Source organism: Rhodococcus sp. 15-649-2-2 (genome assembly GCF_002258645.1).
Lineage (GTDB): Bacteria > Actinomycetota > Actinomycetes > Mycobacteriales > Mycobacteriaceae > Rhodococcoides.
The window spans coordinates 634,385-692,055 of the sequence record NZ_NPFM01000031.1; the positions used below are offsets into that span (position 1 = coordinate 634,385).

The 57,671-nt window shown below is 64.8% G+C and carries 55 protein-coding genes and 1 riboswitch (2 of these 56 running past the window's edge); of the genes, 20 read left to right on the forward strand and 35 right to left on the reverse strand.

The window, feature by feature from the left end; all coding sequences use genetic code 11:
* A protein-coding gene (locus CH305_RS23710) for a metal ABC transporter permease (RefSeq protein ID WP_094705010.1) crosses the window boundary here: on the forward strand, nucleotides 1–414 show its final stretch. Its footprint begins 459 nt before the window's first position; only the last 414 of its 873 coding nucleotides appear in the window; its start codon lies beyond the left edge, outside the window; the stop codon is at nucleotides 412–414.
* Nucleotides 415–433: 19 nt separating this feature from the next.
* Entirely contained in the window at nucleotides 434–1,168 is a 735-nt protein-coding gene (locus CH305_RS23715; protein ID WP_373454584.1) for a metal-dependent transcriptional regulator, read from the forward strand.
* A gap of 13 nt (nucleotides 1,169–1,181) precedes the next feature.
* Here CH305_RS23715 and truB read toward each other — a convergent pair whose 3' ends face one another.
* From truB to CH305_RS23730, 3 genes are read right to left on the reverse strand one after another with little or no spacing between them, the layout of a single operon-like run.
* Nucleotides 1,182–2,114 (reverse strand): tRNA pseudouridine(55) synthase TruB, encoded by a 933-nt coding sequence (truB, locus tag CH305_RS23720; RefSeq protein WP_032403613.1) that lies wholly within the window; start codon nucleotides 2,112–2,114, stop codon nucleotides 1,182–1,184.
* Nucleotides 2,115–2,149: 35 nt separating this feature from the next.
* Nucleotides 2,150–2,815: a 4'-phosphopantetheinyl transferase Npt gene (gene npt, locus CH305_RS23725; RefSeq protein ID WP_032403226.1), complete on the reverse strand. Its 666-nt coding sequence runs from the start codon at nucleotides 2,813–2,815 to the stop codon at nucleotides 2,150–2,152.
* Nucleotides 2,812–3,735, reverse strand: coding sequence for a metallophosphoesterase (locus tag CH305_RS23730; protein ID WP_032377086.1), 924 nt, complete (start codon nucleotides 3,733–3,735; stop codon nucleotides 2,812–2,814). The genes npt and CH305_RS23730 overlap by 4 nt, the downstream gene beginning before the upstream one ends.
* A 243-nt stretch (nucleotides 3,736–3,978) precedes the next feature.
* Here CH305_RS23730 and CH305_RS23735 point away from each other — a divergent pair, with 243 nt between their 5' ends.
* The 4 genes from CH305_RS23735 to CH305_RS23750 are packed head-to-tail and all read left to right on the forward strand — an operon-like array spanning nucleotide 3,979 to nucleotide 7,085.
* Entirely contained in the window at nucleotides 3,979–4,377 is a 399-nt protein-coding gene (locus CH305_RS23735) for a molybdopterin-binding protein (RefSeq protein ID WP_032403224.1), read from the forward strand.
* 16 nt (nucleotides 4,378–4,393) lie between these two features.
* Nucleotides 4,394–5,185, forward strand: coding sequence for a molybdate ABC transporter substrate-binding protein (gene modA / locus CH305_RS23740; protein WP_170944832.1), 792 nt, complete (start codon nucleotides 4,394–4,396; stop codon nucleotides 5,183–5,185).
* On the forward strand, nucleotides 5,182–5,994 hold the full coding sequence (locus CH305_RS23745) for an ABC transporter permease (RefSeq protein WP_094610530.1): 813 nt from the start codon (nucleotides 5,182–5,184) through the stop codon (nucleotides 5,992–5,994). Before modA ends, CH305_RS23745 begins: the two co-directional genes overlap by 4 nt.
* The gene (locus CH305_RS23750; RefSeq protein WP_094705012.1) at nucleotides 5,991–7,085 is read left to right on the forward strand and encodes a sulfate/molybdate ABC transporter ATP-binding protein; all 1,095 of its coding nucleotides are present in this window, start codon (nucleotides 5,991–5,993) and stop codon (nucleotides 7,083–7,085) included. Before CH305_RS23745 ends, CH305_RS23750 begins: the two co-directional genes overlap by 4 nt.
* On the opposite strand, the gene CH305_RS23755 is transcribed toward CH305_RS23750, so the two are convergent.
* From CH305_RS23755 to rimP, 8 genes are all read right to left on the reverse strand, one after another.
* Complete coding sequence (locus tag CH305_RS23755; protein ID WP_032403221.1) at nucleotides 7,074–8,402, reverse strand: MATE family efflux transporter; 1,329 nt, start codon at nucleotides 8,400–8,402, stop codon at nucleotides 7,074–7,076. The genes CH305_RS23750 and CH305_RS23755 overlap by 12 nt on opposite strands.
* A complete protein-coding gene (locus CH305_RS23760; RefSeq protein WP_094705013.1) occupies nucleotides 8,399–9,397 on the reverse strand; it encodes a bifunctional oligoribonuclease/PAP phosphatase NrnA in 999 nt (332 codons plus the stop codon). Before CH305_RS23760 ends, CH305_RS23755 begins: the two co-directional genes overlap by 4 nt.
* 1 nt (nucleotide 9,398) lies before the next feature.
* Nucleotides 9,399–9,899 carry a 30S ribosome-binding factor RbfA gene (rbfA, locus tag CH305_RS23765; protein ID WP_052058494.1) on the reverse strand — a complete coding sequence of 167 codons (501 nt, stop codon included), beginning with the start codon at nucleotides 9,897–9,899 and terminating at the stop codon, nucleotides 9,399–9,401.
* 104 nt (nucleotides 9,900–10,003) lie between these two features.
* Nucleotides 10,004–10,294: a DUF503 domain-containing protein gene (locus CH305_RS23770; protein WP_032377081.1), complete on the reverse strand. Its 291-nt coding sequence runs from the start codon at nucleotides 10,292–10,294 to the stop codon at nucleotides 10,004–10,006.
* A 154-nt stretch (nucleotides 10,295–10,448) separates the two neighbouring features.
* Complete coding sequence (infB, locus tag CH305_RS23775) at nucleotides 10,449–13,334, reverse strand: translation initiation factor IF-2 (RefSeq protein WP_094705014.1); 2,886 nt, start codon at nucleotides 13,332–13,334, stop codon at nucleotides 10,449–10,451.
* A gap of 97 nt (nucleotides 13,335–13,431) precedes the next feature.
* Complete coding sequence (locus tag CH305_RS23780) at nucleotides 13,432–13,764, reverse strand: YlxR family protein (protein WP_170944833.1); 333 nt, start codon at nucleotides 13,762–13,764, stop codon at nucleotides 13,432–13,434.
* Nucleotides 13,765–13,860: 96 nt separating this feature from the next.
* The gene (gene nusA, locus CH305_RS23785; RefSeq protein WP_032377079.1) at nucleotides 13,861–14,868 is read right to left on the reverse strand and encodes a transcription termination factor NusA; all 1,008 of its coding nucleotides are present in this window, start codon (nucleotides 14,866–14,868) and stop codon (nucleotides 13,861–13,863) included.
* On the reverse strand, nucleotides 14,865–15,440 hold the full coding sequence (gene rimP / locus CH305_RS23790) for a ribosome maturation factor RimP (protein WP_094705015.1): 576 nt from the start codon (nucleotides 15,438–15,440) through the stop codon (nucleotides 14,865–14,867). Before rimP ends, nusA begins: the two co-directional genes overlap by 4 nt.
* Before the next feature lie 128 nt (nucleotides 15,441–15,568).
* On the opposite strand from rimP, the gene CH305_RS23795 reads away from it, so the two are divergent.
* Both CH305_RS23795 and CH305_RS23800 read left to right on the forward strand, forming a co-directional pair.
* Nucleotides 15,569–16,111, forward strand: coding sequence for a hypothetical protein (locus CH305_RS23795; RefSeq protein ID WP_249305469.1), 543 nt, complete (start codon nucleotides 15,569–15,571; stop codon nucleotides 16,109–16,111).
* On the forward strand, nucleotides 16,108–16,548 hold the full coding sequence (locus CH305_RS23800; RefSeq protein WP_032403217.1) for a ferritin-like domain-containing protein: 441 nt from the start codon (nucleotides 16,108–16,110) through the stop codon (nucleotides 16,546–16,548). The genes CH305_RS23795 and CH305_RS23800 overlap by 4 nt, the downstream gene beginning before the upstream one ends.
* Here CH305_RS23800 and CH305_RS23805 read toward each other — a convergent pair.
* Nucleotides 16,511–17,965 carry an MFS transporter gene (locus CH305_RS23805; protein ID WP_249305471.1) on the reverse strand — a complete coding sequence of 485 codons (1,455 nt, stop codon included), beginning with the start codon at nucleotides 17,963–17,965 and terminating at the stop codon, nucleotides 16,511–16,513. The two genes, CH305_RS23800 and CH305_RS23805, sit on opposite strands and share 38 nt — an antisense overlap.
* Nucleotides 17,966–18,047: 82 nt before the next feature.
* Here CH305_RS23805 and CH305_RS23810 point away from each other — a divergent pair, with 82 nt between their 5' ends.
* Nucleotides 18,048–18,662, forward strand: a complete 615-nt coding sequence (locus CH305_RS23810) for a TetR/AcrR family transcriptional regulator (RefSeq protein WP_256983974.1) — start codon at nucleotides 18,048–18,050, stop codon at nucleotides 18,660–18,662.
* A 3-nt stretch (nucleotides 18,663–18,665) separates the two neighbouring features.
* Here the strand turns inward: CH305_RS23810 and CH305_RS23815 are convergent, their stop codons facing one another.
* Together CH305_RS23815 and CH305_RS23820 are read right to left on the reverse strand one after the other, a co-directional pair.
* The gene (locus CH305_RS23815; RefSeq protein ID WP_032403215.1) at nucleotides 18,666–20,390 is read right to left on the reverse strand and encodes an acyl-CoA dehydrogenase family protein; all 1,725 of its coding nucleotides are present in this window, start codon (nucleotides 20,388–20,390) and stop codon (nucleotides 18,666–18,668) included.
* Nucleotides 20,391–20,467: 77 nt separating this feature from the next.
* The gene (locus tag CH305_RS23820) at nucleotides 20,468–22,219 is read right to left on the reverse strand and encodes a proline--tRNA ligase (RefSeq protein WP_094705017.1); all 1,752 of its coding nucleotides are present in this window, start codon (nucleotides 22,217–22,219) and stop codon (nucleotides 20,468–20,470) included.
* Between the two features lie 70 nt (nucleotides 22,220–22,289).
* Between CH305_RS23820 and yaaA the strand changes: the two genes are divergently transcribed.
* The 3 genes from yaaA to mgtE are packed head-to-tail and all read left to right on the forward strand — an operon-like array spanning nucleotide 22,290 to nucleotide 25,628.
* Nucleotides 22,290–23,033 (forward strand): peroxide stress protein YaaA, encoded by a 744-nt coding sequence (gene yaaA, locus CH305_RS23825; RefSeq protein WP_037151443.1) that lies wholly within the window; start codon nucleotides 22,290–22,292, stop codon nucleotides 23,031–23,033.
* Entirely contained in the window at nucleotides 23,030–24,241 is a 1,212-nt protein-coding gene (locus CH305_RS23830; RefSeq protein WP_094705018.1) for a DUF2786 domain-containing protein, read from the forward strand. The genes yaaA and CH305_RS23830 overlap by 4 nt, the downstream gene beginning before the upstream one ends.
* Nucleotides 24,242–24,281: 40 nt before the next feature.
* Nucleotides 24,282–25,628 (forward strand): magnesium transporter, encoded by a 1,347-nt coding sequence (gene mgtE, locus CH305_RS23835; protein ID WP_094705019.1) that lies wholly within the window; start codon nucleotides 24,282–24,284, stop codon nucleotides 25,626–25,628.
* Between the two features lie 13 nt (nucleotides 25,629–25,641).
* Here the strand turns inward: mgtE and CH305_RS23840 are convergent, their stop codons facing one another.
* From CH305_RS23840 to mqo, 11 genes are all read right to left on the reverse strand, one after another.
* Nucleotides 25,642–27,129 (reverse strand): MFS transporter, encoded by a 1,488-nt coding sequence (locus tag CH305_RS23840; protein ID WP_032403211.1) that lies wholly within the window; start codon nucleotides 27,127–27,129, stop codon nucleotides 25,642–25,644.
* Nucleotides 27,130–27,136: 7 nt separating this feature from the next.
* Nucleotides 27,137–28,372, reverse strand: a complete 1,236-nt coding sequence (gene cobA, locus CH305_RS23845; protein ID WP_032403606.1) for a uroporphyrinogen-III C-methyltransferase — start codon at nucleotides 28,370–28,372, stop codon at nucleotides 27,137–27,139.
* An 11-nt stretch (nucleotides 28,373–28,383) separates the two neighbouring features.
* The gene (locus CH305_RS23850) at nucleotides 28,384–30,066 is read right to left on the reverse strand and encodes an ATP-binding cassette domain-containing protein (RefSeq protein WP_094705020.1); all 1,683 of its coding nucleotides are present in this window, start codon (nucleotides 30,064–30,066) and stop codon (nucleotides 28,384–28,386) included.
* Nucleotides 30,067–30,150: 84 nt separating this feature from the next.
* Complete coding sequence (locus tag CH305_RS23855; RefSeq protein ID WP_179278381.1) at nucleotides 30,151–31,818, reverse strand: alkaline phosphatase D family protein; 1,668 nt, start codon at nucleotides 31,816–31,818, stop codon at nucleotides 30,151–30,153.
* A 57-nt stretch (nucleotides 31,819–31,875) separates the two neighbouring features.
* Nucleotides 31,876–32,892, reverse strand: coding sequence for a zinc-binding alcohol dehydrogenase family protein (locus CH305_RS23860; protein WP_094705022.1), 1,017 nt, complete (start codon nucleotides 32,890–32,892; stop codon nucleotides 31,876–31,878).
* A gap of 2 nt (nucleotides 32,893–32,894) precedes the next feature.
* On the reverse strand, nucleotides 32,895–33,281 hold the full coding sequence (locus tag CH305_RS23865) for a cobalamin biosynthesis protein (protein WP_094610540.1): 387 nt from the start codon (nucleotides 33,279–33,281) through the stop codon (nucleotides 32,895–32,897).
* Between the two features lie 12 nt (nucleotides 33,282–33,293).
* Complete coding sequence (locus tag CH305_RS23870) at nucleotides 33,294–34,688, reverse strand: cobyrinate a,c-diamide synthase (RefSeq protein WP_094705023.1); 1,395 nt, start codon at nucleotides 34,686–34,688, stop codon at nucleotides 33,294–33,296.
* On the reverse strand, nucleotides 34,682–35,302 hold the full coding sequence (gene cobO, locus CH305_RS23875; protein WP_032403206.1) for a cob(I)yrinic acid a,c-diamide adenosyltransferase: 621 nt from the start codon (nucleotides 35,300–35,302) through the stop codon (nucleotides 34,682–34,684). The genes CH305_RS23870 and cobO overlap by 7 nt, the downstream gene beginning before the upstream one ends.
* Nucleotides 35,303–35,311: 9 nt before the next feature.
* On the reverse strand, nucleotides 35,312–37,255 hold the full coding sequence (locus CH305_RS23880) for a magnesium chelatase subunit D family protein (protein WP_094705306.1): 1,944 nt from the start codon (nucleotides 37,253–37,255) through the stop codon (nucleotides 35,312–35,314).
* 40 nt (nucleotides 37,256–37,295) lie between these two features.
* Nucleotides 37,296–37,447, reverse strand: a riboswitch (cobalamin riboswitch).
* An 84-nt stretch (nucleotides 37,448–37,531) separates the two neighbouring features.
* Complete coding sequence (locus tag CH305_RS23885) at nucleotides 37,532–38,008, reverse strand: GNAT family N-acetyltransferase (protein WP_032377066.1); 477 nt, start codon at nucleotides 38,006–38,008, stop codon at nucleotides 37,532–37,534.
* Nucleotides 38,009–38,019: 11 nt separating this feature from the next.
* Nucleotides 38,020–39,540 carry a malate dehydrogenase (quinone) gene (mqo, locus tag CH305_RS23890; protein ID WP_032403204.1) on the reverse strand — a complete coding sequence of 507 codons (1,521 nt, stop codon included), beginning with the start codon at nucleotides 39,538–39,540 and terminating at the stop codon, nucleotides 38,020–38,022.
* A gap of 175 nt (nucleotides 39,541–39,715) precedes the next feature.
* Between mqo and CH305_RS23895 the strand changes: the two genes are divergently transcribed.
* Nucleotides 39,716–40,756 carry an alpha/beta hydrolase gene (locus tag CH305_RS23895; RefSeq protein ID WP_176458330.1) on the forward strand — a complete coding sequence of 347 codons (1,041 nt, stop codon included), beginning with the start codon at nucleotides 39,716–39,718 and terminating at the stop codon, nucleotides 40,754–40,756.
* Nucleotides 40,753–42,138, forward strand: coding sequence for a mycothione reductase (gene mtr, locus CH305_RS23900; protein WP_094705024.1), 1,386 nt, complete (start codon nucleotides 40,753–40,755; stop codon nucleotides 42,136–42,138). The genes CH305_RS23895 and mtr overlap by 4 nt, the downstream gene beginning before the upstream one ends.
* A gap of 10 nt (nucleotides 42,139–42,148) precedes the next feature.
* Here mtr and CH305_RS23905 read toward each other — a convergent pair whose 3' ends face one another.
* A complete protein-coding gene (locus CH305_RS23905; protein WP_037151422.1) occupies nucleotides 42,149–42,715 on the reverse strand; it encodes an alpha/beta fold hydrolase in 567 nt (188 codons plus the stop codon).
* A 106-nt stretch (nucleotides 42,716–42,821) separates the two neighbouring features.
* On the opposite strand from CH305_RS23905, the gene CH305_RS23910 reads away from it, so the two are divergent.
* Genes CH305_RS23910 through CH305_RS23920 form a run of 3 tightly spaced genes read left to right on the forward strand, consistent with a single transcriptional unit; the run spans nucleotide 42,822 to nucleotide 44,796 of the window.
* On the forward strand, nucleotides 42,822–43,184 hold the full coding sequence (locus CH305_RS23910; protein ID WP_027496722.1) for a GntR family transcriptional regulator: 363 nt from the start codon (nucleotides 42,822–42,824) through the stop codon (nucleotides 43,182–43,184).
* Nucleotides 43,181–44,104, forward strand: a complete 924-nt coding sequence (locus tag CH305_RS23915) for an ABC transporter ATP-binding protein (protein WP_094705025.1) — start codon at nucleotides 43,181–43,183, stop codon at nucleotides 44,102–44,104. Before CH305_RS23910 ends, CH305_RS23915 begins: the two co-directional genes overlap by 4 nt.
* The gene (locus tag CH305_RS23920; protein WP_032403198.1) at nucleotides 44,101–44,796 is read left to right on the forward strand and encodes an ABC transporter permease; all 696 of its coding nucleotides are present in this window, start codon (nucleotides 44,101–44,103) and stop codon (nucleotides 44,794–44,796) included. The genes CH305_RS23915 and CH305_RS23920 overlap by 4 nt, the downstream gene beginning before the upstream one ends.
* Here the strand turns inward: CH305_RS23920 and CH305_RS23925 are convergent.
* Nucleotides 44,780–46,309, reverse strand: coding sequence for a cobyric acid synthase (locus tag CH305_RS23925; protein ID WP_094705308.1), 1,530 nt, complete (start codon nucleotides 46,307–46,309; stop codon nucleotides 44,780–44,782). The genes CH305_RS23920 and CH305_RS23925 overlap by 17 nt on opposite strands.
* 81 nt (nucleotides 46,310–46,390) lie before the next feature.
* Nucleotides 46,391–47,266, reverse strand: coding sequence for a type I methionyl aminopeptidase (gene map, locus CH305_RS23930; protein ID WP_052058473.1), 876 nt, complete (start codon nucleotides 47,264–47,266; stop codon nucleotides 46,391–46,393).
* Between the two features lie 150 nt (nucleotides 47,267–47,416).
* Here map and CH305_RS23935 point away from each other — a divergent pair, with 150 nt between their 5' ends.
* Nucleotides 47,417–48,304 (forward strand): LuxR C-terminal-related transcriptional regulator, encoded by an 888-nt coding sequence (locus CH305_RS23935; protein ID WP_094705310.1) that lies wholly within the window; start codon nucleotides 47,417–47,419, stop codon nucleotides 48,302–48,304.
* Nucleotides 48,305–48,325: 21 nt separating this feature from the next.
* Here the strand turns inward: CH305_RS23935 and CH305_RS23940 are convergent, their stop codons facing one another.
* The 5 genes from CH305_RS23940 to dxr all read right to left on the reverse strand — a co-directional run bounded on the left by CH305_RS23940 (nucleotide 48,326) and on the right by dxr (nucleotide 54,780).
* Nucleotides 48,326–50,116: a penicillin-binding transpeptidase domain-containing protein gene (locus CH305_RS23940; RefSeq protein ID WP_032403603.1), complete on the reverse strand. Its 1,791-nt coding sequence runs from the start codon at nucleotides 50,114–50,116 to the stop codon at nucleotides 48,326–48,328.
* 86 nt (nucleotides 50,117–50,202) lie between these two features.
* Nucleotides 50,203–51,039, reverse strand: a complete 837-nt coding sequence (locus CH305_RS23945; protein WP_032403196.1) for a GNAT family N-acetyltransferase — start codon at nucleotides 51,037–51,039, stop codon at nucleotides 50,203–50,205.
* A 121-nt stretch (nucleotides 51,040–51,160) separates the two neighbouring features.
* A complete protein-coding gene (gene ispG / locus CH305_RS23950; protein ID WP_170944836.1) occupies nucleotides 51,161–52,324 on the reverse strand; it encodes a flavodoxin-dependent (E)-4-hydroxy-3-methylbut-2-enyl-diphosphate synthase in 1,164 nt (387 codons plus the stop codon).
* 33 nt (nucleotides 52,325–52,357) lie between these two features.
* Complete coding sequence (locus CH305_RS23955) at nucleotides 52,358–53,581, reverse strand: RIP metalloprotease (RefSeq protein WP_037151414.1); 1,224 nt, start codon at nucleotides 53,579–53,581, stop codon at nucleotides 52,358–52,360.
* 5 nt (nucleotides 53,582–53,586) lie between these two features.
* A complete protein-coding gene (gene dxr / locus CH305_RS23960; protein ID WP_256983975.1) occupies nucleotides 53,587–54,780 on the reverse strand; it encodes a 1-deoxy-D-xylulose-5-phosphate reductoisomerase in 1,194 nt (397 codons plus the stop codon).
* Between the two features lie 69 nt (nucleotides 54,781–54,849).
* Between dxr and CH305_RS23965 the strand changes: the two genes are divergently transcribed.
* Nucleotides 54,850–55,371: a DUF1990 family protein gene (locus tag CH305_RS23965; RefSeq protein WP_094705028.1), complete on the forward strand. Its 522-nt coding sequence runs from the start codon at nucleotides 54,850–54,852 to the stop codon at nucleotides 55,369–55,371.
* Nucleotide 55,372: 1 nt separating this feature from the next.
* Here CH305_RS23965 and puuE read toward each other — a convergent pair whose 3' ends face one another.
* The gene (puuE, locus tag CH305_RS23970; RefSeq protein WP_032403600.1) at nucleotides 55,373–56,272 is read right to left on the reverse strand and encodes an allantoinase PuuE; all 900 of its coding nucleotides are present in this window, start codon (nucleotides 56,270–56,272) and stop codon (nucleotides 55,373–55,375) included.
* Nucleotides 56,273–56,485: 213 nt separating this feature from the next.
* Between puuE and CH305_RS23975 the strand changes: the two genes are divergently transcribed.
* Complete coding sequence (locus tag CH305_RS23975) at nucleotides 56,486–56,755, forward strand: DUF2631 domain-containing protein (protein ID WP_094610547.1); 270 nt, start codon at nucleotides 56,486–56,488, stop codon at nucleotides 56,753–56,755.
* A 7-nt stretch (nucleotides 56,756–56,762) separates the two neighbouring features.
* On the opposite strand, the gene rlmN is transcribed toward CH305_RS23975, so the two are convergent.
* Nucleotides 56,763–57,671 carry the 3' portion of a 23S rRNA (adenine(2503)-C(2))-methyltransferase RlmN gene (rlmN, locus tag CH305_RS23980; protein WP_052058493.1) on the reverse strand. 243 nt of this gene lie beyond the right edge of the window, so the window shows 909 of its 1,152 coding nt (coding positions 244–1,152); its start codon lies off the right edge, out of view; it ends in the stop codon at nucleotides 56,763–56,765.

A 57,671-nucleotide genomic window follows, 5' to 3' on the forward strand; every position in this document is an offset into this window, starting at 1 on the left:
AAGCGTCGCGACTTCACGCTCTTCGCGTTCGACCGCACCCAGGCCCGCGCCGTCGGCCTCAATCCGACGGTGATCTCGGCCGTGATGCTGACTCTGCTCGCCCTGACGACCGTGGTCGCACTCCAGGCCGTCGGCGTCATCCTCGTGGTGGCGATGCTCATCACTCCCGGTGCGTCCGCCTATCTGCTCACGCACAGCTTCGGCCGCATGCTCGTGCTGGCACCGATCGTCTCGGTGGGTTGCGCGCTGGTGGGGATCTACGCCAGCTTCTACCTCGACGTGTCCTCGGGAGGCAGCGTCGTGCTCACCCAGGGACTCGTCTTCGTGCTTGCCTACCTGCTGAGCCCATCACAGGGCATCGTCGTCCGCGCCCTGCGACAACGCCGACAGGTGCCGGCTGCTCCGGCCGGGTGAGATGTCTTTTTCCATTGGATTGCCTAAGCTCGGCGGCGTGGCGCAACAAAGAACCGATCCCGCACCGGCCGACGGGGGCGTCCAGCTGTCCGCGGTTGCGCAGGACTATCTCAAGGTCATCTGGACGGCCAGCGAATGGAGCGAGGACTCCGTCAGCACCAAGATGCTCTCCGAGCGCATCGGCGTCTCCGCCTCGACGGTGTCCGAGGCGATTCGCAAGCTCGCCGATCAGGGCATGGTCGACCACGCCCGCTACGGAGCCATCTCACTGACCGAGAAGGGTCGCCTGGCTGCCATCGGCATGGTGCGTCGGCACCGGCTGATCGAGACCTATCTGGTCCGCGAACTGGGCTACGGCTGGGACGAAGTGCACGACGAGGCGGAGATTCTCGAACACGCCGTCTCGGACCTGATGATGGACCGGATCGACGCCAAATTGGGCCACCCCGAACGCGATCCGCACGGAGATCCGATTCCGTCGGTCGACGGTGCGATCGAGACTCCGTCCGCGACCCGCCTGAGCGAGTACCTCGACGGACAGTCCGGCCGAGTCGCGAGAATCTCCGACTCCGATCCTGCGATGCTTCGCTACTTCGATTCGGTCGGTATCACGCTCGACCTGCCGATCACGGTGATCGAACGACGTGACTACGCCGGCACGGTTGCCATCGAACTCGCGCGGGACGATGCCACGGACTCCATCGACCTGGGCCATCGCGCCGCCGAGGCGATCTGGATGGTTCCCGCGAACTGATTGCCGGGCCGGTTCAGTGCCCGCGCAAGGTCGCGGGCCGCACGACCATGACCGAACTGGCCCGCTTGCCCTTCTCCTGAAGCAGAGCAATGGTGTGACCGGTCGGATCGACGGCCGCGTACACCCCATCGATTCCGATCGGATCCAGCCACCGGCCCTGGCTCAGTGATTCCGCCTCGCCTGCATCGATCTGCCGGTGCGGAAAAGCGGTGCGTGCGGCCTCGTCGATATCGAGACTGACGGCCGGATCCTCGGCCAACTCCTCGAGTGTCCGCGCATGCTCGAGGGTGAAGGGACCGACGCGTGTGCGGCGCAGCACGGTCAGGTGACCGCCGACGCCCAGCGCCGCACCGAGATCTCGCGCCAGCGCGCGCACGTACGTCCCCGACGTGCACTCCACCTCCACATCGAGGTCGACGAAGGTGGCTTCGTGTTCGACGACATCACGCCTGGCCGTCACATCGAATCGGGTGACACTGACTTTCCGGGCCGCAAGGGTGAACTCCTCGCCGGCTCGAGACAGCTTGTGCGCTCGCTGTCCGTCGACCTTGATGGCACTGACACTCGCCGGCACCTGCTCGATGTCACCGGTCAACGCCGAGATCGCGGTCGCAATGTCCGAATCGGAGAGGTGCGAGGCCGAGACATCCGCCAGAACGTCACCCTCGGCGTCGTCTGTCGTCGTACTGCGGCCGAGCCGCACCGTCGCGGTGTACGACTTGGTGGTCAGTGAGAGCAGTCCGAGCATCTTGGTCGCCCGCTCCACACCGAGCACCAGCACTCCGGTCGCCATGGGGTCGAGAGTTCCCGCATGGCCGACCTTTCTGGTGCGCAACAGTTTTCGACACGACGCCACGACATCGTGACTCGTCACGCCCGGTCCTTTGTCGACCACCAATAAGCCGGCACCGACGAGACCGGACGAAATCTTTTCGCGAGCACTCACGAGAGAGCATTGTGCCAGGCGCGACCAGCCGGTCGTCACATCACCGAGATTGCCGTCATCACCAGTCCGTTGGCCACCATCCATCGACCGTCGAACGACGTCAGAGGAGGCCCGGAGACGGTATCGCCGGGCACCAGCAGTTCGGATCTGAACGTCCCGGAGATGTCGTCACCGGAGCCGGTGCGCTCGAAGGTGATGTGCGCGTCCTCGAAACCGAGCCACCGTCCGGTCAACGGCTCCCAGGCCTTGTACGTCGCTTCCTTGGCGCAGAACAACACTCGATCCCAGTGCACGTCCTCGCGGCCCGCGGTCGCGAGCCAGTCTCGCTCTGCCTCCAGGCTCACCGCCTCCAGCACACCGTCGGGTAGAGGCCCGTGCGGCTCGGCGTCGATGCCGACCGATCGCACCTGCATCGAATAGGCCAATACGGCACCGCGATAACCGTCGCAGTGCGTCAACGATCCGACCACACCCTTCGGCCACTGTGGCGCACCGGATTTGCCTCGCATGATCGGTGCGGGCTCCACGCCCAGCTTTCCCATCGCCACTCGAGCACAGTGCCGAGCCGAGGTGAACTCACGCTTGCGCTTGTCCACCGCCTTGGCGACCAACGGGGCTTCGAGTGGATGGGGCACCAAATCCGGTGGGTCGACGAACAGTTCGGCCGAGACCACACCGTTCGGAAGTATGGATTCGATCACTTGCCCGCCCTCATCTTCTCTACTTCTGCTTCCATCTCGGGAGTCACGGTGAAGTGCCCGCCCCATTTGTTCAACGACCCCGGCGGATACTCGGGAACCGGAAGAATTTGCCGCAGAACGTTCTTCGGCAGTCCACGGCGCTGCCACTCGCGCGGGTAGCCCACCGACACCTCCTCGAAGCGAACGCCGTCGTAGTAGGTGGTACGCGGAATGTGCAGGTGCCCGTACACCGAGCAGATCGCGTTGTACCTCGTGTGCCAATCCGCCGTGAGAGTCGACCCGCACCACAGCGCGAACTCCGGGTAGAAGAGCACCTCGGTCGGCTGACGGACCATCGGAAAGTGGTTGATCAGCACCGTGGGAACGGTTGTATCGAGGGCATCGAGCCGGTCACGAGTGGCGTCGATGCGCGCATGGCACCACGCATCCCGCGTGGCATACGGCTGCGAGGACAGCAGAAATTCGTCCGTGGCGACGACGTTCTTCTCTCGCGCGATCGCCAGCCCGTGCTCCTTGTCCCGAGCTCCCTGCGGCAGGAAGGTGTAGTCGTACAACAGAAACATCGGCACTATCGTCGCCGGACCACCCTCTCCCTCCCACAGCAGGTACGGATCCTCCGGAGTGACGACGTCGATCTCACGGCACAGGTTGACCAAGTACTCGTATCGGGCTGCTCCGTGGATCTGGACGGGATCTTTCACCGTCGTCCACAGCTCGTGGTTTCCGGGAACCCAGATGACCTTCGCGAAACGACTGCGCAGCAGTTCGAGCGCCCACTTGATGTCGTCGGTCTTCTCCGACACGTCACCGGCCACGATCAGCCAGTCGTCGGGAGACTCGGGGAAGATGTCCTCGGTGACGGGCCTGTTGCCCCGATGTCCGACGTGAATGTCGCTCACTGCCCACAGCTTCGCTGCCACTGATGACCCCTTCCGATCCGTTCGGCCGTCGACGTCGAGTCGCCGAACCGTCCGAGAACGTATCAACGCTCAATCCTCCACGGAGATTCCGCGGCGCATCCAGGCGGGGTGAAGCGGTAGCTCCCGTCATGACCGACGGTCCCGGCCGACCTGGAGGCAATCCGCTCGTCGCAACCGCAGATTCGGGTATATGGTGCCTTTCATGACTTTTTTGCGGACGACCAAGACAGCGCGGGTGTCGCGATGACGGTGCCTCCGGTCCGCATTCGAGACGCTGCCGCACTGCTCGGCGTCAGTGACGACACCGTGCGGAGGTGGATCGACGGCGGCACACTCGCCTCGTTCGAGGACGAGACAGGGCGCAAGGTGATCGCCGGCAGTGACCTCGCCGCTTATGCCCGTCAGCATGCCGCGCCCCCACCCGAAGTGGCCTCCGGCGGCAGTTCTGCCCGCAACCGACTGGTCGGGCTCGTCACCGGGGTCGTCTCGGACACTGTGATGAGCGAGGTCACCATGCAGTGTGGGCCCTTTTCCATCGTGTCCCTGATGAGTACCGAGTCCGTTCGTGAACTCGGACTGGAGCCGGGCAAGGTGACCGTCGCGGTCGTCAAGGCCACCACGGTCATCGTCGAGACACCCTAGATCGCAGGAGATTTCAGTGCAGACACTCAGACCGGCATTCGTGGCTCTCGTTGCCGTCACTCTTGTCCTCACCGGATGCGACAGGGCATCCGAATCCGGTGCCTCCGATCCGGCCGCGACCGGCAATACCGTCGGGGGTGACATCACCGTCTTCGCCGCAGCATCCCTGCGAGCGACGTTCACCGAACTGGGTACGCGCTTCGAGGCCGAGCACCCCGGCACCTCGGTCGAGTTCAGCTTTGCCGGATCCTCCGATCTGGCCACGCAGCTGATCTCCGGTGCACCCGCCGATGTCTTCGCCTCCGCGGATACGAAGAACATGACGAAGGCGGTCGACGCCGGCGTGGTGGCAGGTGATCCCGTCGACTTCGCCTCGAACACCCTGACCATCGTGACCGCGCCGGGCAACCCGGATCGCATCACGTCGTTCGCCGATCTGGCGAACCCCGACATTCTGACGGTGATCTGTGCACCTCAGGTGCCGTGCGGTGCGGCGACGGCAGCCGTGGAAGCCGCGACCGGCACGGACATCCCGGCGGTGAGCGAGGAATCGTCGGTTACCGATGTACTGGGCAAAGTCACGTCGGGTCAAGCCGATGCCGGGCTGGTGTACGTCACAGACGCAGCAGGGTCGGGTGACTCCGTGACAGCAGTGCCGTTCGCGGAATCGAGCGAAGCCGTCAACACCTATCCGGTTGCGACACTGAATGGGTCCGAGAACGACGCCACCGCTCGCGCGTTCGCCGAGTTCGTCACCGGACCGGTCGGCCGAGACGTCCTCGCCCGAGCCGGCTTCGCCGCTCCGTGACCGTACGCGTCGCCGATGGCGGGCGATCGGCGGTAGGGGTACCGCTGTGGATCTTCGTTCCGGCGACCGTCGGCGCGCTGGTCGTCGTGGCACCCCTTGCCGCGATGTTCACCCGCATCGACTGGTCGAACTTCGTCGGTCTCGTCACCTCGGAGTCTGCGGTCGCAGCGCTGGTCCTGAGCCTGAAGACGGCCACAGCCAGTACGGTGATGTGCGTGCTGCTGGGTGTACCGATGGCAATCGTGCTCTCCCGCAGCACTGTTCGTGGCCTGTCGGTACTCCGCTCCCTGGTCGTACTCCCTCTGGTCCTGCCTCCGGTGGTCGGCGGTATCGCGTTGCTCTACACATTCGGCCGTCAAGGCCTGCTCGGCGAACATCTCGAAGCGTTCGGAATCCGAATCGCGTTCACCACCTCCGCCGTCGTGTTGGCGCAGGTGTTCGTGTCGCTGCCGTTTCTCGTCGTGAGCGTCGAAGGCGCACTGCGTACGGCCGGAAGTCGGTACGACGTGGTTGCGGCGACTCTGGGGGCAACGCCGACCACTGTTCTACGCCGCGTCACCGTTCCCTTGATCTTGCCTGGATTGATATCCGGTACCGTTCTCGCGTTCGCACGCGCACTCGGCGAATTCGGAGCGACCTTGACCTTCGCGGGCTCGCTCGAAGGAGTCACCCGAACCCTGCCGCTGGAGATCTATCTGCAGCGCGAGGCCGATCCCGATGCCGCGGTGGCGCTGTCGCTGGTGCTGATCCTGGTTGCTGCCGTCGTCGTCGTCACCGCGCGCGGTACTCGATCGTCGGGTTCGCTGTGAGCTCGCTGCACGTTCGCGCCACTGTCGATGTCCGCGGCGTCGACATCGAACTCGACGTCGAAGAGGGTGAGACGGTCGCCGTCCTCGGCCCCAACGGGGCCGGCAAATCGACACTGCTGCAGCTGGTGTCGGGGTCGGTGGTGCCCGACGACGGCATCGTCCGACTCGGCGAGGACACGTTGACCGACACCTCGTCGAAGACCTTCGTTCCGATCCACGCGCGAGGTGTTGCCACTCTCGCGCAGGACGCACTCCTGTTTCCCCACATGGACGCTCGAACGAACGTCGCCTTCGCGCCGCGGAGCGCGGGTGAGAGCCGAGCGTCCTGGAAGACTGTGGCCGATACTTGGCTGGCCGCGGTAGGAGCCTCTCATCTGGCCGACCGTCGCCCGGACCAATTGTCCGGTGGCCAAGCCCAACGCATAGCGATCGCACGCGCTCTTGCCGCCGATCCTCGACTGCTGCTGCTCGACGAACCCCTTGCGGCGTTGGACGTCGAGACAGCACCGGCGCTCCGCAGAGTGCTGCGATCGGTAGTGCGCGACAGGTCCCGCACGGCGCTGATCGTCACCCACGATCTGCTCGACGTGGTCGCGTTGGCCGATTCCGTCGCGATCGTCGACGGCGGGCGCGTGGTGGAGCGGGGCTCGGTTGCCGAGGTACTCGCGGCTCCCCGAAGCGAATTCGGTGCCCGAATCGCCGGAGTCAACCTGCTCTCCGGCCGTGCGGCCGACGCCGACGGCACGACCGCACTGACCACGAGCTGGGGCTTGACGGTCCACGGATCAGGGCAACACGTCACCGGGACGTCGCTGGTCGCGGTCTTCTCCCCCGCCGCGGTCTCGGTGCACCCGACAGCCCCCCATGCCAGCCCACGGAACGTTTTCGAGGTCGTGATCGACGAGATGGAGGTGCAGGGCTCCGGCATTCGCGTCCGATCTCGTCCGCATCCCGACGGCTCGCCCGGAATGGCCGCCGACATCACCCCCGCAGCGGTCTCCGATCTGGGGCTCGAGCCGGGGCGCAGCGTGTATTTCGTGGTGAAGAGCCTCGAAGTTGCTCTGCATCCCGCGTTGCCGTCACCGTCGTAATTGACGATCGCTGCCGATCACCAGCCACTTACCGGACAGCACTCGTCCGGCCACCGCGAGCATGCGCAAGGCGACGAAAACACCGAGTCCGATCCAGATCCCCACCAAGCCCCAGTCGAAGACCAGAGCGGACCAGATGAACGGCAGGAACCCCACGACGGCACATGCCATGGTGGCGTTCCGCAGGAACGCTGCATCGCCACTGCCGAGCAGCACTCCGTCCAACGCGAACACCACGCCGGCAATGGGAATGATCGCCACGAAGATCCACCAGATCGCATGCATCTGATCGACGACCGACGCATCGGTGGTGAACAGGCCTGGGACGAACGAACGCCCGACGGCGAACACACCGGCCAGGACCACGGCGAATACGGTCGACCACGCCGTCAAGCGCCATGCCAGTGCGCGCGCATCCTCGGTTCGGCCGGCACCCAACGCAGCCCCGACGAGGGTCTGCGCAGCAATTGCCAACGAATCGAGCATGAGTGACACCAGGTTCCACATGTGCAGCACCACCTGGTTCGCGGCGACCGAGGCGGCCCCGAATCTCGACGCGACCGCGGCTGCAGAGAGGAAGCAGGCCTGAAACGCGAGGCTGCGCACGATGAGATCGCGACCGAGTACCAACTGCGCACGCATCACCGACCATCGCGGACGCAGTTCAGTGCTTTCTCGAACCACCGCGACGACGAACAATGCACCGGCGACGCCCTGACCGATCACGTTGGCCACAGCCGATCCGACCAGCTCCAATCGTGGGAATCCGAACAACCCGTGAACCAGAAGCGGGCACAGTACCGCCGACACACCGAAGCCGAGCACAACGAAACGTAGCGGTGTCACGGTGTTCTGAACACCGCGCATCCACCCGTTTCCGGCCAACGAGATCAGGATGAACGGCACACCCAACAGCGCGATGCGCAGCCACGCGATCGCCTCGGCGGCGATGTCGCCACCTCCGGTCAAGACCGACACCACAGGCTCGGCCGCGAGTTGCACGACCGCCACGATGACGACCCCGAGCCCGAATGCCAACCAGGTTGCTTGAACCCCCTCGCCTACGGCGTCGTGTTCGCGCCCGGCACCGTGCATACGAGCGGCTCGGGCAGTCGTGCCATAGGACAGGAAGGTCAACTGGGTGCTGACCTGTGCGAGTACCAAACCACCGATTGCCAAGCCGGCGAGCGCCAGAGCGCCGAGTCGGCCGACCACCGCGGCATCGAACAACAGGTAGAGAGGCTCTGCGGCGAGGACGCCGAGAGAGGGAAGGGACAAGCCGAGTATTCGACGAGCAGTGACCGGCGAGGAACTCACGACGTGGACAAGGCTCCGCGCAGAGCGTCGATCACATCGCCGAGTTCACCGGTCGCGGTGTAGCCGGCCGCGTTGCGGTGTCCTCCACCTCCGAGGGCACACGCCACCGCCGACACGTCCACCTCGGTCTTGGACCGCAACGACACCACCCAGACCGTCCCGAAGTCCTGCTGCTTGAGCACGGCAGCCACTTCGGCTTCGGACGTGGTGCGGACGATGTCGATGACACTCTCGATCTCTTCCGACCGCAATCCGGCCGCGTCTTCGCTGCGGATGACCGCGTACACCAACCCGCGCCCGTCGGCCGCCTCGGGAATCAACGATGCCGAACCGAGCACCGACCCGAGCATCGGCAGCCACTCGAACGGGTGAGTATCGAGCAGCTTGCGCGCGATGTGTGCGCCGTCGATCCCCGTCGCCAGCAGTCGCTCGGCCAGCAGATGCGAACCCGGGCGAACCCATCGGAACGAACCGGTGTCGGTGACCAGGCCGGCGAACAGCAGGTGCGCCAGATCGGCGTCGATCTCGACACCCCATTGGTCGAACAGCCGCGCGATCACAGCAGTCGTCGACTCCGCTGACGCATGCACCACGTTGACCGTTCCGAATCGGGTGTTGCTGCGGTGATGATCGATGACGAGGCTGGTCGACGCAGAATCGAGCCGGTTACCCAACGACCCCAGCCGGCCCCGACTTCCGGCGTCGACCGTGACGACCAGATCCACCGTGTCGGCCACCTTGTCGGCGTCGACCAGCAGGTGCCGGCCGGGCAGCTCGTTCATCGACTCGGGCAGAAAAGCCGGCGCTGCGAAGGCCACTTGCACATCGGTGCCACGACGTTCGAGTACCGAGCCGAGCGCCAGCCCGCTACCGATCGTGTCTGCGTCGGGCTGCACATGGCACAGAACGGTCACCGAGGATGCACGTTCGAGCATCTCGATCGCCCGCGCCAGATCCTCGTCCTGCTGCGACTCTGCCCCCGAACCATCGGACATGTCAGTCGGCTTCGGCCGGCTCGACGTCTGCAGGAGTGGAGCCTGCGGAATGACCATCCAAGTCTGCGACTTCGCGCGGAGCTTTGTACGGGTCCGGGTCTCCGGCAGGTTTGGCGTTCGCACGCGCACGGGCCAGTTCCTCGTCGGCCACGCGGGCGCGTTCGAGAAGGTCTTCCATGTGGCGCGCGGTGTCGGGCACCGTGTCGGTCACGAACGTCAAGGTCGGTGTGTACCGCACACCCGTTCCGGCTCCGACCTTCGAGCGCAGCACACCCTTGGCCTTCTCCAGTCCTGCCGCGGCAGCCTGCAGGTCGGGCGGAGTATCGAGGTCTTCACCCATCACGGTGTAGTACACCGTGGCGTCGTGCAGGTCAGCGGTGACTTTGGTGTCGGTGATGGTCACGAACGCGAGCCGCGGATCTTTGATCTCGTGATCGATCGCAGTCGCAACGATGGCAGCGATTCGCTTGGACAACTTACGAGCCCTGGCCTGATCCACCACGACAATCACACTCCTCTTTCATGGCCGGACGTCGACCGAAGTGCGACGTCCCGGCGGCTGCGTTGTACACGCCTGCCGAACAGTGCTCGACAGGACTTCCCGAATCAATCCTCGGGTCCGAATATTCTCCGACGTACTGCCAACAATTCCAGATCGTGGCGTTCGGCGACGTGCCGTTCGCATTCGTCCAGCTTGTCGTGCAGCAGGTCCACATCGGTACCAGCGGCCGCGACTCCCAGCAACGACCGTCGAATACGTTCTCGTTCACCGGTTTCCGCAGCCGACACTCCCAGCCTTTGCAGATCACCCAGTACCGGTTCCATCATCGACCGCTTCTCGGCCAGCGAACGTACGTCCCCCAACAACACGTCCAACTCCAGAGCACCCAGATACACGCTGACGTCCTTCGATCGGCTCCGACGACAAAGCCGGTGGCGGTACAACTGTCGTACCACCACCGGCTCGAAAGTCGGAGCGCAGTGTCACTCCCCTGGCTTCACTACCGAGCCGACGCGACCGGATACGGAGCCGAACGGCTCCGCATCTGTTCTAGTCGCGCGGCTTTTCACGGAGTTCGTACGCCTCGATGACATCGCCCACCTTGATGTCGGAGTACGTCACCGTCAAACCACACTCGTATCCCTCACGGACCTCCGTCGCGTCGTCCTTCTCGCGGCGGAGCGAGGAGATCGTGACGGTTTCCGCAACAACGGCACTGTCTCGGATGAGTCGTGCCTTCGCGTTGCGACGGATCGTACCGGAGGTGACGAGGCAACCGGCGATGTTTCCGACCTTGGAGGAACGGAACAGCGCGCGGATCTCGGCCTGCCCGAGGGCAACCTCCTCGTACACCGGCTTGAGCATGCCCTTGAGGGCCTTCTCGATCTCGTCGATCGCCTGGTAAATCACCGAGTAGTACCGGATGTCGACGCCTTCGCGGTTGGCCAGCTCGGTGGCTTTGCCCTCCGCTCGAACGTTGAAGCCGATGATGATCGCGTTGGATGCCGACGCCAGGTTGACGTTGGTCTCCGTGACGCCACCTACACCGCGGTCGATGACCCGCAGTTCGACCTCGTCGTCGATCTGGATCCCGAGCAGCGCCTCTTCGAGAGCCTCGACGGTTCCCGAGTTGTCACCCTTGAGGATCAAGTTGAGCTGCGAAGTCTCCTTCAGAGCTGCATCGAGATCGTCGAGGCTGATGCGCTTACGGCTCTTGGCTGCGAGCGCGTTCCGCTTGCGTGCATTCCGACGATCGGCGATCTGACGGGCGATCCGGTCCTCGTCGACGACCAGAAGGTTGTCACCTGCACCGGGCACCGACGTGAAGCCGATGACCTGAACGGGCCGGGACGGCAACGCCTCGGTGACGTCCTCGCCGTGCTCGTCGACCATTCGGCGGACGCGTCCGTACGCGTCACCGGCAACGATCGAGTCACCGACACGCAGCGTTCCGCGGGCGATGAGCACGGTCGCGACCGGCCCACGACCACGGTCGAGGTGGGCCTCGATGGCAACACCCTGAGCGTCCATGTCCGGGTTGGCGCGCAGATCGAGCGACGCGTCGGCCGTCAGCAGCACCGCTTCGAGAAGGGCATCGATGTTGGTGCCCTGCTTGGCGGAGATGTCGACGAACATGGTCTCGCCGCCGTATTCCTCGGCGACCAGACCGTATTCGGTCAGCTGCTGCCGGATCTTGTCCGGGTTCGCGCCTTCCTTGTCGATCTTGTTGACCGCAACCACGATCGGCACATCGGCCGCCTGGGCGTGGTTGATGGCTTCCACCGTCTGCGGCATGACGCCGTCGTCGGCTGCAACCACCAGGATCGCGAGGTCGGTGGCCTTGGCACCACGGGCACGCATGGCCGTGAAGGCCTCGTGACCGGGGGTGTCGATGAACGTCACGAGACGTTCGTTGCCCTCGAGCTCGGTCAACACCTGGTAGGCACCGATGTGCTGCGTGATGCCGCCTGCTTCGCCTTCGCGCACCGTGGTGTTACGAATCGAGTCCAGCAGTCGAGTCTTGCCGTGGTCGACGTGGCCCATGACGGTGACCACCGGGGGACGCTGTTCGAGATCGTCCTCGCCGCCGGCGTCCTCGCCGTAGGTGAGGTCGAACGAGTCGAGCAGTTCACGATCTTCGTCCTCGGGGCTGACGACCTGAACGACGTAGTTCATCTCGCCGCCGAGCAGCTCCAGCGTCTCGTCGTTGACCGACTGCGTCGCAGTGACCATCTCGCCGAGGTTGAACAGGGCCTGCACCAGTGCGGCCGGGTTCGCGTCGATCTTGTCCGCGAAGTCCGACAGCGAAGCGCCGCGGGCGAGACGAATGGTCTCGCCGTTGCCGCGGGGCAGCCTGACGCCGCCGACTGCGGGAGCCTGCATGCTCTCGTACTCGGCGCGTTTCGCCCGCTTCGACTTACGGCCACGACGAACTGCTCCGCCGGGACGACCGAAGGCGCCTGCTGCTGCGCCGCGCTGACCGGGACGGCCACCGCCGCCGGGACGGCCACGGAAGCCGCCTGCGGGAGCGCCGCCTGCGGGGGCACCACCGGGAGCACCCGGAGCGCCACCGCCGCGGTAGCCACCGCCGCCGCCGCCACCCGGACGTCCGCCCGGTGCGCCACCGGGGCGACCGGGGCGTCCTGCTGCGGGTCCCGGACGAGCCGAACGGGTCGGCATCGCACCCGGATTGGGGCGAGGAGGCATCGAGCCCGGGCTCGGACGAGGTCCGGCCTGGCCCGGAGCGGGACGAGGCCCACCCTGACCGGGAGCCGGACGGCTGCCGGCCGACGGTGTGGCGGGACGAGGCCCACCCTGTCCGGGAGCGGGACGTCCGCCGCCGGGACGCGGGGCTCCGGGAGCCGGCCGAGGAGCAGGTCGTTCCACGGGGGCCGAGGAGTAGGGGTTGTTGCCGACACGCGGAGCCTTGGGGCCTGGCTTGGGGCCGGGACCTGCGGGCTTGGGTGCTGCCGGGGCCTGGGTTGCGTCGGCGGTGTCGGCCGACGCGGCCGGAGCCTGCTCGACCGGAGCAGCGGGCTGCGCGGCGGGCGCGGCCGGTGCCGGAGCAGCGGGTGCAGCCGGAGCTGCTTCGACGGGTGCCTGTGCTACCGGAGCTGCGGGTGCTTCCGGCTCTGCCTGGCGGGGTGCAGGCTTGGGGCCCGGACGGGGTCCACCCGGCTTCGCTGCGCCCTGCTTCGCGGTGCTGCTGGCGGCGCGATCGGCCGCTGCGCGACCGTTGGGTGCTGCTGCGGCGGGTGCCGACGCGTCCGCGTTCTCGGACGGGAAGGACTCACGAAGTCGACGGGCCACCGGGGCCTCGACTGTGGATGATGCGGACTTGACGAACTCGCCCTGCTCTTTGAGCCGTGCGAGTAGTTCCTTACTGGTGACACCGAGTTCTTTTGCCAACTCGTGCACGCGGGCCTTGCCTGCCACTGCTCTCCTCACTGAGAGGCCGAGCGAGGCTTGGTGCCCGCACGACCTCGGGTTATCTCCGATGGACGTTCATCGTTGGTGCTTCACGGTGTGCTCATCAGTGCTGTTGCCTGTTCTTGTCGACGGGTGTTGCTCTTGTCGTATCCTCGGCCGGTAGTGGGCCGTGCTCTTCGAGCACGGCTGTCACTGCGGACGATTCCACATTTCCCGATATCCGAAACGCACGACCGAAAACTCGGCGTCGCTCCGCATTGTGCAGGCATTCTCGGCTGTAGTGCAACCACGCACCACGGCCGGACATCGAATGCCGGATGTCGGGGACGAGAGCGAATTCGTGCGAACCAGCTTCTCGAACCACGATCCTCAACAGATCGGCGGCCGGAACTCGCTCCCTGCACCCGACGCATGTACGAATCGGCCGGGCTTTCACAACCGGATACTCGCGTTCATGCTTCTGGGAAGAGACTTCGTTACCGAACCATCGACCACTCTACCGCTGTATTGCCTCGAACTCCGCATTCCGGCCCTATGCGCTGGTCGTCTCGGGTGCCGCCGCATCGCTGCGGATATCGATACGCCAACCGGTCAGTCGAGCAGCCAGTCGAGCGTTCTGTCCTTCCTTGCCGATCGCAAGAGAGAGCTGGTACTCCGGAACCACCACACGAGCCGCGCGAGCAGCAGCATCCACGACCGTCACAGAGACAACCTTGGACGGTGAGAGCGCATTCCCGACGAACGTGGCCGGGTCCTCGTCGAAATCGATGATGTCGATCTTCTCGCCCGCCAGTTCACTCATCACGTTCCGCACCCGCTGCCCCATCGGTCCGATACAGGCACCTTTGGCATTGAGGCCCGACACCGTGGAGGCGACAGCGATCTTCGACCGATGACCCGACTCGCGTGCGACCGCCACGATGTCCACGGAACCGTCGGCGATCTCGGGTACCTCGAGGGCGAACAATTTGCGCACCAGATTCGGATGGGTGCGTGAGAGTGTGATCTGCGGACCCCGGTTGCCCCGAGCGACTCCGACGACGTAGCACTTGATGCGTTCGCCGTGTTCGTACGTTTCACCGGGAACCTGCTCGGCGGGAGGCAGGAGTCCGTCGGCCCCGTTGGCGTCGCTGCCGATGCGCACGATGACGGTGCCCTTGGCGTTGGCGCGCGTGTCGCGCTGGATGACGCCGTTGACGATCTCACCCTCGTGAGTGGAGTACTCACCGAACGACCGCTCGTGCTCGGCGTCGCGCAGGCGCTGCAGAATGACCTGGCGCGCGGTGGTGGCTGCGATACGCCCGAAGCCCTCCGGGGTGTCGTCCCACTCGGAGATCACGTTGCCGTCGGCGTCGATTTCCTTGGCCATCACGCGAACGGATCCGGTCTTGCGATCGACATCGATCCACGCGTTGGACTGGTGCCCCTCGGTGTGCCGGTAGGCGGTCAACAACGCGGTCTGGATAGTCGAGATCACCATCTCGATCGGAATTCCCTTGTCCGCCTCGATCGCCCGCAGTGCGGCAATGTCGATATTCACTTGTTCGACCCTTCTTCCGGTGCTTCCACATCCACGATTTCGTCGGTGTTCGCAGGCGAGGGCCTGCTGCCGACCACGCCACCCGCCAAGTCCATCTCCTCGGCGGTGGGCCTTGAAAATTCCACCTGTACAACAGCTTTCACGACGTCTGTCAGAACTATCGACCGCGTGGACAGCACGCCCTTCTCCTTGGTCACCACGGTGACCGAATCTCCGTCGAGTAGACCGACCCGACCGTCCAGCTTGCTCTCGGCCAACTCGATGCGCACCTTGCGTCCGCGGGCCCGACGCCAATGCCGCGGCTCGGTCAGGGGCCGGTCGATTCCGGGAGTGGTGACTTCGAGCGTGTACGGCGCTTCACCGAAATCCGTCACCGCATCGAAGGCGTCGGAGATCTCTCGGCTCAGCTCAGGGAGCGCGTCCAGGTCGATGCCCTCTTCTCGATCGACCATGATGCGCACCGCGCTGTGCTTGCCTGCTGCGACGACGTTCACGTCTTCGAGGTCGTAGCCCCGTTCTCGAACGAGGTCGGCGAGTAGTTCGACAACCCTCCCCTTGGACGGAACAGGCATGTCGCGAACTCCTCGTGTGTAGTTGTGGGCGGTCCGACGAGCGGCAGCCGGACTGCGTTTGCCGAACCAACAGACTACCGCCCCGCAGACACTGCTCGTGACCACGCACGCCGTCACGACACGCGGGCATGGCACGTGCAGGCGCTGCGGTCTGGCACGATGTCGGGGTGCCCACGCCGATCGCCCCCTTTGCGCTCAGTCGCCGCGGGTTGTTCCGACTCGCCGGTGCCGCAGCCCTGTCTGCGGCCACCGTCTCCACCGTTGCGGCTTGCGCCCAGGACGAGATCTCCGGCCCCGCGCTCGATTCTCTGACCGCACAGCTGCGTGCTGCCCGTAGCGACGCAACGGATGCCACAGCGGCAGCGACCGCGATTCCCGACTACGCAGCTGCGCTCGGAGTCGTTGCGGCTCAGCGGACAGAGCACGCCGATGCGCTCGACACCGAGATCGCCCGCGCCACCGGTGCAACGACCGACACCTCCACGTCAGCCAGCACGACCACCGTCGCTCCCCCGGCTCCGCCACCGGACATCGCGGCGGTGCGGGAGATGTTGACCACGTCCGCTCGCAATGCAGCGGACGCGGCTCGAAACGAAAGCGGTTATCGGGCCGGTCTTCTCGGTTCGATCAGTGCGTCGTGCACAGTGTCGGCTCTGGTGGTGCTGGCATGAGCGATCTAGGTCCGGAACAGCAAGGTCTGGTCGACGCCCTCGAAGCCGAGTACGCGGCGGTATTCGCCTACGGCGTCGTCGCGGCGTTCTCCAACCCCACGCGCGCCGACCTGGTCGCAACGAACACTGCTGCCCATCGTGCACGCAGAGACGCAACCATCGACGCGCTCCAGGCAGCCAGTGTCGCCGTCCCCCTCCCCGATCCTGCATACGCATCACCGTTTCCGGTAACCGACGCGATCTCGGCCACTCGGTTGGCTGCCCAGGCCGAGATCGACACGTGTGTGGCGTGGCGTTCGCTGATCGAACGCAGCCAGTCCGGCGGTACGCGCGAGATGGGAGTCCAGGCGTTGACCGACGCCGCGGTTCGGCTCGCGACGTGGCAACAGATCCTGGGAGTCACACCGTCGTCGACGGCATTTCCCGGTCGACCGTGACGGCCTCCGCCCCAGCGGCGGAACGACCCGGCATGAACAGTGCCGCGACCAGTCCGATCCCGACTGCTCCTGCCCCGACGAGTAGGGCCGGTGCCAGAGCGTCGGTGTAGCCGGTGGGCGTCAACGATCCGCCGTTACCGATGAACACGGCGGTCAGCACCGCGATCCCCAGCGCGATACCCACTTCGCGCATCGTGGAGTTCGCGCTGCTCGCCGTGGCGTGATCGTCGACCTTCATGTCTCGCAACACTGCCGTCGCGGACGGCGCGAACGTCAGGCCCATGCCCACGCCGGCCATGAGCAGCGCCGGGACCATGGACAGGTACTCGGTGTCGGGCCCGAGGATCAGAGCCATCCACACCAGCGACACCGACTGCAGCGCCAAGCCGCTGACCAGCAATCCACGGAGCCCGACGCGCTCCGCCAACAGGCCCGCAATCGGCGCGACCACCATCGGCGCTGCGGTCCAGGGCAGCGTACGCAGGCCTGCCTGGAACGGTGTGTAGTGCATGACTATCTGCAGGTACTGCGCAAGAAGGAACACAGCTCCGAACATGCCGAGCGAGAACGTGATTCCGATGACGTTGGCGAGGGTGAAACTGCGTGATCGGAACAGCGCCAACGGCAGTACGGAATACCGGGTGCGAGACGCTCGCGCGACGAACGCGACGAGCAACACCGCAGACCCGATGGCACTGCTGAGCACTGTGGTCGACGCCCATCCGTCGTCGTTGCCGTGAACCACCGCCCACACCAACAGGAAGACGCCACCGCCGGCAAGCAGCACACCGAGCAGATCGAGCGGCTGGGTCCGTCCCGTCGATTCTTTCAGCGCTGTGTAGGCGAGCGGTACTGCAACCAGTGCCACTGGAACGTTGATCCAGAAGATCGCCTGCCAGGAGATGCCGTCGACGACGGCTCCACCGACGACCGGCCCCAGGGCCACACCGAGGCCGGAGACTCCGCCCCAGATCCCGATTGCCATGGCGCGCTTGCCCATCGGTACCACCGCGGCCAGCAGGGTCAACGACAACGGCATGATCGCGGCAGCACCTACGCCCTGCACAGCCCGCGCCGCGATGAGCATGGCCGGGCTCGTGGCGAGTGCACTGGCCACCGAGGCGACGGTGAAGATCGCGATGCCACCGAGGAACACCGCCCGTCTGCCCCACCTGTCACCGAGCGTCGCCGCGGTGAGCATGAACGTGGCGAAGCTCAGGGTGTAGGCGTTGAGGAACCACTGCAGCTGGCCGACCGACGCGTTCAGATCCTGCTGAATGACCGGCAGCGCGCTGGTCATCACCAGATTGTCGAGTGTTGCCATGAACATCGGTAGGGAAGCCGCGAGGATTCCGAGCCACACCGGAATCGACCGAGCGACAGGATGATGTGCAGGCGGAGAGGCTGTAGCGGTCACGGCGAACGTCCCGTCTCGAGTTTGTAAGCATCGAATGATTACTTACGAACGACCGTAAGTTATCGACTGATAACCTGTCAACATGTCCGACACTCCCACGCCCAAGCCCAGAGCAACCCGGATGGACGCGGCCGACCGTCGAGAACTCGTCCTCGACGCCGCAACACGTGCGTTCGCACGCGGGGGCTTTGCCGGAACGAGTACCGATGCAGTGGCGAAGGAAGCGGGCGTGTCGCAGCCGTACGTGGTCCGGATGTTCGGAACCAAAGTCGAATTGTTTCGGCTGGTCTTCCAACGCTCCATCGACGGCATCATGACGGCATTCGACGCGGTGCTGGCCTCGGGGCCCCTGGACCCAGCAGACGACGAGACCTGGGCCGACCTCGGCGGTGCCTACGCCGATCTGGTGGAAGATCGCGACCTGCTGATGGTCATGATGCACGGGTTCGGCGCAGGGTCGGTACCCGAGATCGGCCGTCAGGCACGAGAAGGAATGGGCGCGATCTACAGCCAGATCCGCAACGGGACCGGGTGTTCGGAAGATCAGGCTCGGCAATTCGTCGCGCACGGAATGCTGCTCAATGTCTTGATATCGATGCAGGCACCGGAGCATCCGGAGGACAGCGCTGGACTGCACGAGATGACGATGTGCGCGTTCGGAACCAAGCTCGTTCCAGCCGATCCCGGACTGCGCTGAAGGCTAGGGACGCATCTCGTACCGACCGTCGTACGAGACGACCTCGTTCCACACCGTCTCGAAACGGTGGCCGTCGACCACCGGTTTACGAATCGAATCCAGAGCCCACTGTTGTTGCGCAGCGGTCGACGACGGCTTCCCGTACAGCGCGACGGCATAGCCGGAGAAGTCCCTGATCTGGAAATCGAAGATCTGGTCCATCATCTCGTTCGAGATCTCGTCGGCCTGCTCGAGCAGGAGGTGGCCGTAGACGACGAGCGAGAACAGGTGGCCCACCACGAGTAGAAAATCGAGGTCCTTCTGCTGCGCTTCGTCGGGCGCGCACTCGGCGAGAAACGACCTGAACGCCTGCGCCTGCTCGTAGAACCGTCCGACATTGGGGATACCGGAGTGCTTCTGGTACACCGGATTCCAGTCGTGGAACCGCACCGAGCTCGCGCCTCTGGCCGGGCCTTGAGCGAAGAAGAAACTGTCGTCGACCGGCTCGGTTCGGGTGCCGACGTCGGGGTAGTCGGTGGGCGAGAACATGTACGCCGGCATGAACTTGAGCATCAGCGCAACGTTGACGTGCACGGTGCCCTCGAGCTTGGGAAGCGTTCCGATCAGCTGGGCGGCCTCACGGAAGTAGGTGTTCTTCTCGTACCCCTTGGCTGCGATGACGTCGTGCAACAGCCGAACGACGGTTTCGCCCTCCGAGGTGACCTTTGCCTTCGTCATCGGATTGAACAGCAGGTAGCGCCGGTCCTCGGGTCCGGCAGCGCGGAAGTAGTCCACCGCGCGGGCGCTGAAGAGTTTCATCGCGATCAGGCGCGAGTAACCGTCGACGAATGCGCTGCGCACGTGCGGAAAATCGGTGACGCGATTTCCGTAGAGAATTCTGTTGTTCGCATGTGTGATCGCCTCGTAGAACGCATGCTCGCAGATGCCGACCGAACCGGTGCAGAGATTGAACTTGCCGACGTTCACCGTGTTGAGTGCCGCCGAGAAGGCATCGGCACCGGTATGCAGGATGTCCTGCCCACGGACGGGGTAGCTCTCCAGCGAGAACGTACTGACGTACATCTGGCCGTGCACGACACTCTCGCGCAACTGATACGCGGGATGCGCGCTGTCGGCTACGAAGAACACGTACGAATCCGGTCCCTCGATATCGGTGCGCCGACCGAACACCGACACCATCCCGGCCACGTTGCCGTTTCCGATGTAGTACTTCTCCCCCGACGCGGTGAACTCGAGGTCGGGGTCGTCGGCCGAGGGCGTCAACAGCATGTCGGTGGAATACACGTCGGCACCGTGTGCCCGCTCGGACAAGCCGAAGGCCATGACTCCGCCGCGGTCCAACTCGGCTGCGGCACGGCGCTTGGCGTCGTCGTTCGCACTCATCCAGATCGGCCCGAGCCCGAGGACGGTGACCTGCCAGGTGTACCAGTACGCAAGACCGTAGAACCCGAGAATCTCGCTGAGCGCAGCGTTGCGCGCGGCGTCCCATCGTGTGTTCGGCAATCCGTCGGCGTACGCGGCGGGTGTGGAGAACGTCGCGAACAACTTCTGCTCGGCGACGAATTCCAGAAAGTCTGCGGGCCAGACGCTGTCGAGATCGTCCGCCAGCAGCCTGCCTTTACCGCGGCTCTCGAACCACTCGATCAGTGCGCGCAGCTGTCGGCGAGAGTCTTCGTCGAGCTCGGCCGGGTCGAAAGTCGTCGGATCGAACAGCGCATACTGAGCCACGGTGTGACCTCTCCTAGTCGTTGCCCCGAAGCTACCAGCGGGGTAAACGACCGCGCAGAAAGATCGCGAGAGAAGTCCTACGGGGTGTGCCGCACGGCCTTCACGATCTCCTCGACCGCCGAATCGATGTCCAGTTCGCGACTCTCACCGGAGAAGCGGTCGCGGATCTCGACCTTGCCGTCGGCCCAGCCGCGGCCGAGAACGACCACGAGCGGAACGCCGATCAGTTCCGAGTCCTTGAACTTCACTCCCGGCGACGCCTTGCGATCGTCGAACAGTACCTCTATTCCCTGCGTATCCAGTTGCGTTGCAATGGATTCCGCACCGGCGCGCGCAGCGTCGTCCTTGTTCGCGATCACCAGATGAACATCGGCAGGCGCTACCTCCGACGGCCACCGCAGGCCCTTGTCGTCGTGCATCTGCTCGGCGATCACAGCGACCAGACGCGAGACACCGACGCCGTAGGAACCCTGCACCAGGCGGACGGGCTTACCGGCCTCGCCGAGGACATCGACCGAGAACGCGTCGGTGTACTTGTAGCCGAGCTGGAAGATGTGTCCGATCTCGATCCCGCGGGCACTGACGAGCGGACCACGACCGTCGGGAGATATGTCACCGTCGCGTACCTCGGCCGCTTCGATGGTGCCGTCGGGAACGAAGTCACGACCGGCCACGAGGTTCACCACATGCTTGCCCTTGACATCCGCGCCGGTGATCCACGACGTCCCGTCGACGACCCTCGGATCAACGAGATAGCGAACACCGTTGGCCTGCAACGCGCGCGGTCCGATGTACCCCTTGATCAGGAACGGATTGGCCGCGAAGTCCGCGTCGGTCAGCAAGGCGAACTCGGCGGGTTCGAGCGATGCTTCGAGCCGCTTCTCGTCCACCTCGCGGTCGCCGGGCAGCCCGACGGCGAGCAACTCCCACTCCCCCTCGGCATTACGAACCTTGAGCAGAATGTTCTTGAGAGTGTCGGCCCCGGTGACGGTACGGCCCAGATCGGCACCGTTGGCCCACTCGACCAGAGTCGCGATGGTCGGGGTATCGCCCGTTTCGTAGTCGACTGCAGCCGGCTGCCCCTCGATGGGGAGCGGCTCGGGTGCCGGTGTCGTGACGGCCTCGACGTTGGCCGCGTAACCCGACTCGATACACCGGACGTACGTGTCTTCGCCGATGTCGCTCTCGGCGAGGAATTCCTCGGATGCACTGCCGCCCATGGCACCGGAAGTCGCAGCGACGATGACGTAGGAGACGCCGAGCCTGGCGAAGATGCGCTGGTAGGCCTCACGGTGGGCGGCGTAGGACTTCTTCAGTCCGTCCTCGTCCATATCGAAGGAGTACGAGTCCTTCATGACGAATTCGCGTCCGCGCAGAATGCCTGCGCGGGGACGCTCCTCGTCGCGGTACTTGGTCTGGATCTGGTACAGCGTGACCGGAAGATCCTTGTAGGAGTTGTACTCGGCCTTCACTGTCAGCGCGAACAGCTCTTCGTGGGTGGGCCCCAGCAGCATGTCGTTGCCCTTGCGGTCCTGCAACCGGAACAGTGCGTCGCCGTACTCGGTCCACCGATTCGTGGTCTCGTAGGGCTCGCGCGGCAGCAGGGCGGGCAGCGAGATCTCCTGCGCACCGATGGCGTTCATCTCCTCGCGTACCACGCGCTCGACCTGGCGAAGGACCCGCAAACCGAGGGGAAGCCACGAGTAGACACCCGGCGCGATACGACGAACGTAGCCGGCGCGAACCAACAGCTTGTGGCTGTCGACCTCGGCGTCGGCCGGGTCGTCGCGAAGGGTACGGAGGAACAGCTGCGAAAGACGGGTGATCACGGGTTGTCAGACTAGTCGGTTGCGCAGCACCTGTGAGCAGGTGGCCGTGCAGTGAGTAGCCTTGACCACCGTGCTGATTCTCCTTCCTCCCTCCGAGACGAAGTCCGACGGCGGTTCCGGAGCACCCCTCGATCTGGACCGACTGGCGTTGCCGTCGTTGTTGCCCCTTCGCAGAAAGCTCGCCGATGCCTTGGTCGAGTTGTCCGGCGACGTCGATGCCTCCGTCACCGCACTCGGCCTCGGTCCTACCCAGGTCGACGAGATCGAACGCAACGCCCGATTGTGGACCTCCCCCACCACGCCCGCCCTGCAGCGGTACACCGGCGTGCTCTACGACGCCCTCGATGCGCCGTCGTTCACCAGGGCCGGTCGCGCCCGAGCACACGCGAGACTGTGGATCGGATCGGCACTGTTCGGGGCCGTCCGGGCGTCCGATCCGATTCCGTCGTACCGGCTCTCCGGCGGATCGACGATTCCCGACTTCGGCACACTGCGATCGCATTGGAAGCCGGAACTGTCCGACGCGATCCTCGCCGAGGACGAGGGCATCGTCGTCGACCTCCGCTCCGGCACCTATCAACAGCTCGGTCCCGTTCCCGGCGCGATCACCGCTACGGTGCTCACCGAGAAGCCCGACGGCAGCCGATCGGTGGTGAGCCACTTCAACAAGCATCACAAGGGACTGCTGGCACGTGCATTGACCCTGACCACCGCCGAACCGAAAGACGTGAAAGCCGTTGCGCGCGTGGCATCGAAAGCGGGTCTACGAGTCGAAGTGGCGTCGACCACCGAACTGATCGTGCTCACCGAATGAGCGATATCCCCGGTCTGCTCCGCCGCGGTGCCGACGCGTCCGTGGGCAAGACCAAGAGCCAACGCATCGCCGACGACGTCGCCGATCGGCTGGTGTCGATGGACGCGACCGCAGTCGGCTCTCTGGCACTGACGAACATGATCGAGACCCTGTACGAAAACGGTTGGCAGCCGTTGGATCTGGTGCACGTGGTGCGGCGTCAGCACACGATGGCCGTGACCACCCTCGCGGCGGCGGCACTACTCCATCAAGCCGATCTCACCGATGCGGATTCGCGGGCCCCGCAGGACTGGGTGGATCAGATGTCGTCCATCTGCGAGCAGTTCCCTAAAGTTGCGACGAGGGTCGAGTCCACCCCCGACTTCCTGACGGCATACCTCACCTCCTCCGGCAAGTCCGACTACATCGCCGCCAGTGATCAGTGGCTCGACGTGCTGACACTGCTCGGTCAATGGCAGACACTCCCCCGGTGGCCTCAGCTCGGCCCCAAGCCGTCCCAGTGGCCGCGCACTCGTCCCACGGTGTCGGGTGTCGCCGGCCCCGACTCACCGAACACCAAGATGCTGAGCAAGATTCGTGGCCTGTTGGCCAAAGCCGACGCCACGGACTTCGAGGAGGAAGCCGAGACGTTGACGGCCAAGGCGCAGGAGCTGATGACGCGCTACTCGATCGACACCATGCTGCTCTCCCAGGGACACATCGACATTCACGGCCGACGGGTACATGTCGACGGCCCCCATGCCCCAGCCAAGGCGCAACTGCTGCACGTCGTCGGAACTGCCAACCGCGTCAAGGCGATCTGGGACTCCGAGTTCGCCGTCGCAACCCTGGTGGGTGCCCCGGTGGACGTGGAGCAGACCGAATTGCTGTTCACCTCCCTGCTGGTCCAGGCAACCCGCGCCCTCGGTCATTCGCCGGAAGCGAAGAAGCGCAAGAAAGCCGGCTCGGCTGCCTTCGGTAAGGCCTTCCTGTACGCATATGCGATCCGCGTCGGAGATCGCTTGACCGACGCCGATGCGCACGCACTCGAGGAGGCGCGCCACGACTCCGGTGATCTACTACCGATACTGGCGGCGCAAACGGTCGCAGTGGAGGCCGAGTTCGATCGATTGTTCCCGACGGCGAAGCCGATGCGCGGTCCGCGTCTGGACGCGGAGGGCTGGGACTCGGGCCAGGCGGCTGCGGATCGGGCCGACCTCTCGCGCTGAGGTGTGATGTCACTGCCGGTCCGCAAGGCAAAATGATTCTGTGCCCGAGCCCCTCGACGACATCATGACAAGAACCTCGGAATTGCTCTCCGAGCGCAACATGGCCGCGCTGTCGACGTTGATGGCAGGCGTGTCGACGACCGACGCGGTGCGGATACTCGAGCGAGTCGACTCCGCTCGCCGCGCGGTGCTCTTTCGCCTACTGCCCAAGGACGAGGCGGTGTCGGTGTTCGAGCGGTTCGACGCCACGGTGCGCAGCGAGTTGTTCGAGAGCCTGCGTAGCGACGACGTCATCGCGCTGTTCGAGGACCTCGACCCGGACGACCGAGTCGAACTGCTCGACGAACTTCCGTCCAATGTCGCGCACCGGATGATGAGCGGACTGTCCGCCGCGGAGCGAGCGCTGACGGCACCCATGTTGGGCTACGACCGTGGATCGGTCGGTCGGCGGATGAGCCCCGAATACGTACGCGTGCACTCCGATACCACGGTGGTCGAGGCACTCGATGCCGTTCGTCGTACCGGCGCGGATGCCGAATCGGTCTACCTCCTACCGATCACCGACCAGCACCGCACGCTGGTCGGTGTGGTGACTCTTGCCGACCTGGCGACCGCGGCACCGACGACCCCGGTGGGCGATCTGTACTCGGATCACCCGGTGGTCAAGGCGGACTCGTCCGCCGAGATCGCGTCCCGGCTGTGCTTCGAGCACCGGAGTCCCGCGGTGGTGGTCGTCGATTCCGAGGAACGGCTGATCGGCATTCTCACTCTCGAGCAGTCCGCGCGCATCCTCGAGGAGGCAGAGGACGAGGATGCCGCCCGGGCAGGCGGCTCGGAGCCACTACGGCGTCCCTACCTGTCCACGCCGGTGCTCGCCATCGTTCGCTCCCGTGTGGTGTGGCTACTGGTCCTGGCATTGTCGGCAATTCTCACGGTGCAGGTACTCGAGATCTTCGAGCATGCTCTTGCCGCCGTGGTCACTCTCGCCCTGTTCATCCCTCTGTTGACCGGGACCGGAGGCAACACGGGCTCGCAGGCAGCGACCACTGTCACCCGAGCCCTCGCGTTGGGCGACGTCCGTCCGCGCGACATTGCCGCAGTGCTGTTTCGAGAGGTTCGGGTCGGCGCGACCATGGGTGCGATGCTCGGCACCCTCGGCTTCGCCATCACAGGACTCGTCTACGACTGGCACCTCGGGGTCGTCATCGGAACCACTCTGCTGTCGATCTGCACCATTGCGGCCACCGTCGGCGGTGCCATGCCGTTGGTTGCCAAGAAGATCGGCGTCGATCCGGCTGTGTTCTCGACGCCGTTCATCTCGACCTTCTGCGACGCAACGGGTCTGATCGTGTATTTCCTCATCGCCAAGGCTGTTCTCGGCGTGTGATCAGCCCTGCTCGTCAGCCTTTCTGGGCGTCTTCCTGAGCTGCCTGGGCCTGGGCGACCTGCTGCGGGGTGAATCGGATGAAGAGGGCCGCGAAGCCGGCTATCACGGCGCAGACGGCGCAGCAGAACAAAGCGAACATGTAGCCCGAGCTCAGTGCATCGAGTTGGCTCTCGTTCATCAGTGTCGCGGGCCCGGAGATTCCGCCCAGCGAGATGGTGCGCGAGGTGACCAGCGCTCCGATGACGGCCAGGGCCAACGGGCCACCGAGGGTTTGGGCAACCAGGGAAATCGCCGTCAACGGCCCGATCTCGGTGGGGCTCACCCCGGCGATAGCGCACAGCGGTAGCGGCACCACCGTCAGGCCGACACCGAAGCCGATGCCGATGACGGGAAAGAACAGTCCGGGGAAATACGACGAGTCCGCGTTCATCGTCGTGACCGACACCATGAGCCAGCCGACCATGATGACGGCACCGCTCAGAATCAACCAGCGGGGAGCGATTCGGGTCACCAGTTGCGAGGCCAGGAACGCCGCGGCACCGAGTCCGAAGGCGAACGGCACGAACGCCAGACCGGCATGAAGCGGGCTGTATCCCAGGATGTCCTGGACGAACAGGGCCACGTACGCGGCGAGGCAGAACATCACGCCGCCGGCGAAGAAGATGGCCACGAAGGTCGCGACCCGATCCCGGTTGCGGAACAGCGAAAACGGCAGCAGCGGATTGTCGGCACGACGTTCGACCAACAGGAACAGTCCGAGGAAGAGCAACCCCGCGATCAGCGAGACGATGACGATCGGGTTGGTCCAGCCCAGTTCGGTGCCCTCGCTCAAGGCCAGGACCACACCGGTGCAGCCCAGTGTGGCCAGAATCGCGCCGGGAACGTCGAGGGGCAATTTTGCGCCCACCGTCTCCTGCAGCGACACGACCGCAAGCACCACGATGACCACGCCGATCGGCACGTTGATCAGGAATATCCAACGCCAGGACACCTCGGTCAACGCGCCGCCGATGATGAGCCCGGCAATGGAGCCGACACCCGTCATGGCCGCGTAGATCGCAATGGCTTGATTGCGCACCGGGCCGGGCGCGAAGGTGGTTGCCACCAGCGCAAACGCCGTGGGCGACGCCACCGCGGCCCCGACCCCTTGCAGGGCCCTGGCAGCGACGAGCGTGGCTTCGTTGACCGCGAGACCGCACAACAGCGACGCGATCGTGAACAGCACGACGCCGGCCAGGAACATCTTCTTGCGACCGAATGCATCGCCGAGCCTGCCGCCGAGCAGCATCAGTCCGCCGAACGCCAGGGCGTACGACGTCAGCACCCAGTTGCGGCCGGCGTCGGACAGCCCGAGATCGGCCTGCAGGGGTGCCAGGGCCAGGTTGGCGACGGTGCCGTCGAGCACAACCATCAGCTGCAGGCCACTCAGGACGATGATCGCCATCCCGAACGCTCGGGTCGTCACCGGATATTTGATCTCGGTGGCGGAGGTCTGGGACATCGATGACTCAGGCACGAGCGTTCACGTTACCGGCGTTCACGGAGAAACCGGCAACGGTCCCGATAACGACGATGGCAGGAGGCCTGATCCCCGCTTCGCGAACGGCCTCGGCAACGGTGCTCAGGTCCGCCCGAACTTCACGCTGCGTACGCATGGTGCCCTCCTGCACAACGATGACCGGGGTGTCGGACGGCCGTCCACCGGCGACGAGCACCTCGGCGAACTTCCCGATCCGCTCGACGGCCATCAGCAGCACGATCGTGCCCTTGAGCTTGGCGAGCGCGTCCCAGTCGACCAGCGAATCGGGGTGATCGGGTGCAACATGGCCGCTGACGACCACGAACTCGTGGGTGACGGCGCGATGCGTCACCGGGATGCCTGCGGACGAGGGCACCGAGATGGCACTGGTGATGCCGGGTACCACGGTCACCGGGATTCCCTCGGCAGCCAGCGCTTCGAGCTCCTCGTATCCCCTACCGAACACATAGGGGTCGCCGCCCTTGAGCCGAACGACGAACTTGCCTGCTTTCGCACCGTCGATCAATGCCCGATTGATCGCTTCCTGCGCCATGGCACGGCCGTACGGAATCTTCGAGGCGTCGATGACCTCGACATGCGGACCCAGTTCGGCGAGCAGCTCGGGGGGAGCAAGGCGATCTGCAACCACGACGTCCGCGTAGGCAAGCAGTCTGCGGCCTCGGACAGTGATGAGATCCGGGTCGCCCGGTCCTCCACCGACCAGCGCGACGCCGGTCATCGGCGCGTGGGCCGAGTCGGCGACGACCCCGGACTGCAGGGCCTCGATCACCGCGTTGCGCACCGCCGCGGACCGCCGATGCTCACCGCCCGCGAGTACACCGAGGGTCAGGCCGTCCCACTCGGCCGAGGCCGGAGTGACCGCCGTTCCGTCCTTGGCGATGTCGGCTCGGACGCAGAAGATCTTGGACGCGGTGGCCTCGGCGACGATGGCGACATTGGTGTCGGCCTCGTCCGTGCAGGCGATGGCGTACCAGGCGTCGGCGAGGTCACCCTCGCGGTAGTCGCGCAACTCGAGCGTCACCTGGCCCGCGGTCGCCATGGCCTCGACAGCAGGCGTGGCCTCGCGAGTGATCACGTGCACCACGGCGCCGGAGGAGATGAGCAGCGGCAATCGGCGCTGCGCGACGGTGCCGCCTCCGACCACGACGACGCGTCGACCGTCCAGATTCAGGCCGACCAGATAGGGAGAGTCAGTCGCGTTCACGGGAAGAAACGCTACCGCGCGCGCTGCACTCGCTTTTCGTCCCATACGGGCTCACCGGATTCGTAAGCCTGCCCGGTACTGCCGAACACCAGAAATCGGTCGAAACTACGGGCGAACCAGCGGTCGTGAGTGACCGCGATCACCGTGCCCTCGAACGCCGCGATCGCGTCCTCCAGGGCGTCGGCGGACATGAGGTCGAGGTTGTCGGTCGGCTCGTCCAACAGCAACAGCGTTGCGCCCGAGAGTTCGAGAAGCAGGATCTGCACGCGGGCCTGTTGACCGCCCGAGAGATTGTCGTAGGACTGCTCGGCAGCACGGGCCAGACCGTAGCGGTCCAATGCCCGGCCCGCGGCCTCCCGCCCCATGCCGTCACGGTGTTGGTTGCCCATGTGCAAGATGTCGAGCAACGTGTTGCCCGCAAGGTCCGGGCGAGTGTGTGTCTGCGCGAACAGTCCCGGACGCACGCGCGCACCGAGGACCGCCGTGCCGGTATGGGGCACCGGGTCGAGTGCCAGTTCCTGGACCGGCTCGTGCTCCTTCTCCGGATCGGTGCCACCGTTGGCGAGCAGCCGCAGAAAGTGCGATTTGCCGGAGCCGTTGGACCCCAACACCGCAACGCGGTCTCCGTACCAGATTTCGGTGTCGAAGGGCTTCATCAGACCGGTCAGTTCCAGAGCAGTGCACACCAGCGCTCGTTTGGCCGTCCGACCGCCTCGTAGTCGAACGGTGACGTGCTGCTTCAGCGGCACCGCCTCCGGGGGTCCGGCCTCCTCGAACTTGGCCAAACGGGTCTGGGACGCGTGGTATCGGGCAGCCACCCCGTCGTTGAACTTCGCCTTCTCACGCAGTCGCAACACCAGCGCACGAAGTTTGACCAGTTCCTCGTCCCACCGCCGCCGCAATTCGTCGAGCCGAGCATTCCGGTCCTCGCGGGCGGCGTGATAGGTCGCGAATCCCCCACCGTGCACCCAGGACGTAGCACCGCTCACTCCCGGTTCGAGGGTAACGATCCGATTCGCAGCGCTGGCGATCAGCTCACGATCGTGGCTGATGAACAGCACCGACTTGTCCGAGTCGCGAATGGTCGCCTCGAGCCAACGCTTGCCCGGCACGTCGAGGTAGTTGTCCGGCTCGTCTAGCAGCAACAGGTTGTCGGGCCCGGCGAAGAGTGCTTCGAGCACCAGACGCTTCTGTTCACCGCCACTGAGCGTCGATGCGGCACGCCACTTGGCCCGGTCGAACGGCATGCCAAGTGCGGCGGTGGTGACCTTGTCCCAGAACGGCTCGAGATCGTAACCGCCGACGTCACCCCAATCCGACAGTGCCTGGGCGTACTTCATCTGGGTCTTCTCGTCGTCGATCTCGATCATCGTGTTCTCGGCGTCGTCGAGTGCCGCAGCCGCCGCGCGGACGGCCGGCGACGCAACCGAGAGCAGCAGGTCGCGCACGGTCGAGTCGTCGCGTAACTGGCCGACGAACTGTCGCATCACTCCGAGCGAGCCGGAACTCGACACCGAACCCTCGTCGGCGGTCTCGTCGCCGGCGATGATCCGCGTCAGCGTCGTCTTGCCGGTTCCGTTCGGGCCGATCAATGCCGTCTTGGCACCGTCGCCCACTCGAAATCCGACTCCGTTCAACAGCTGCCTGCCGTCGGGCAGGAAATACACGATGTCGTTGAGTTCGAGGTGGGCCACAACGAACCAGCCAACCTCATCGGCACCGCGATGGCCAATCGTTTACCACTGCGCCCGTATCTTCAGGCGAGGGCCAAGTCTTCTCTAGGCGAGGGCCAGGGTCGACGTCTCGGTCAGAACCTGCTCACCGGCATCGTCGACGTGAGCATGGCGCACCTGCAACCGCGCCGAATCACCGTGCAGGGTCAGCAACATGACGCCGTTGTCGAACCACGGTCCCGCCTCCGCTTCCCATTCGACTCCCGAGGGGCCCACGTGCGCAGCTCGAGCGAGTTTCGACAGGATCCGAGCTGCTGGACGTTTGATGGCCAGCTTGTTGACCGCGCGGATAGGGAGATCGAGCGGATTGCGGAACGGAGACATGGTCAGTTGATAGGTGGCAGGCACATCTCGCCCACCGACACCGAAGTTCGCGTTCGCCACGTAGGAGCAGTGCACGTCGCCGGACAGCCACATGATGGACGCAGGCTTGTTCTCACCGCGGGAGAGCTCACGCGTCAACGCCGCCATGTCGTTGAACGAATTGGTGAACGCCGCCCAGTGTTCGAGGTCGAGGCCGATCCGCATCTTCTCGGCCACCTTCGCCGGAATGGAACCCCAACTCCCCTGCGCCACAGCCTCGTTCCACTGTTCCAGGTAGTGCAGAGCGGGCAGCATGAGGTAGGGCAGCGAAGAACCGAACAGCAGGTGTCGCGGAGTGGCTTCGAGCGCGCGCTCGCGTACCCACGCCCACTCCTTCTCGTCCACCATCTCTCGGTTGTTCGGATCCAGATTTCGCGAGCACCGCGAATCGATCATGATCAGACGCGTGTCACCGAAATCGCGGTAGAAGCTCCAGCGCCCCGTCTCGGGATTGCGGTCGATCCGTAATGCAAAATCGGCCAACAACTTCTCGCGATCCGCGTCACTGGCAGCGGACCGGACCGCGGCGTACATCTCGTCCTGCGCCAATTCCTTCGGCGACAGATTGCCCAGGTGCTGGTACACCCAGTACGACGAGTACGCGCCGATCACGCGATCGTTCCACCACGGCCGAGTTTCGATGTCCCGACGCCAGGACGCGGACGAATTCCAATCGTCCCGCAGATCGTGGTCGTCGAGGATCATGCACGACGGGATGCTCGCCATCAGTGTCCGTACCGGCTCCAGTCCCCACGACTCCCTGTACAGCCACGAATACTCCTCGAAGTCGCAGATCTCGTTCTCCGCGTCGGTTCCGACGGCACTCCGCGGGCCCTCGCCGGATCGACGCCGAGCCTGCAGCCGTTCGACGATCTCGGGCGACGGGTCGTCGGCGTAGACCTGATCACCGAGAAGCAGCAATGCCTGCGGCCACCGACTCGGATCCTCTTCTATCAGCGCGTTGCCCAGTCCGGCCAACGCGTCGGCTCCGATCTGCTTCAGAGATTCCTCGCTGTAGTTGTCACCTCGCCGGCACGATCCGAAGGCCAATGTGACGGGTCCCTGGGCGTCGACAGTGTGGATGGCCGCAGTATGGCCTTCACGCGGCCAGACCTTGCGCTCATCGACGAACACCTCGTAATAGACCGCGGAATTGGCGGGCAGGCCTTCGAGTGGAACCAGCGCGTAGTGGTGGCCGTGGACACCCCACGTGCGTTCCGCCGCGCGGACGCCGGCATCGGTGACGACCGTTACGGTCGACGCTTCGGCCATCTCGAACCACAGGGTCGCGGTCTCGGTGCCGACGTACCGGACGATCGGGCCGAGCAGGACAAGGCTGTCGGAAGTCATTGGATCCACATTGCCTGCGTCGGCCCGCTTTCGCCAGTCAGTGGCGCGGATCGGTCCTCACGAGCGGGCCGCCACCACGACCTTTCCCCGTACGTGCCCGGTCTCGACCAACCGATGCGCTTCGCGCAGCTGCTCGGCATCGATAGGAGAGAGGACAGTCGTGACGGTTGTCCGCACCACACCCGCGTCGACGAGCTCGGCCACCCTGGTCAACAACTCGTGCTGGCGAACAAGATCCGAAGCGTCGTGCATCGGACGCGCGAACATGAACTCCCAGTGCCACGAGATCGCCTTCGTCTTGAGCGGGAGAACATCGAGGGTCTCGGGATCGTCGATCGCCACTATCTGGCCGAACGGCGTCAACAGGTCCGCATAGATCTCGACCTGGCCGGAGGAATGAGCAGTGAACACGTAGTCGATGCCGTCCGGAGCGACTCGACGTACGTCGCCCCGAAGATCGCGCCGATGGTTCACCACCTCGGCTGCGCCGAGAGAACGGACCCACTTCTCCGCATCCTCGTCCGCTGCTGTCGCGATCACCCTCACTCGGGGAGCGAGAACCCGAAGAAATTGCAGCACCAGAGATCCGACGCCGCCGGTGGCCCCCACCATCAGCAATGTGCCGGTGGACTCGGCAGTGATGCGGAGTTTGTCGAACAATCCTTCCCAGGCAGTGATCGCAGTCAGCGGCAACGCCGCGGCCTCTGCGAAATCGAGAGTGGTCGGCTTCTTCGCCACGATCCGTTCGTCCACCGCATGCAACTCCGAGTCGGTCCCGGGTCTGCCGAGGTCGCCCGCGTAGTAGACCTCGTCGCCCGGGGTGAACAGTGAGACGTCGGCACCGACGGCACGCACAACACCGGCCGCGTCGAACCCGAGGACTTTCGGTTCGCCGTGCGGGTCGTTGCCTGCGCGGACCTTGACGTCCACCGGGTTCACCGACACGGCTCTGACATCTACCAATATGTCCCTCGGTCGCACGCTCGGCACGTCGACAACCACATCGGTGAGGCTGGCGGGATCGTCGATCGGGAGCGAGCGGGTGTAGGCAACGGCTTTCATCGTCTCGGTCATACCTACAGGATGGCCCGACCCCCCTGTCCACCGTCAAGGCAGAGCTCGACAACGGCAACGGTGACACCGTCCAGACCGAACCTGGGTACCGTCAACTCCGTCGAACCGCCGGCCAGCAGTGCCGCTGCTTCGGCGACGCTGGCACTTCCGACGGCACGCAGCACTCGGACCGACACGGTGGGCGTGACGACGGTCGACAGTTCATCGGCCGAGTAGGTCACCCCCCGAACCCCCATGCTCGACGCCACCGCCGCCACCAGATCCGCTTTCCGGTCGATCGAGGCGATGGCCTCGACGCGCCAATTCGGTTGCAGGACGGTCGAGATCACGCGCACGATCTCGTCGGCCCCAACACCCGACCGGGCACCGATTCCGACCACGACCCGCATCGTCGACGAGCCCTAGACGCGCGCGTAATCGACTGCGGCGGAAACGAATCGAGTGATGGACTCGGGATTGCCCGCAGCGTGTGTGTGCAGGTAGGACGCGTGCACTCCGCCGCGGACGAAGCCTTCGCGAGCGGCGGTTCTGCCGTCCGGTCGCTGCCGATGCCAACCCCAGGCCGCCGGGGCGGGCTCGCGCACTGCGACGAGCTTCGTGCGATGGAACTCGTGGCCGGTGACACGGGTTCCCGCGTCGAACAGAGACGACGCCTCGAGGGCGACCGCGTCTCGATACCCGAGAGTGAGCGTGTTCCCGAATTCCGCGTCGACGTCGATGACGCCTGCCATTGCATGACCGTCCAATTGTGTGGCCAGATAGAGCAATCCGGCGCATTCTGCGTGAACGGGCAGACCCCTGGCCGCGGCCGTCCTGATGTCGGTCAGCAACAGTTCGTTCGCTGCCAGCGCGGCAGCGTGTTCCTCCGGGAATCCACCGGGCAGCACGACTGCTGCTGTACCGGTGGGCAATCCGTCGCGAAGTGGGTCGAACACAGCGACGTCGGCCCCGGCTGCGCGCAGAAGTTCCACATGCTCGGTGTAGCCGAAGGTGAATGCTGGACCACCTGCCACCGCGACGACCGGCGATCCTTCGGACCTACGAACCTCGTCTACCGGATCCCACTCCGGCGCGAGTATCGACGAGCGAGCCAAGGCGCTCACTGCCTCTACATCGACGAACTGCGCCACCAGCGCGCTCATCGCGTCGACCGCATCGGTGGCGGCACCACCGTGTTCGACGGCGGTTATCAGGCCCAGATGTCGTGATGGCACAACCAATTCGCTCATTCTCGGCAACGCGCCGAGCACCGGCACACCCACCCGCTCACACGCTTGACGCAGCACATCCTCGTGGCGTTCGCTGCCGACCCGGTTGAGGATCACCCCGCCGATGCGGACGCTGGGGTCGAACGTCGAGAACCCGTGCAGCACAGCCGCGAGCGACTGACTGTGGCCGCGGGCATCGACCACAAGAATGACCGGGGCACCGAGCATTGCCGCCACCCGTGCGGTCGATCCCTCGGCGGACGCCTCCCCGGGGCCGGTCATGTCGATCTTGCCGTCGAACAGTCCCATGACTCCTTCGACGACCGCGATGTCGCAGCCCCGGCTGCCGTGCCGAAAGAGAGGCCCGATTCGATCGGCACCCACCATGACCGCATCGAGATTGCGTCCGGGCAGCCCGGCCGCCAGACCGTGATAGCCGGGGTCGATGTAATCCGGACCCACCTTGAACGGTGCGACCTTTCGGCCGGCAGCACGTAGTGCGCCCATCAGCCCGGTGGCCACCGTCGTCTTTCCGCTGCCCGAAGCGGGGGCCGCAATGACCACGGCGGGGCACGACGGAGTCACCATTCGATGCCTCGCTGTCCTTTGCGGCCGGCATCCATCGGGTGCTTGACCTTGGCCATCTCGGTGACGAGATCCGCGGCCTCGATCAGCTCACGGGGCGCATCCCGTCCGGTGATGACGACGTGTTGGTTGCCCGGTCGATGGGTCAGAACCTCGACCACCTCAGCGACATCGACCCAACCCCACTTGAGTGGGTAGGTGAACTCGTCCAACACGTAGAAGCGGTGTGACTCCTGCTCGATCCGCCGGGCGATCTCCCGCCAGCCCTCTGCTGCCGCCTCGGCGTGGTCGACGTCGCTGCCCTTCTTGCGAGTCCACGACCAGCCCTCGCCCATCTTGTGCCACTCGACGGCTCCGCCGACACCGGTGCTCTCGTGCAGGTCGCCGAGAGTCCTGAACGCCGCTTCCTCGCCGACTTTCCACTTGGCACTCTTGACGAACTGGAACACTCCGACGTCGAACCCTTGGTTCCACGCCCGCAACGCCATGCCGAACGCAGCGGTCGATTTCCCCTTGCCCGGGCCGGTATGAACGGCGAGGACGGGCAGATTGCGGCGCTGACGCGTCGTGAGGCCGTCCTGCGGAACGGTGCCGGGAGCGGGTACACCCTGAGGCATCGCGCGCCCCTACGCCGCTGCGCGGACGACGGCGGTGACCTGTTCGGCCGACAGATCCTCCAGCGCCACGTAGCCACCACCGAGACGGGCTGCGAAATCGGCGGCCAGGCCGAGACGGACCATTCCCGATTCGCAGTCGACGACGACCGAGGCGATCTTGTCCGACGCGATACGTCCTGCGGCAATGCGCGCTCGGCCGACAGGGTCGGTACCTCCGGTTGCTCGGCCGTCGGTCAGCGCAACCACCAGTGCGCGGCGCAGCGGGTCTCGAACCCGTTCTCGCAGAACCAGATCCCGCGCCTTCAGAAATCCCTGCGCCAACGGAGACCGACCACCGGTCTTCATGTTGCGCAACCGCGTCACGGCCACATCCACCGAAGACGTGGGCGGCAATACCGTCTCGGCTTCCTTGCCGCGCACGGTGATGACGGCGACCTTGTCACGGCGTTGATACGCATCGCGCAACAGTGACAGCACCGCACCGGTCACCGCCGAGAGTCGATCTCGTGCAGCCATCGATCCCGAGGCATCGACGACGAAGACGATCAAGTTGCCCTCGCGCCCCTCCTTGATCGCGCCCCGAAGATCCGCAGGCTCGAGCTTCAGCCGGCCGGAGGTACGGCCGCGGACGACCTGATGCTCGGCGGCGGCGAACAACGTGCCGATCAGATGCAGGCCTTTGCCTCGCTCGACAGTGGGCCGCACCGACCGTCCGTGCGAGGAGCGTGACCGCGAGCGTCGACCCGGCGCGCCCTCTCCTACTCCGGGAACCTCGAGCAGCCGGGCCTTGAACTGGGCACCCGGAGTTCCTGCCTGCTTGTTCTTGCCCGTTCCAGAGGGCTGTGGCTCAGGGGTGCCCGAGGTCTCGGTGTCGGGCGACGACGGGGACGACTCCGAACGCTCGGTCCCTTCGGCACCGTCCGGCACCGGCGCTCCCCCGTCGCCGTCGGGCGTCGGGTCGGGATCTGGATCCGGTTGCTGCTCTGCCTGTTCCGCGGCGTCGCGCATGGCGTCGTCCAACTGCTTGTCGTCGATGCCCGGCTCGTCGAACGGGTCGCGTCGACGCCGATGCGGTAGCGCCAGTTCCGCAGCGACCCGCACGTCTTCCTCTGCCACCTCGCTCGCGCCCCGCCACGCGGCGTGGGCGGACGCAGTGCGTGCCAGCACCAGATCGGCGCGCATGCCGTCGACGTCGAACGACGCGCACAACGCGGCGATGCGCCGAAGTTCCTTGTCGCTCAACTCCACATCGTCGAGGATCTTCCGGGCGGCCAGAATCTGCTCGGCCACCGCGATGTCGTCGTCGCGAAATTGGGCGGCGAACGCGTGCGGATCGCGCTCGTAGTTCATCCGGCGGCGGACGACGTTCATCCGAACATCCACATCGCGCGAGGCCGTCACGTCCACTGCGAGACCGAACCGGTCGAGCAGCTGCGGTCGCAGCTCACCCTCCTCGGGGTTCATCGTGCCGACCAAGACGAATTGTGCTGGGTGCGAATGTGATACACCGTCGCGCTCGACGTGTACGCGGCCCATTGCGGCCGCGTCGAGCAGTACGTCGACCAGATGATCGTGCAGCAGATTCACTTCGTCGACGTAGAGAACTCCGCGGTGCGCAGCTGCGAGCAGGCCGGGCTGGAAGGCGCGTTCGCCGTCACGCAGCACCTTCTCGAGGTCGATGGACCCGACCACTCGATCCTCGGTGGCTCCCACCGGAAGCTCGACGAGCTTTGCCGGTCGGGATCCGTCCTCGTCGTCCACTGCCGGCAGCAGCGTCGCGAGCGCACGCACCACCGTCGATTTGGCGGTGCCCTTCTCGCCGCGGACCAGCACACCGCCGATGCCGGGATGCACGGCGCACAGAATCAACGACAGGCGCAGTTGGTCCTGACCGACGATCGCACTGAACGGATATCCCGGTTCGGGAACACTTCCACCTTGCTGCACAGCTATGTCCCTTCGTGCCCGGAGTTCCGCGCCGGGCGTTCGGTAGAAAAACGCGAAGCCGGGCGGCGATCTGGCTGACAGGAGAATCTGCTTATGCGAAGAAACTCCTGAACACAGTGGCGGGACCGCGCCTGATTCGTACAGGACTTCTCCGCAACCGACTTCGAACGGAACACTACCGCCGAACGAACGAATGCCACACACGGTATGTCCGTGTGTGGCATTCGTTCCGGGAGTGGAGCCTGCGGAACGACCTCACCAATTGTCGAGTACTGCGGAAGGTCAGGCCTCGCTCCAGGCGGTGCCGCCGCCCCGACGCATCGGGGTGTGCGGAATACCGTCCTCGAGAACTTCCTCACCGTCGGGCAGGAAGCCGTGCTTGGCATACATGTCGACGAGGTAGCTCTGAGCATTGATGCGGCACGGCGCGGAGCCGACCTCGGCCAGCGCGGCCCGCAGGATCCGCGTGGTGTGGCCCTGCCCTCGGGCCGAGCGCTGGGTGCAGAGGCGACCGATGCGGAACGCCTTCTCCCCGTCGTCGTGCTCCTCGAGCAGACGGAGGGTGCACACCACCTCGCCGTCCCGTTCGAGCCAGAAGTGTCGCGTCTCGGTCAGCAGGTCACGCCCGTCCAACTCCGGATAAGCACATGCCTGCTCGACCACGAACACCTCGACACGCAGCTTCAACAGGTCGTACAACGTGTTGTTGGACAGGTCTAGTGCCCATGATCGTTTGAGAGCTGCTGCTTGCGTATTCATACCTTTTGCTATCACACACCCGTGGGCTGTGCGAGCTCACGCGAGTTTTCCAGCTCCAGTGTCTTCGAGGTCCAAGCCCAGACCTCGTCGAACAACGAGCTGTTCTGGGCCAGCTTGACCCCCAGCGACGGGACCATTTCCTTGAGCTTGGGCTGCCACGCGTCGTACTTGTCGCCGAAGCACCGCTGGAGCACGTCCAGCATGGCCGGGACGGCGGTGGACGCACCGGGCGAGGCACCGAGCAATCCGGCAATCGTGCCGTCCGCAGCGTTGACCACAGCGGTGCCGAACTCGAGCACACCGCCGCGGCCCTTCTTGCGGATGACCTGCACTCGCTGACCTGCGGTGACGAGCTCCCAGTCCTTACCGATGACCGAGGGGGCGAACTCTCGCAGAGTCTCCACCCGATCCGCCTGCGACTGCGCCAGCTCGCTGACGAGGTACTTGACGAGCCCGAGTTCGGTCACACCGACGCCGAGCATCGACATCAGGTTGCCGGGCTTGACCGAGCCGGGCAGGTCGGTGATCTTGCCCTGCTTGAGGAACTTGGGCGACCAGCCGGCGTACGGGCCGAACAGCAGACCCTGCTCACCGTTGATCACCCGAGTGTCGAGGTGCGGCACGGACATGGGAGGCGCGCCCACCGAGGCCTTGCCGTACACCTTGGCCGAATGCTGCTCGATCAGTTCGGGGTTGGTGCACCGCAGCCACTCGCCGCTGACCGGGAAGCCGCCGAATCCCTTGATCTCCGCGATGCCGGACTTCTGCAGCAGGTGCAGTGCTCCGCCGCCTGCGCCGACGAACACGAACTTGGCGTTGACGGTCTTCTTGGCTCCGGTCCGCTGGTTTGCGACCTTGACGTCCCACGTGCCGTCGGACTGCTTGGTGATGTTGCGCACATCGTGGCCGAAGTGCACGGTGCCGCCCGCGGACGAGAGGTAGTTGAGCAGCTGCTTGGTAAGTGCGCCGAAGTCGACGTCGGTGCCCTCCTGGCTCCAGTTCAGCGCTACCGGATCGGAGAAGTCGCGGCCCTTCGCCATCAACGGCAGTCGCGCCGAGAACTCGTCCTTGGAATCGATGAACTCCATTCCGGCGAACAGCGGGTTGCCGACGAGCGCCTCGTACCGCGCGCGCAGGTACTTCGCGTTGTCTGCTCCGTGCACGAAGCTCACGTGCGGAATGGGGTTGATGAAGTTCTTGGCGTCGGAGAGCACGCCGGTCTCGATACCGTGGGCCCAGAACTGACGCGAGACCTGAAACTGCTCGTTGACGTTGAGCGCCTTGGCGATGTCGACGCTGCCGTCCTTGTTCTGCGGCGTGTAGTTCAACTCGCACAGTGCCGAGTGGCCGGTACCCGCGTTGTTCCACGCGTCGCTGCTCTCGGCCGCGGCAGCATCGAGGCGCTCGTAGACGTCGATCGACCAGTTCGGCTCGAGCTGACGGAGCAGCGCACCGAGGGTGGCGCTCATGATTCCGGCACCGACCAGAACGACGTCGGTCTTGATCCGCTTACCCTGCTCTTCTTTGGACACTGGAGAATCGACTTCCTTGTCTGTGGAGGTCTCGACCGGAGAACTCTGCTGTAGAGGGCTATTCACCCGATGCGGTCAGGTTACTAGCTGGGCCTACCCCATCGGACACCACGTCAACCTGCTCTCGATTGTGCTCCTCGGACGCCGCTCACGGCGCCCACTACAGTTGTGATCTGTGACTACCTGGGTGCCCGACGTCCTCGGCGACGGCTACGAACAGACGACCATTCCACTCGGTGACGATCCGGACGGAGAGGGGCAGGTCGAGGCCACTCTGGTGCGGTATCAACCGTCCGGTGCCTCGAACTTCGAGCGTGCGGTGATCTACGTTCACGGTTTCACCGACTACTTCTTCCAGCGACACATCGCCGAGCACTTCGCGGCGAAGGGATACGCGTTCTACGCCCTCGACCTGCGTAAGTGCGGGCGTTCGCGCCGCGAGGGCCAGACTGCGCATTTCGTGACCGATCTGGCGATGTACGACGCCGAGTTGAACGAAGCACTGAGCCTGGTACGAGCCGAGCGCGCGGACGCCTCGGTGCTGCTGATGGCGCACTCCACGGGCGGCCTCGTTCTCCCCCTGTGGCTGAACCGCCTCAACCGTCAGGAAGGCGGGTCGGCCGGATCGGGCTTGGCAGGAGTCGTTCTCAACAGCCCGTGGTTCGACCTGCAGGGCCCACCCGCCATTCGCAGTGTCGGCACCGCAGCGATCGATGTGATCGGCCGATTCCGATCCAAGACGCAGGTCCCCGGTAGCGGGCTCGACACATACGGGCTGTCGCTCGCTGCGTCGGAGAACGGCGAATGGGACTACGACCTCGACTGGAAACCGCTCGCGGGCTTTCCCATCACCTTCGGGTGGATTCGCGCTGTCCGCCACGGACACGCCGAGCTGCACCGGGGCCTCGACATCGGCATTCCCTCGCTGATTCTTCGGTCGAAGGTGACGCACTTCTCCCGCCGTTACAGCTCGGCCGTCGACGCCGCGGATGCCGTTCTGGACGTTCGACAGATCGCGCGGTGGGCCGGTTGCCTGGGCGACCGTACGACGATCGTGCCCATCGAGGGAGCCCGCCACGACGTGTTTCTGTCCACCGAGGGCCCACGGGTACGGGCATTCGAGGAAATGGACGAATGGCTCGAGTGGTTGCACCGAGGAGAGAGCACCGACCATGCGTCGGGCAAGGACCACAGCGAGAGCGGGCACATTTCATGACCGAGCATTTCGACATCGCGATCATCGGCTCCGGATCGGGAAACTCGATCGCCGATTCACGCTTCGACGACAAGAAGATCGCTCTGCTCGAGGAGAATTCCACGTTCGGTGGCACGTGCCTCAACGTCGGGTGCATCCCCACCAAGATGTTCGTCTATGCAGCCGAAGTCGCTCGGACGGTGCGAGACTCGGCGAAGTACGGAGTCGATGCCCACGTCGACACGGTGCGCTGGCGGGACATCGTCGACCGCGTCTTCGGACGGATCGACCCCATCTCCGAGGGCGGTAAGCGATACCGCGCCGAGGGCAGCCCCAACGTCACGTTGTTCGAGGGACACGCGACGTTCGTCGGCCCCCGCACGATCGACACCGGCACCGGCACCGTCATCACCGCCGACCAGGTTGTCATTGCGGCCGGGTCACGTCCGACGGTGCCACAGGCCATTGCCGATTCGGGTGTCTCCTATCACACCAACAGTGACGTGATGCGACTGCCGGAGCTTCCCGAGCATCTGGTGATTCTCGGATCCGGTTACATCGCAGCAGAATTCGCGCACGTGTTCTCGGCCCTCGGGTCCAAGGTCTCGATCGTCGCCAGGAAGGACGGGCTCCTGCGCGCGCTCGACGCCGATATCTCCAAGCGCTTCACCGAACTGGCGCGCGCCAAGTGGGACGTCCATCTCGACGCCGGCGAGACCCGTGCTGTGACCGAGGGGACGCTGCACGGCGTCGAACTGGCCGACGGCACCAAGGTCCTGGGCGACGCGTTTCTCGTCGCCGTGGGCCGGGAACCGAACGGAGACAGACTCGATCTGGGCACGGCAGGCATCGAGCTCGATGACGAGGGCCGCATCGTGGTGGACGAATTCGGCCGCACCACGGCCGAGGGAGTGTTCGCACTCGGCGACGTCTCGTCCCCTTACCAGCTCAAGCACGTGGCCAACCAGGAAGCTCGGGCCGTGCAGTACAACCTGCTGCAGGACGCGTGGCACGGCGACACCTCGACACTGCGCGAGTACGACCATCGGTTCGTTCCTGCGGCGGTGTTCACCGATCCACAGATCGCCGAGGTGGGCATGACCGAGGAACAAGCCCGCGACGCGGGGTTGGACATCACGGTCAAAGTGCAGAACTACGGCGACGTCGCCTACGGCTGGGCGATGGAGGACAGCGAAGGTCTGTGCAAGATCATTGCCGAAAAGGGGACCGGCAAGATCCTCGGAGCTCACATCATCGGCGCACAGGCACCCACGGTGATTCAGCCACTCATCCAGGCCATGAGCTTCGGGTTGTCTGCCCAGGACATGGCTCGGGGCCAGTACTGGATTCATCCAGGACTGCCCGAGGTGGTCGAGAACGCTCTGCTCGGTCTCGAACTGTAATTTCGACCGTCTACCAGGGACTGGTGCGGAGCACGATCTCGGTGGCCAGCTCGGCCGATGCGTCGACGGGGATGTTTCGGGCCCCGTCGAGCTGAACCACTCGGAAATCCGAGTAGACGAACCGGCCACTCGCGTCGGCGGATGCGCGACCCAACGAGGACCCGACGACCAATGTCGTCGGTAGCTCGACAGGGGGGCAATCCGCCGCGCGGACGGTGCCCTGCTCGTCCGCGATTGCGGGGTGGCAACGGTTCACCGCGATCAGGCTGGCGAACCGTCCGAAGGTTTTCGCGGCCAGCGTCCACGCAGGTTCTGCGCCCGCGCCGCTGCCGACGAGGTGCACCCACGAGAGCTTCAGCTCGTCGAGAACAGCCAGGATGGCCTCGTCGCTCACGCCGTCGATGCTTTCCAGCGCAACGGTTTTCAGATCCGAGTTGTGCAGCCGTTCACTGACTGCGTCGTACACATCCACCGGATCACCTGCGTCGGGCAGCAACAGGACGGCGTGTCTGCTGTCGGGGCCCGCCACTCGCACCGAACATTGCCCGCCCGCTGCACTCACATGCGTGAACTCCATGACGACGACGGTACTGCCTCTTGCGCATGCTCCGCATCGGTTCTATGGTTAGTTACATGAGTAATGAACCAGTGAGGCAAGCAACCTCCACGCATCGGCGGCAGTTCTGATGGACGAGGGCAGGCCGATCTTCTTGCAGATCGCCGAGCTCGTCGAGAACTCCATCATCGACGGATCGTTGGCCGAGGAAGAGCAGGTCCCTTCGACGAACGAGCTCGCCGCGTTCCATCGAATCAATCCGGCAACCGCGGGCAAGGGGCTCGCCAAACTCGTCGCCGACGGCGTCGTCTACAAGAAGCGAGGAATCGGCATGTTCGTCACCACAGGGGCTCGCGACGCTCTCCGGTTCCGTCGCCGCGACCTCTTCGCCCGTCAGTACATCGATCCGTTGGTCACCGAGGCACGCAAGCTCGGCATGACCGTCGACGAACTCAAGACCATGCTCGACAACTGGGAGGCAGCACGATGAGCGTCCACACTCTCGGCTCGATCGGCGAACCCGGCACCATCGCCGCGTCGGCCACTCACCTGACCAAGAAGTTCGGCACGTTCACCGCTGTCGACGATGTCAGTTTCGAGATCGAACGGAACAAGATCTACGGCTTTCTCGGCCGCAACGGCGCGGGCAAGACCACCGTCATGCAGATGATGACCGCGCAGATGCGCCAGAGCGCCGGCGAAGTGTCGGTACTCGGACAGCGGCCGTGGGAGAACCCACATGCCCTGAGTCACGTGTGCTTCGTCAAGGAAAGCCAGAAGTATCCGGACGATCTGAAGGTGAAGAACGCCATCTCGCAGGCATCCCACATTCTTCCGCACTGGGACGACGACTTCGCGGCCGAATTACTGCGGGACTTCGACCTGCCCGTGGGCCGCAAGATCAAGAAGCTCTCGCGAGGAATGACGTCGGCTCTCGGAATCGTCATCGGACTCGCATCGCGTGCACCACTGACCTTTTTCGACGAGCCCTACTTGGGACTGGACGCGGTCTCGCGTCACATGTTCTACGACAGATTGCTGGCCGACTACGCCGAGAATCCCAGGACAGTGATCCTGTCCACCCATTTGATCGACGAGGTCAGTGATCTGATCGAACACGTGATCCTCATCGACAAGGGCAGAATCGTGCTCGACGCCGACTCGGATGCGCTGCGCGAGGGCGCATTCGAGATCACCGGTCCCGCCAAGGCGGTCGACTCGTTCATCTCGGGACACAGAACTCTGCACCGAACCAGCCTCGGAGCCAGCGCGCGGGCGACGATCGACGGCCGACTCACCGACAGACAAAAATCGGACGGTGCCGCAGCGGGGCTCACTATCGAAGCAATTCCATTGCAGCAGTTGATCATCGAACGCACCAATGTCGCAAGCGAGGAGGCAGCGTCATGAAACGAATACTGAACGTCGCTCGAATCCACAACACCTCCTGGGCAACCACATTCGCGTGGCCACTGGGAATTCTCGCGGTCGTTTTCGTGATCACGTACGGCATCTTCCTCGTGGTTCCCGTGAACGAATCCGAGTTCACCTTCACCGGTGGAGTGTTCTCCGTGTACGGATTCGGGATCGCGTTCTATATCACCGCTATCACACAATGCTTTCCGTACGCGCTCGGCCTGAGTGTCACACGGCGCGAATTCCTCAGTGCCACAGCCCTCGTGGGTATCACACAATCGGTCGCGATCGGCACCATCGTGTACCTGTTGTCGGTAGTCGAGGCCGCGACGGGAGGCTTCGGGAAGAAGCTTCGCATGTTCGGCCTCGCCCGCTATGCGACCGACAACGAAGTTCTACAGTGGGCAACTCTGGTGACCGGATTGCTGTTGATCGGCGGGATCGGCGCATTCATCGGCGTCGTCTACCGGCGCTACCGCACCAATGGCCTGTTCACCCTCGGACTCGGTGCGCTCGTGCTCTTCGGCGGCGGCTCGGTACTCGTGACCTGGCAGAACTGGTGGCCCAACGTCGGAAGCTTCTTCACCGACACCCCACGCATCCTGCTGCTCGTGATCATCCCCTTGATCATCACCGCGGTGCTGTCCGCAGCCAGCTGGGTCGGACTTCTCAAAGCAACTGCGTGACAATCTTTTTCAACGCAGGATCGACGCCGTGCTCGATGAGATCGAGTACGGCGTCGACGTCGAGGTTGTCTTCCACCAGATCGGCCAGCAGGTCCAACTGCTGCTCCCGCAGTGCCGCGACCGACGTAGCAGGGGCCACCAGAAATCCCTCGCGACCCGACTTCGCCGCTACCCAGGCAAGGAAGGATCGTCTGAAATCGTCGGACTCGAGAAGGCCGTGCCAGTGAGTTCCTACGACGCTGCCACGCACACTGCCCTCGCGAACACCCGACGCTGCGGTCAGCAGTGCATCGTCCCCGCTACGAACAACTCGTCCGTGATGAATCTCGTACCCGGACAGAGAATGTGCGCCGAACCGCTGTGCCCGACCCGTCACCTGCGCGAGTACCTTGTCGGCTGCGAACTCGATATCGAGATCGAGCAGACCCAGCCCCTCGACGACACCGACACCCGACTCCACCGCGTCCGAGATGGTTCGACCGAGCATCTGGTATCCGCCGCAGATACCCAGAACCGGCCGACCCGCGGCGGCGCGCTCGGAAATGGCACGAGCAAGACCGCTGCGCCGCAACCACTCCAGATCCGACACCGTGGACTTGCTGCCGGGGACGACCACCAGATCCACATCGTCGAGCCGAGAGGGCTCGGTGACCCAGTGCACCGACACTCCGGGCTCGCACGCCAGCGCCTCGACATCGGTCGTATTGGAGATTCTCGGCAACCGCACCGCCGCCACCCGTAGCCACTGGGACCCGACGGGAGGACGCGGCCTGCCCACCGGAGCGTCGGCAACCGTACCGAGGGAATCCTCCGCATCCATCCACAATCCGTCCGCGAACGGGACGACTCCATACGTCGGCCGCCCGGTCAGTGCACGCAACTGATCGAGACCCGGTGCCAACAGCGCCGGATCGCCTCGAAACTTGTTGATCACGAATCCCGCGACGAGCGCCTGATCTTCCGGAGACAGCACGGCAACAGTGCCGAACAGGTGGGCGAGCACTCCCCCGCGGTCGATGTCGCCCACCACGATCACCGGCAGAGCAGTCGCCGTCGCCAGTCCCATATTGGCCAAATCGGTTGCACGCAGATTGATCTCGGCGGGCGAACCCGCTCCCTCGCAGATCACCACATCGAATTCTGCACGCAGAGAGGCCAGCTCGTCGGCCACCACGGTTCGCAGCGCTGTCCGATGCTCGATGTAGTTGCTCGCACTCACTTGCGCCACGGCGCGCCCGCGCACCACCAACTGCGAGGTCCGGTCGCTTCCTGGTTTGAGCAACACCGGATTGAAGCGGACACTCGGCTCGAGGCCGCAGGCCGCCGCCTGCATCGCCTGCGCCCGACCGATCTCACCGCCGTCGAGCGTGACCACCGAATTGTTGGACATGTTCTGCGCCTTGAACGGAGCCACTCGCACGCCCCGTCTCGCCAACATGCGACACAGACCGGCAACCAACACGCTCTTACCAGCATCCGACGTCGTCCCCGCAACCAGCAGGGCACCTTTCAGACTCACGGCATTCGTTTTTTTCTGTTCACTCCGCAGGCTCCGCTCACGGCATTGGTTTTCTGTTCACTCCGCGGGCTCCGCTCACGGCAGGGTCAGAATCTCGCTGCCCGTCTCGGTGACCACAAGGGTGTGCTCGAACTGCGCGGTCCACTTCTTGTCGTGTGTGACCACCGTCCAGCCGTCGTCCCACATCTCGGCGTTGATCGTGCCCAGATTGATCATCGGTTCGATCGTGAAGGTCATTCCCGGCTCGATGACGGTGTCCACCGACGGCTGGTCGTAGTGCAGAACGACGAGACCGTTGTGGAAGGTGGTACCGATGCCGTGTCCGGTGAAATCCTCGACCACTCCGTACCCGAACCGGTGCGCATACGACTCGATGACGCGGCCCACCACATTCAGTGCGCGACCCGGCTTGACTGCCTTGATGGCCCGCATGGTGGCCTCGTGGGTGCGCTCGACGAGCAGGCGTGCCTCCTCGGAGACGTTGCCGGCCAGAAACGTTGCGTTGGTATCGCCGTGTACTCCGTCGATGTACGCGGTGACGTCGATGTTGACGATGTCGCCGTCCTCGATCACCGTCGAGTCGGGGATGCCGTGACAGATGACCTCGTTGAGCGAGGTGCAGCACGACTTCGGAAAACCCTTGTAGCCCAACGTCGACGGGTATGCGCCGTGATCGATCATGTACTCGTGAGCGATGCGGTCGAGCTCGTCGGTCGTCACTCCCGGTGCCACCGCCCGGCCCGCTTCCTGTAGGGCCCTGGCCGCAATCTTCGATGCCACCCGCATCTTCTCGATGACCTCGGGAGTCTGCACCCACGGTTCGCTGCCTTCGGCGACAGTCGACTTCCACGCATACTCGGGCCGCTCGATCGACTTGGGCACCGCGAGGACGGGCGATACGACGCCTGGTACGAGTGGCTGACGGGGCTTGCTCTCGGCGGTCACAGACATGTGCCCCAGAGTAGTCGGCCCCGTACCGACACTCCGCCCAGAGCAGGATGCCCGGGCAATCGAATCATCGTTCTCTCGAGCGGATATGATCTGGGTCACGTTCAATGCCGACTGCCGACGCTGATTGCCGACTCGAAGGAGGGCAGCACCATGGTTCACTCGAATCTGCTGCGCCCTCGTGACGGCGACGCCCTGCGCGCCGAACTACGCCAGGTGGCGGCAACGTCGAATGTGCCCGTCGTGTTCGGCGGCGAAGTCTCTTCGGAGACTCTGTATCTGAGCGAGTTCCAGGGCACCCGCACCCGTGGTCTCGACGGACTCGCCATCCCACCTCGGTCGGGCCTCGGTGGACGCGTCATGGAGCAGCGCAGACCGGCAGCCGTGAGCGATTACGGATCGTCCATGTCGATCACCCATCACTTCGATCGACCGGTGCTCGGCGAAGGCCTCAAATCGATCCTCGCGATGCCTGTGGTGGTGGCGGGAGTCGCTCGGATAGTGATGTATGCCGCGGTACGCGAGCGAGGCCCGCTCGGCGATCGCGTCGGCGACATCATGACGGCAGCCGCGCGACGCCTCGGGCAGGAGATCGCCGTTCGCGACGAGGTCGACCGCAGGGTTCGTCTACTGGCGACCACCCGTTCGATTGTCGATTCGGACCTGTCGCGGGCCGCCGAACTGCGCAGCGTTCACGAGGAGCTGGCCGATCTCGCTCGGTCCGTGGGTGACGAGAAGATCCGGCGCAGACTCGATCTGGTCACTGCTCGCATGGCAGCGACCCTCGGCCAGGGAGTGTCGTCCACAGAGATACAGCCGGACGGCACCGTACCGCAGTCTCCACCCCTGTTGACACCACGCGAAATCGACGTGATCTCACAGGTTGCGTTGGGCTGCACCAACATCGAGGTTGCACAGCGCCTGTCGATCGGTGCCGAAACGGTCAAGTCGTACCTGCGGAGCGTGATGCGAAAAACCGAGTCGCATACCCGATACGAAGCCGTGGTGGCGTGCCGTCGGCTGGGCATCGTGACGGCCTGATCTGCCACACCGGTTGTTCGCTCAGTACCCCGGTGGCAGCTGCTCGAACATTTCCCGGGTCACCGCAACAGCGTTGTCCGAGCTGCCCCCACGCACCACGAGCGTGGCAAACGCGATGTCGCCTCGATAGCCGACGAACCACGAGTGCGAGCCGCCCTCGACCTCGGCCTCACCGGTCTTTCCGTAGACCTCACCCTGGTCTGCGATGCGCTCGGCCGTCCCGCTGGTGACCACCGATCGCATCATCCCGCGTAGTCCGTCGACCATCGCCGGTTCGATCGGCGGGTGATCACCGGTGATCACCGTGTCGCGTCCCACCAACAGGTTCGGCACCGGAGTCGAACCGTGGGCCACCGTCGCCGCGGCCAAGGCCATGCCGAAGGTGGAGACGACCACCTTGCCCTGCCCGAAGCCGTCCTCGGTGCGTTGGACGAGCTCGTCCGCCGGGGGCACCGAACCCGAGTCGGTCGGCAGCCCGACGACGTCGTAATCCGGGCCGACGCCGAACTGAGATGCCGCGACGGTCAACGCGTCGGGCGACATCTCGCTGGCCAGTTTCGCGAACGAGGTGTTGCACGATCGAGTGAACGCGGTACTCATCGTGACGTCGCCGAGCGAGAACTCGTTGTAGTTGGGCACACTGCGCTCGCCGATCTCGATGCGACCCGGACACGGAACGGTGCTGCCCGGGGTCGCCAGTCCGCTCGAAATGGCAGCGCCGGCGGTGATGATCTTGAACGTCGATCCGGGCGGGTAGAGACCGGCGGACGCCACCGGTCCGTCCCGGTCGGCAGCCGGGTTCTGCGCTACCGCCAGGATCGCACCCGTCGACGGTTGAATGACCACCGTCATCGCCTGCTCGGTGCGCGCGTTCACTGCTCGCTGCGCCGCGACCTGGATATTGCGATCGAGGCTGATCGAGAAGGATGGAGCGGGCTGCGGCGGAGTATCGGTCAGAACGTCGACGTCGACGCCGTTGCGGTTGCTGGTCACCACGCTCCAGCCCGCCTGACCGTCGACCTCGTCGATGACGGCCTTCTTGACCTGACCCACCAGATCCGGCGCGAACGTGGGGTCGGTGGACACCAGATCCGACTCGTCGGATGCCGTGACACCGGGAATCTCGGTGAGCGCTGCCGAGATGGGCTGAAAGTCGCTCTCACGCAGCAGTGCCACCGGATAGTCGCCGTCGACCGAGGTGGCCGACTCCACGATGGACTGAGCCGTGATCGACGCGTCGAACGGAGTCAGCAGCGTCGACAACGCAGTCGCCGATGCCACCACGTTGTTCGCATTCGCTGCGTCGAACTTGATTCGATGCACGACGCCGGGCACCAGAACGTCGGTTCCGGAACGCTCGTTGACGCGGGCCCTCGGGGCCGCCGTCGAGCGCAGCGACATGGTTTGGGTGTCACCGAGCTTGGGATGGATGTCCGACGCCGTCCAGCGCACCACCCAGTCGCCCTCGCTGCGCCCCATGTTCAGCTGACCGTCGTAGGTCCACACCCGGTCCTTCGGCAGCTGCCACGTGTACGTGTAACCGACTGTGGCGGTATCTCCGTCGACCTGCACCGACGTCGTCTGCGCGTCCAGGGACTCGGCCTGCAGATTGGTCCACGCCTCGGTCAGTGCGGTGGCGGCGGCATCGGGCTTGTCGGTGTCCGCAGCGGCAGCGGCGATGTCATTGGACTCGAAGGCGGCGAGAAATGCCTGGGCCGCGGGCTCCGGGCCGTCAGGCTTGGGGGTACACCCGGTGAGCGAAGCAGCAACCACGGCTCCGATCGCCAGCACCACGCCGACTCGATACCGCATCTCGGTTGCACCACGTGATCTCATTGCGCCCCATCGTAATAGGGCGCACCCCTGACCGATGGCAACGAAACGCGGTTCGCGACAAGCTAATCGAGCAATACCGTGGTGAAGGTTGCCACCTGAGTCAGCCCGATTTTCGCGTACGCCCGCCGGGCGACGTAGTTGAAGCTGTTGACGTACAGGCTGGCGGTGCGGCCCTGACGAACGACCGAGTCGACCACTGCGGCGGTACCGGACGCACCGAGACCGTGTCCACGCCGGTCGGGGTGAACCCACACGCCCTGGATCTGGCCCACCGTCGCCGACTGCGATCCGATCTCGGCCTTGAACACCACTCGGCCGTCCTCGAATCGAGCCCAGGCACGCTGCGCCGCAATGAGACTCGAGATCCGGCGTCTGTATCCACGGCCGCCGTCGTTCTGCCGGGGGTCGACTCCGACTTCCTCGATGAACATGGCGACGGCCGCAGTGAGATACACGTCGAGCTCGTCGGGTCGAACGAGACGGACCTGAGGATCGGGTGGCAAAGACGAACGCACCGACGTGGCCAGCAGTGGTTGCTCACCGCGGACCTCCCGGGCGGGGCCCCAGTCGGTCTCGAGCATCTCCCACAGCGGCAGCGTCAGTTCGGCCCGCCCGACCAGCGAGGAACACAATCGGGGGCCGCGGCACGCACGGTCTGCGAACGACCGGAGGTCGTCGCCCGATCCGAGCAGTGGAACGAGGTTCGCTCCGTAGAAGCACAACGATTCGTCCGGGCCGCCCCTACTCCACATCTCACCGTGAAACGACCTGGGATCCAGTCCGGATTCTTGCACCCGGGCGGCAACCATGCAGGTCGCGACCGGGTCGGCGTCGAGCACGCGCAGCACGTGTGCGGTGTCTCGATTACCGAGAGGCTTCGCACCGAGGAGCTTGAGCACCTACCGACCTCCTGACCCACCTACCGCGTACACATCGACCGAGCGTGCACCGAATCATTCCAGAGAACGTGTTCCCCCGGTGGCAGTGCGACAAACCGGATGACGACCGGGTTCGTCCTGCTCAGCTGACGGTCACCACCGGAGCGCCACCGTCTGCAGACTCGTCCTTCTCGAATTCCTCGGCGATGCGCATTGCTTCCTCGATCAAGGTCTCCACTATCTGCGCCTCGGGCACGGTCTTGATGACCTTGCCCTTGACGAAGATCTGGCCCTTGCCGTTGCCCGATGCCACGCCCAGATCAGCGTCACGCGCCTCGCCCGGTCCGTTGACGACGCAGCCCATCACGGCAACGCGCAGCGGGATCTCCATGCCTTCGAGGCCCGCAGTGACCTCGTCGGCGAGGGTGTAGACGTCGACCTGCGCACGCCCACAGGACGGGCACGAGACGATCTCGAGCTTGCGGGGGCGGAGATTGAAGGACTGCAGAATCTGGTTGCCCACCTTGATCTCCTCCGCAGGCGGTGCCGACAAGGAGACGCGAATGGTGTCGCCGATCCCCTTGGACAGCAACGCACCGAAGGCGACTGCGGACTTGATGGTCCCCTGGAACGCGGGCCCGGCCTCGGTGACGCCGAGGTGCAGCGGGTAGTCGCACTGCGCGGCGAGCTGCTCGTACGCGGCGACCATCACGACAGGGTCGTTGTGCTTGACGGAGATCTTGATATCGCCGAATCCGTGTTCTTCGAACAGTCCGGCCTCCCACAGCGCCGACTCGACGAGTGCCTCGGGAGTGGCCTTGCCGTACTTCTTCATCAGGCGGGGATCGAGGGATCCAGCGTTCACACCGATGCGGATCGGGATGTTCGCATCGCCTGCGGCCTTGGCGACTTCCTTGACGCGACCGTCGAATTCCTTGATGTTGCCGGGATTGACGCGGACCGCGGCGCAGCCCGCATCGATAGCGGCGAAGATGTACTTGGGCTGAAAGTGGATGTCGGCGATCACCGGGATCTGGCTCTTCTTGGCGATGATCGACAGCGCATCGGCGTCATCCTGTGTGGGGCACGCCACACGCACGATGTCGCAGCCCGACGCCGTCAGCTCGGCGATCTGCTGCAGCGTGGCGTTGATGTCGTGAGTCTTGGTGGTGCACATGGACTGCACCGAGATGGGGCTATCACTACCCACTCCCACCGTGCCGACCTGGAGCTGCCTGGTCTTTCGACGTGGCGCGAGCACGGGCACCGGCGGTGCCGGCATTCCCAATCCGACTGACACGGTCACAGTGGCCTTCTTTCCTAGCTACGACTGACGAGTCTACTGATAGATCTGAATGGGGTTGACGATGTCCGCCGTGAGCGTCAACAAGGAGAACCCGATGAAAACGACGATGACCACGTAGGTGACCGGCATGAGTTTCATGTAGTCCACCGGAGCGCCGTCGGGTAGGCCGCGGCGGTTGCGGAAGATGTTGCGGATGCGCTCGTAGATGGTCACGGCGATGTGTCCACCGTCGAGCGGCAACAACGGAACGATGTTGAACGCTCCGAGGAAGAAGTTCAACGAGGCGAGCAGTCCCACGAAGGTTGCCCAGTTGTCGTTCTCGGCGGCCTGACCTCCGATCACGCTCGCACCCACGACGCTCATCGGGGTGTCGAGGCCACGTTCGCCACCGAAGATCGACTCCCACAGCGCCTGCACCTTGGTGGGAAGCTGCACGAGCGCTTTGCCGGTCTGGACGAAGATGTCGCCGGTGAAGACGAACGTCTCGGGTACCGCCTCGATCGGGTTGTACCGAACATTCGGCGGCGCGATCGTGGAACCGCTGACGCCGACCGCGCCTACGGTCGTGGACTCCTTGGCTCCGGTGTCCGGATCGGTGACGTAGCGCTGAACCTCGGTCACCGGGATAGTCAGGTCCAGCGACGAACCGTCTCGCTCGACGGTCAGATCCACCGGCCCCGACGACGCCTGCACAGTTTCGACGACCTCGGACCAGTACTGCACCGGCTCGCCGTTCACTGCGGTGACCACGTCGCCCTTACGGAGCCCCGCTTGCTCAGCCGGGCTCGCTCCCGAGCACGGCGCGAGTTCGCCGTCCTCGGTTTGCGAGGGTGCGATGCACACGACATCGCTGACCTGGACGGTCGGCGGCGTCACCCGATCCGGGGTTCCCCAGCCGAGCACCAACGCGTACACCAGCACGATGCCGAGCACGAAGTTCATCGCGATGCCGCCGACCATGACGACGATCCGCTTCCACGTCTTCTGGCGATACATGGCTCGCTCGACTTCGTCGGGTGCGAGCTCGTCGATCGCCGTCATTCCGGCGATGTCGCAGAATCCTCCGGCTGGAATCGCCTTGAGGCCGTACTCGGTCTCGCCGCGCCGGAAGGAGAAAATCTTGGGACCGAAACCGATGTAATACCTACGGACCTTCATGCCGAGCGCTTTCGCGGTCCACATGTGTCCTGCCTCGTGCAGTGCGATCGACACACCGATGCCGATGGCGAACAGCACGACGCCGAGTGCGAACACCATGTGAGTCAGAGGCCCTTCTGCTTCAGGAGCTCACGCGCATGTGCGCGAGCCCAGGAATCCGCCGCGAGAACATCGTCCACGGTAGTCGGCACCGCAGACCAGTCCGCCCTGCCGTCGTCGACCACCGCACGCACCGTGTGCACGATCTGCGGGAATTCGATGTGCCCGGCCAAGAATGCCTCGGCCGCGATCTCGTTGGACGCGTTGTACACCGCAGTCGTGCAACCACCCAGAATGCCGGCCTCGCGTGCGAGCTGTACGGCGGGAAACACTCGATCGTCCAGCGGCTCGAAGTCCCAGGAGAACGCCGAGGTGAAGTCGAGTGCGCGAGCGACATCGGACACCCGATCGGGCCACCCGAGCGCCAGACCGATCGGCAGCTTCATGTCCGGCGGGCTGGCCTGGGCGATGGTGGAGCCATCGACGAACGTGACCATGGAATGCACGATGGATTGCCGGTGAACGGTCACGTCGATCTTGTCGTAGGGCACTCCGAAGAGCAGATGCGCCTCGATCAACTCGAGCCCCTTGTTCACCAGGGTCGCCGAGTTCAAGGTGTTCATCGGACCCATCGACCAGGTGGGATGGGCCGCGGCCTGCTTCGGGGTGACCGATTTCAGTTCGGTCTCGGTCCATCCTCGGAACGGTCCACCCGACGCAGTCAGGATCAACCGATCCACCTCGCTGCGGGTGCCGCTTCGTAGGCACTGCGCCAAGGCGGAGTGCTCCGAGTCGACCGGCACGATTTGCCCGGGGGCGGCAGCGGCCAGTACGAGCTCGCCGCCCGCCACCAGTGATTCCTTGTTGGCCAATGCGAGCCGGGCACCGGTTTTCAGCGCCGCGAGCGTTGGTTCGAGACCGAGCGAACCCACCAGCGCATTGAGCACGACGTCAGCCGGAGTCGTCTCGACGAGCTCGGTGACTGCGCTTGGCCCACTGAGTGTTCCGGGAAAATCGAGTGCGGCGGCGGCGTCCGAGTCGGCGACTGCGACACGCTGGGCACCGGTTTCGGCGATCTGACGACGAAGCAGGTCGATGTTTCCGCCGCCCGCTGCGAGACCGACCACAACGAAGCGATCCGGGTTGGCTGCAATGACGTCGAGCGCTTGGGTGCCGATCGAACCGGTACTCCCCAGCAGCAGCACGCGAATCGGCTCGGGGCGATCCGAGGTGGTCGTTCGCTCACTATGGTCTGGCACCGGTCCATTGTTGCCTACCGAGCCTGAGAAACCCCTATGCGCTCCGCCGATGCTGGCAGGGTGGAAGGCATGGACGTCTCGAAGTACAGCGCAGCATCGTTCAACTACACCGATGTGGGGGCGACGAAGGGACCCTTCCCGCCGGGTTACCACTACGTCGAGAGGTCGCGAGTGGTCGGGTCGGGGCTCGACGACTTCCTGGCCGCAGCAGATGCCCTGATGCGGTGGGACATGCATCGCGGTGCCGGTCTGAAGATCCATTCGAGCGAAGATTCCGCCGTTCCCGACGCGGTGGTCGTTCTCACGCTCGGTCCGATCCGTATCCCGTGCAAGGTCGTCTACGTCATCGACGAGGCCAACCGACAGGGCTTCGCCTACGGCACACTCGACGGACATCCCGAGTCCGGGGAGGAGCTGTTCCACGTCGACTACTCCCCCGCGGACGGAACCGTCACCGCTCACATCACCGCGTTCTCGAGCCCCGGCCGCTGGTACACCAGGCTCGGCGGCCCGGTGGGAAGGCGCGTCCAGGCTCTGTTCACCGACCGGTATCTGACTGCGCTGGCGAAGGCCTGCCGTTCGCCGCGCTGAGTCAGGAGCCGGGCGGGTGTACGGCGCGCCAGTGCTCGGCGATGTCGATTCGCTTGGCGACCCATACTTTCTCGTGGGATTGCACGTGATCGAGAAACCGTTCGAGGGCCGCGATACGAGCCGGCCTGCCGACCAGTCGACAGTGCAATCCGACCGAGAGCATCTTGGGGCTGCCGTGCTCGCCTTCGGCATAGAGCACGTCGAACGCGTCCCGAAGATGTGCGAAGAACTCGTCCCCGGTCGAGAAGCCTCCCGGTGAGGCGAATCGCATGTCGTTGGTGTCGAGGGTGTACGGCACCACCAGGTGATCGACCGCCCCATTGCCCGTGGACACCTTCTCCCAGTACGGCAGGTCGTCGGCGTAGGAATCGGAGTCGTACACGAATCCGCCGTGCTCGACGACGAGTGATCGCGTGTTCGGTGAATCGCGGCCGGTGTACCACCCCAGCGGGGCCGAGCCGGTCAGCTCCGTCAGGATCGCCACGGCCTCGGCCATGTGCTCGCGCTCGACGTTCTCGTCGATCTGCTGATAGGACAGCCACCGCAGGCCGTGGCAGGCGATCTCGTGGCCCAGCTCTGCCAGCGCGGCAACCACTTCCGGATTTCGCTCCATGGCTTTCGCGACGGCGAACACCGTCAGAGGTAGATCTCGTTTCTCGAATGCTCGCAGTACTCGCCACACACCTGCCCTGGATCCGTACTCGTACAGGGACTCCATGCTCATGTGACGGTTCGGAAACGCTTGTGCCCCGATCATTTCCGACAGGAACGTCTCGGACTTGGTGTCGCCGTCGAGCACATTGTTCTCCGCGCCCTCCTCGTAATTGAGGACGAATTGGACGGCGATGTTCGCCTCTCCCGGCCACTGGGCATCCGGTGGTGTTCGGCCGTACCCGACCATGTCACGGGGGTAGCTCAGCGGAAACTGGGTCAGCGGGTGCGGAAGGCGCTCGGACGTCACCGAGGCAGTCTCTCACCGAAGTAGATACTCGCGCCGGGTGAGCGCAACCCTGATGGCTACGACGGGCGGTCGTATGCCAATATTGTCGCAACGCGGCAGCCTCGACGCCTCGTGCGCACGTCAACGTGAATCATCACTCGAGAGGACCGACCGGTGGCAAACAACGAACTGGAAACCGCTTCGTACGACCAGGTCGTCGATACCCGTCACGAGGTTCCGGACGTGCCGTCCGCCGAGTGGGGATGGAGTGGCGAGTCGAACCGTGCGATGCGAGTGGCCGCCATCGTCGTCGCCGCGTTCCTGCTCTTCATGATCATCGGCAACCACACCGGCAAGGTCGAGGACCTGTGGCTGATCGGATTCGCCGTCGGTCTGGTCGGACTGGTCGTGCGTGACGTGATCGTTCGCCGCAAGCCCCGCTAGCTGCCGGTCAGTTCTCGGCTGCCAGCTGACCGCACGCCGCGGCGATCTCCTGGCCACGGGTGTCGCGCACCGTGCACGAGACACCCTGCGCAATCACTCGTCTGACGAATTCTCGCTCCACTGGCTTCGGGCTGGCATCCCACTCGCTGCCCGGAGTCGGATTGAGCGGGATCAGGTTCACGTGAACCCGGGATCCGAGCGCCTTGTGCAGCTTCTTGCCCAACATGTCCGCTCGCCAAGGCTGATCGTTGACGTCCCGGATCATCGCGTACTCGATCGAGACGCGTCGACCGGTCTGATCGGCGTAGTACCGAGCGGCGGAGAGAACCTCCGCCACCGACCACCGGTTGTTGACCGGAACCAACGTGTCGCGAAGCTCGTCGTCGGGCGTGTGCAAGGACACAGCCAACGTGACGGACAATCCCTCGTCGGCCAACTTGCGAATGGCCGGAGCCAGACCGACCGTCGACACGGTGACCGAACGTTGGGAGAGTCCCAGACCGTCGGGTGCCGGTGAGACGATCTTGCGCACTGCAGCGACGACGCGTTTGTAGTTGGCCAGCGGCTCGCCCATCCCCATGAACACCACGTTCGACAGTCGGCCTTCGCCGCCGTGAACCACGCCGTCACGCAGATCGGCCGCAGCCGAACGGACCTGGTCGACGATCTCGGCGGTCGACAGGTTTCTCGTCAGACCGGCCTGGCCGGTCGCACAGAAAGGACAGGCCATTCCGCACCCGGCCTGACTGGAGATGCACAGAGTGGCCCGATCCGGGTATCGCATCAGAACGCTCTCGAGCAACGTCCCGTCGTTGGCCTTCCACAGGGTCTTTCGAGTGTCACCGTCGTCACATGCCAGGTGCTTGATCGGCGTCAGCAACGTGGGGAAGAGATCGGCACCGACCTTCTCGCGAGC

Excerpts from the sequence above, each read along its gene's own strand:
- CH305_RS23735 (WP_032403224.1), top strand. The coding sequence starts at position 3,979 with ATGACGGTGCCTCCGGTCCGCATTCGAGACGCTGCCGCACTGCTCGGC.
- CH305_RS23760 (WP_094705013.1), bottom strand. The coding sequence starts at position 9,397 with ATGTCCGATGGTTCGGGGGCAGAGTCGCAGCAGGACGAGGATCTGGCG.
- rimP (WP_094705015.1), bottom strand. The coding sequence starts at position 15,440 with ATGCCTGTTCCGTCCAAGGGGAGGGTTGTCGAACTACTCGCCGACCTC.
- CH305_RS23795 (WP_249305469.1), top strand. The coding sequence starts at position 15,569 with ATGGCACGTGCAGGCGCTGCGGTCTGGCACGATGTCGGGGTGCCCACG.
- CH305_RS23800 (WP_032403217.1), top strand. The coding sequence starts at position 16,108 with ATGAGCGATCTAGGTCCGGAACAGCAAGGTCTGGTCGACGCCCTCGAA.
- CH305_RS23810 (WP_256983974.1), top strand. The coding sequence starts at position 18,048 with ATGTCCGACACTCCCACGCCCAAGCCCAGAGCAACCCGGATGGACGCG.
- CH305_RS23830 (WP_094705018.1), top strand. The coding sequence starts at position 23,030 with ATGAGCGATATCCCCGGTCTGCTCCGCCGCGGTGCCGACGCGTCCGTG.
- CH305_RS23840 (WP_032403211.1), bottom strand. The coding sequence starts at position 27,129 with ATGTCCCAGACCTCCGCCACCGAGATCAAATATCCGGTGACGACCCGA.
- CH305_RS23855 (WP_179278381.1), bottom strand. The coding sequence starts at position 31,818 with ATGACTTCCGACAGCCTTGTCCTGCTCGGCCCGATCGTCCGGTACGTC.
- CH305_RS23860 (WP_094705022.1), bottom strand. The coding sequence starts at position 32,892 with ATGACCGAGACGATGAAAGCCGTTGCCTACACCCGCTCGCTCCCGATC.
- CH305_RS23865 (WP_094610540.1), bottom strand. The coding sequence starts at position 33,281 with ATGCGGGTCGTGGTCGGAATCGGTGCCCGGTCGGGTGTTGGGGCCGAC.
- CH305_RS23870 (WP_094705023.1), bottom strand. The coding sequence starts at position 34,688 with ATGGTGACTCCGTCGTGCCCCGCCGTGGTCATTGCGGCCCCCGCTTCG.
- cobO (WP_032403206.1), bottom strand. The coding sequence starts at position 35,302 with ATGCCTCAGGGTGTACCCGCTCCCGGCACCGTTCCGCAGGACGGCCTC.
- CH305_RS23885 (WP_032377066.1), bottom strand. The coding sequence starts at position 38,008 with ATGAATACGCAAGCAGCAGCTCTCAAACGATCATGGGCACTAGACCTG.
- mtr (WP_094705024.1), top strand. The coding sequence starts at position 40,753 with ATGACCGAGCATTTCGACATCGCGATCATCGGCTCCGGATCGGGAAAC.
- CH305_RS23905 (WP_037151422.1), bottom strand. The coding sequence starts at position 42,715 with ATGGAGTTCACGCATGTGAGTGCAGCGGGCGGGCAATGTTCGGTGCGA.
- CH305_RS23915 (WP_094705025.1), top strand. The coding sequence starts at position 43,181 with ATGAGCGTCCACACTCTCGGCTCGATCGGCGAACCCGGCACCATCGCC.
- CH305_RS23920 (WP_032403198.1), top strand. The coding sequence starts at position 44,101 with ATGAAACGAATACTGAACGTCGCTCGAATCCACAACACCTCCTGGGCA.
- map (WP_052058473.1), bottom strand. The coding sequence starts at position 47,266 with ATGTCTGTGACCGCCGAGAGCAAGCCCCGTCAGCCACTCGTACCAGGC.
- CH305_RS23935 (WP_094705310.1), top strand. The coding sequence starts at position 47,417 with ATGGTTCACTCGAATCTGCTGCGCCCTCGTGACGGCGACGCCCTGCGC.
- CH305_RS23940 (WP_032403603.1), bottom strand. The coding sequence starts at position 50,116 with ATGCGGTATCGAGTCGGCGTGGTGCTGGCGATCGGAGCCGTGGTTGCT.
- CH305_RS23955 (WP_037151414.1), bottom strand. The coding sequence starts at position 53,581 with ATGGTGTTCGCACTCGGCGTCGTGCTGTTCGCCATCGGCATCGGTGTG.
- CH305_RS23965 (WP_094705028.1), top strand. The coding sequence starts at position 54,850 with ATGGACGTCTCGAAGTACAGCGCAGCATCGTTCAACTACACCGATGTG.
- puuE (WP_032403600.1), bottom strand. The coding sequence starts at position 56,272 with ATGGTCGGGTACGGCCGAACACCACCGGATGCCCAGTGGCCGGGAGAG.